General features: G+C 68.4%; 43 protein-coding genes (2 of these 43 cut by a window edge). 13 read left to right on the top strand and 30 right to left on the bottom strand.

The window, feature by feature from the left end; all coding sequences use genetic code 11:
• On the top strand, positions 1–128 hold the 3' portion of the coding sequence (locus tag ON41_RS02010; protein WP_040744418.1) for a molybdopterin-dependent oxidoreductase. It extends 2,089 nt beyond the left edge of the window; the window shows 128 of its 2,217 coding nt (coding positions 2,090–2,217); its start codon lies beyond the left edge, outside the window; it ends in the stop codon at positions 126–128.
• Between the two features lie 394 nt (positions 129–522).
• Entirely contained in the window at positions 523–1,143 is a 621-nt protein-coding gene (locus ON41_RS02005; RefSeq protein ID WP_040744417.1) for a pyridoxamine 5'-phosphate oxidase family protein, read from the top strand.
• A 52-nt stretch (positions 1,144–1,195) separates the two neighbouring features.
• On the opposite strand, the gene ON41_RS02000 is transcribed toward ON41_RS02005, so the two are convergent.
• On the bottom strand, positions 1,196–1,678 hold the full coding sequence (locus tag ON41_RS02000) for a GtrA family protein (RefSeq protein ID WP_083905060.1): 483 nt from the start codon (positions 1,676–1,678) through the stop codon (positions 1,196–1,198).
• A gap of 122 nt (positions 1,679–1,800) precedes the next feature.
• Here ON41_RS02000 and dprE1 point away from each other — a divergent pair, with 122 nt between their 5' ends.
• The 6 genes from dprE1 to ON41_RS01970 all read left to right on the top strand — a co-directional run bounded on the left by dprE1 (position 1,801) and on the right by ON41_RS01970 (position 15,389).
• Complete coding sequence (gene dprE1 / locus ON41_RS01995) at positions 1,801–3,291, top strand: decaprenylphosphoryl-beta-D-ribose oxidase (protein WP_246460939.1); 1,491 nt, start codon at positions 1,801–1,803, stop codon at positions 3,289–3,291.
• Positions 3,292–3,307: 16 nt separating this feature from the next.
• Positions 3,308–4,069, top strand: a complete 762-nt coding sequence (dprE2, locus tag ON41_RS01990) for a decaprenylphospho-beta-D-erythro-pentofuranosid-2-ulose 2-reductase (RefSeq protein WP_040744414.1) — start codon at positions 3,308–3,310, stop codon at positions 4,067–4,069.
• Between the two features lie 305 nt (positions 4,070–4,374).
• Complete coding sequence (locus ON41_RS01985) at positions 4,375–6,327, top strand: arabinofuranosyltransferase (protein ID WP_051160858.1); 1,953 nt, start codon at positions 4,375–4,377, stop codon at positions 6,325–6,327.
• Positions 6,328–6,483: 156 nt separating this feature from the next.
• Positions 6,484–8,403, top strand: a complete 1,920-nt coding sequence (locus tag ON41_RS01980; RefSeq protein WP_085995585.1) for a glycosyltransferase family protein — start codon at positions 6,484–6,486, stop codon at positions 8,401–8,403.
• 59 nt (positions 8,404–8,462) lie between these two features.
• Positions 8,463–11,807, top strand: a complete 3,345-nt coding sequence (locus ON41_RS01975; RefSeq protein ID WP_040744412.1) for an arabinosyltransferase domain-containing protein — start codon at positions 8,463–8,465, stop codon at positions 11,805–11,807.
• A gap of 201 nt (positions 11,808–12,008) precedes the next feature.
• A complete protein-coding gene (locus tag ON41_RS01970) occupies positions 12,009–15,389 on the top strand; it encodes an arabinosyltransferase domain-containing protein (RefSeq protein WP_040744410.1) in 3,381 nt (1,126 codons plus the stop codon).
• An 80-nt stretch (positions 15,390–15,469) separates the two neighbouring features.
• Here ON41_RS01970 and ON41_RS01965 read toward each other — a convergent pair whose 3' ends face one another.
• The 5 genes from ON41_RS01965 to ON41_RS01945 all read right to left on the bottom strand — a co-directional run bounded on the left by ON41_RS01965 (position 15,470) and on the right by ON41_RS01945 (position 19,454).
• Positions 15,470–15,676 (bottom strand): DUF397 domain-containing protein, encoded by a 207-nt coding sequence (locus tag ON41_RS01965; protein WP_040744407.1) that lies wholly within the window; start codon positions 15,674–15,676, stop codon positions 15,470–15,472.
• The gene (locus ON41_RS01960; RefSeq protein WP_051160857.1) at positions 15,673–16,167 is read right to left on the bottom strand and encodes a DUF5753 domain-containing protein; all 495 of its coding nucleotides are present in this window, start codon (positions 16,165–16,167) and stop codon (positions 15,673–15,675) included. The genes ON41_RS01965 and ON41_RS01960 overlap by 4 nt, the downstream gene beginning before the upstream one ends.
• Positions 16,168–17,050: 883 nt before the next feature.
• Entirely contained in the window at positions 17,051–18,535 is a 1,485-nt protein-coding gene (locus ON41_RS01955) for an HNH endonuclease signature motif containing protein (RefSeq protein WP_083905059.1), read from the bottom strand.
• 117 nt (positions 18,536–18,652) lie between these two features.
• Positions 18,653–19,078: a hypothetical protein gene (locus tag ON41_RS01950; RefSeq protein WP_040744405.1), complete on the bottom strand. Its 426-nt coding sequence runs from the start codon at positions 19,076–19,078 to the stop codon at positions 18,653–18,655.
• Between the two features lie 31 nt (positions 19,079–19,109).
• Entirely contained in the window at positions 19,110–19,454 is a 345-nt protein-coding gene (locus ON41_RS01945) for a hypothetical protein (protein WP_040744404.1), read from the bottom strand.
• Between the two features lie 168 nt (positions 19,455–19,622).
• On the opposite strand from ON41_RS01945, the gene ON41_RS01940 reads away from it, so the two are divergent.
• A complete protein-coding gene (locus ON41_RS01940) occupies positions 19,623–20,387 on the top strand; it encodes an alpha/beta fold hydrolase (RefSeq protein WP_085995592.1) in 765 nt (254 codons plus the stop codon).
• A 6-nt stretch (positions 20,388–20,393) separates the two neighbouring features.
• On the opposite strand, the gene ON41_RS01935 is transcribed toward ON41_RS01940, so the two are convergent.
• The 22 genes from ON41_RS01935 to ON41_RS01830 all read right to left on the bottom strand — a co-directional run bounded on the left by ON41_RS01935 (position 20,394) and on the right by ON41_RS01830 (position 50,470).
• Entirely contained in the window at positions 20,394–20,594 is a 201-nt protein-coding gene (locus ON41_RS01935) for a DUF5988 family protein (protein WP_040744400.1), read from the bottom strand.
• Positions 20,595–20,735: 141 nt separating this feature from the next.
• On the bottom strand, positions 20,736–22,280 hold the full coding sequence (locus ON41_RS01930) for an acyl-CoA carboxylase subunit beta (protein ID WP_040744398.1): 1,545 nt from the start codon (positions 22,278–22,280) through the stop codon (positions 20,736–20,738).
• A complete protein-coding gene (gene pks13 / locus ON41_RS01925) occupies positions 22,280–27,547 on the bottom strand; it encodes a polyketide synthase Pks13 (RefSeq protein ID WP_040744396.1) in 5,268 nt (1,755 codons plus the stop codon). The genes ON41_RS01930 and pks13 overlap by 1 nt, the downstream gene beginning before the upstream one ends.
• Positions 27,548–27,628: 81 nt before the next feature.
• On the bottom strand, positions 27,629–29,551 hold the full coding sequence (fadD32, locus tag ON41_RS01920; protein ID WP_040744394.1) for a long-chain-fatty-acid--AMP ligase FadD32: 1,923 nt from the start codon (positions 29,549–29,551) through the stop codon (positions 27,629–27,631).
• A gap of 221 nt (positions 29,552–29,772) precedes the next feature.
• Positions 29,773–30,789 carry an LLM class F420-dependent oxidoreductase gene (locus tag ON41_RS01915; RefSeq protein ID WP_051160856.1) on the bottom strand — a complete coding sequence of 339 codons (1,017 nt, stop codon included), beginning with the start codon at positions 30,787–30,789 and terminating at the stop codon, positions 29,773–29,775.
• A 141-nt stretch (positions 30,790–30,930) separates the two neighbouring features.
• Positions 30,931–31,923 (bottom strand): cutinase family protein, encoded by a 993-nt coding sequence (locus ON41_RS01910; RefSeq protein WP_040744393.1) that lies wholly within the window; start codon positions 31,921–31,923, stop codon positions 30,931–30,933.
• Positions 31,920–32,441, bottom strand: a complete 522-nt coding sequence (locus ON41_RS01905; protein WP_040744391.1) for a DUF732 domain-containing protein — start codon at positions 32,439–32,441, stop codon at positions 31,920–31,922. The genes ON41_RS01910 and ON41_RS01905 overlap by 4 nt, the downstream gene beginning before the upstream one ends.
• A 113-nt stretch (positions 32,442–32,554) precedes the next feature.
• Positions 32,555–34,357: an alpha/beta hydrolase-fold protein gene (locus ON41_RS01900; RefSeq protein WP_083905075.1), complete on the bottom strand. Its 1,803-nt coding sequence runs from the start codon at positions 34,355–34,357 to the stop codon at positions 32,555–32,557.
• Positions 34,358–34,655: 298 nt separating this feature from the next.
• On the bottom strand, positions 34,656–35,678 hold the full coding sequence (locus ON41_RS01895) for an alpha/beta hydrolase (protein ID WP_174411278.1): 1,023 nt from the start codon (positions 35,676–35,678) through the stop codon (positions 34,656–34,658).
• A gap of 317 nt (positions 35,679–35,995) precedes the next feature.
• Positions 35,996–36,994 carry an alpha/beta hydrolase gene (locus ON41_RS01890; RefSeq protein ID WP_174411277.1) on the bottom strand — a complete coding sequence of 333 codons (999 nt, stop codon included), beginning with the start codon at positions 36,992–36,994 and terminating at the stop codon, positions 35,996–35,998.
• Positions 36,995–37,182: 188 nt separating this feature from the next.
• The gene (locus tag ON41_RS01885) at positions 37,183–38,262 is read right to left on the bottom strand and encodes an alpha/beta hydrolase (RefSeq protein ID WP_083905057.1); all 1,080 of its coding nucleotides are present in this window, start codon (positions 38,260–38,262) and stop codon (positions 37,183–37,185) included.
• A gap of 346 nt (positions 38,263–38,608) precedes the next feature.
• Positions 38,609–39,625 carry an alpha/beta hydrolase gene (locus tag ON41_RS01880; protein WP_051160855.1) on the bottom strand — a complete coding sequence of 339 codons (1,017 nt, stop codon included), beginning with the start codon at positions 39,623–39,625 and terminating at the stop codon, positions 38,609–38,611.
• Between the two features lie 256 nt (positions 39,626–39,881).
• Positions 39,882–41,885, bottom strand: a complete 2,004-nt coding sequence (locus ON41_RS01875; protein WP_040744606.1) for an arabinofuranosyltransferase AftB family protein — start codon at positions 41,883–41,885, stop codon at positions 39,882–39,884.
• 52 nt (positions 41,886–41,937) lie between these two features.
• Entirely contained in the window at positions 41,938–42,870 is a 933-nt protein-coding gene (locus ON41_RS01870; protein ID WP_040744383.1) for a decaprenyl-phosphate phosphoribosyltransferase, read from the bottom strand.
• Between the two features lies 1 nt (position 42,871).
• Complete coding sequence (locus ON41_RS01865) at positions 42,872–43,471, bottom strand: phosphatase PAP2 family protein (RefSeq protein ID WP_083905055.1); 600 nt, start codon at positions 43,469–43,471, stop codon at positions 42,872–42,874.
• Positions 43,468–45,486, bottom strand: coding sequence for a glycosyltransferase (locus ON41_RS01860; RefSeq protein WP_040744602.1), 2,019 nt, complete (start codon positions 45,484–45,486; stop codon positions 43,468–43,470). The genes ON41_RS01865 and ON41_RS01860 overlap by 4 nt, the downstream gene beginning before the upstream one ends.
• 17 nt (positions 45,487–45,503) lie before the next feature.
• On the bottom strand, positions 45,504–46,706 hold the full coding sequence (glf, locus tag ON41_RS01855) for a UDP-galactopyranose mutase (protein WP_040744382.1): 1,203 nt from the start codon (positions 46,704–46,706) through the stop codon (positions 45,504–45,506).
• A gap of 125 nt (positions 46,707–46,831) precedes the next feature.
• Complete coding sequence (locus ON41_RS01850) at positions 46,832–47,344, bottom strand: hypothetical protein (protein ID WP_040744379.1); 513 nt, start codon at positions 47,342–47,344, stop codon at positions 46,832–46,834.
• A gap of 11 nt (positions 47,345–47,355) precedes the next feature.
• A complete protein-coding gene (locus ON41_RS42555) occupies positions 47,356–47,967 on the bottom strand; it encodes a hypothetical protein (RefSeq protein WP_085995584.1) in 612 nt (203 codons plus the stop codon).
• Positions 47,968–48,035: 68 nt separating this feature from the next.
• Entirely contained in the window at positions 48,036–48,794 is a 759-nt protein-coding gene (locus tag ON41_RS01840) for a MerR family transcriptional regulator (protein WP_040744377.1), read from the bottom strand.
• A 70-nt stretch (positions 48,795–48,864) separates the two neighbouring features.
• Complete coding sequence (locus tag ON41_RS01835; protein WP_040744375.1) at positions 48,865–49,506, bottom strand: NAD(P)-dependent oxidoreductase; 642 nt, start codon at positions 49,504–49,506, stop codon at positions 48,865–48,867.
• 34 nt (positions 49,507–49,540) lie between these two features.
• Positions 49,541–50,470 carry an EamA family transporter gene (locus tag ON41_RS01830; RefSeq protein ID WP_063709816.1) on the bottom strand — a complete coding sequence of 310 codons (930 nt, stop codon included), beginning with the start codon at positions 50,468–50,470 and terminating at the stop codon, positions 49,541–49,543.
• A 110-nt stretch (positions 50,471–50,580) separates the two neighbouring features.
• On the opposite strand from ON41_RS01830, the gene ON41_RS01825 reads away from it, so the two are divergent.
• A complete protein-coding gene (locus tag ON41_RS01825; protein ID WP_040744598.1) occupies positions 50,581–51,081 on the top strand; it encodes a MarR family winged helix-turn-helix transcriptional regulator in 501 nt (166 codons plus the stop codon).
• Positions 51,082–51,143: 62 nt separating this feature from the next.
• Here ON41_RS01825 and ON41_RS01820 read toward each other — a convergent pair whose 3' ends face one another.
• Positions 51,144–52,676 carry a SpoIID/LytB domain-containing protein gene (locus ON41_RS01820; protein ID WP_063709815.1) on the bottom strand — a complete coding sequence of 511 codons (1,533 nt, stop codon included), beginning with the start codon at positions 52,674–52,676 and terminating at the stop codon, positions 51,144–51,146.
• A 263-nt stretch (positions 52,677–52,939) separates the two neighbouring features.
• On the opposite strand from ON41_RS01820, the gene ON41_RS01815 reads away from it, so the two are divergent.
• The gene (locus ON41_RS01815) at positions 52,940–55,063 is read left to right on the top strand and encodes an N-acetylmuramoyl-L-alanine amidase (protein ID WP_373281304.1); all 2,124 of its coding nucleotides are present in this window, start codon (positions 52,940–52,942) and stop codon (positions 55,061–55,063) included.
• A 6-nt stretch (positions 55,064–55,069) separates the two neighbouring features.
• Here ON41_RS01815 and ON41_RS01810 read toward each other — a convergent pair whose 3' ends face one another.
• A complete protein-coding gene (locus ON41_RS01810; RefSeq protein ID WP_040744372.1) occupies positions 55,070–55,912 on the bottom strand; it encodes an HAD family hydrolase in 843 nt (280 codons plus the stop codon).
• A 230-nt stretch (positions 55,913–56,142) separates the two neighbouring features.
• Between ON41_RS01810 and ON41_RS01805 the strand changes: the two genes are divergently transcribed.
• Together ON41_RS01805 and ON41_RS01800 are read left to right on the top strand one after the other, a co-directional pair.
• The gene (locus tag ON41_RS01805; RefSeq protein ID WP_040744370.1) at positions 56,143–57,126 is read left to right on the top strand and encodes an ABC transporter permease; all 984 of its coding nucleotides are present in this window, start codon (positions 56,143–56,145) and stop codon (positions 57,124–57,126) included.
• Positions 57,123–57,671: the 5' portion of an ABC transporter permease gene (locus ON41_RS01800; RefSeq protein ID WP_040744368.1), read on the top strand. Its footprint extends 399 nt past the window's final position; the window shows 549 of its 948 coding nt (coding positions 1–549); its start codon is at positions 57,123–57,125; the stop codon falls past the right edge of the window. Before ON41_RS01805 ends, ON41_RS01800 begins: the two co-directional genes overlap by 4 nt.

The following is a 57,671-nucleotide window of genomic DNA, read 5'->3' as shown; positions in this document are numbered from 1 at the left end:
GCACCCAATCGGTCGCGCGGGAGCACGCGGGCGTGAACGCCAATACGCTGACCGACGATTCGATCATCGACACCCCCTCCGGAAACGCGGTGTTCAACGGGGTGCCGGTCACGCTGACACCAGCCTGAAGCCACTCGTTTCGGACATTGCGTACCGGTCGGGACCCGTAAGGGGTGTAACGGGCCGGTCGACTCGGCACGGCCGGGCACGCCGAGCAAAATGGACAACGCAATAGTGCGAATTGCGCTCGGCACCAACCGAATCCGCCCACTGTCGCGCACCGCCACGGCCAGCATCGGCACAGCTATCGGCGAATCGGGGCTTGCCCCCGCGGGTGCGCGGGCGCATCCTCATTCGAGGATGAGATGCCGGACACTGACCGAGTGGGACATATAACCCACTCACCAGCTAGTTTCATAATTTGCCCAGTCCAAAAACGTTCTTTCATATACGATTTCGACATCACCGAGGTTCAGTGCCGAGCCTGGTACATACGACTCCAGCAACCCGAGGGGGCGTGAGATGCCCGGTAGGCGAGGCGGCAGTGACGGTGAGCGGGAACTCCAGGACCGCTTCGGCACCCGCGACCGGGCCGAGCGCTTCGCCGACGATCAGGTGCTGGACAGACTCAACGCCACGATGCTCGACTTCGTGCGGCGGATCGATATGGCGTTCATCGCCACCGCCGACCGGCACGGCGAGTGCGACGCCAGCTTCCGGGCGGGCCGGCCGGGCTTTCTCCACATCGTCGACGACCGCACCCTCGCGTACCCCGAATATCGCGGCAACGGCGTCATGGCGAGTCTGGGCAACATCCTGGAGAACCCGCACGTCGGCATCCTCCTGATCGACTTCACGCACGACCGGATCGGCCTGCACATCAATGGGTCCGCGCGCATCGTCGGCGATGCGGCGCTGCGGCACCGGGTGCCCGATCTGCCGCAGGCCGAGCGCGGCAGGGTCGCCGAGCGCTGGGTCGTGGTCGACGTCGAGGAGGCGTACATCCACTGCCGCAAGCACATTCCGCACCTGGTACCCGGCACCCGCGAGGAGCGGCAGTGGGGTACCGACAATCCCGCCGCCAAGGGCGGCGACTACTTCGGCGCGAAGGCCGAGACCCGGGCACTGGTCGCCGAATACTGAATCCGCCGGTTCCGGCCTGCAACGGTGCTTCACCGGAACCGGCGGATTCGCCTCACTTGATCTTGAAGATCACCGCGCGCTGAACGACGAAGTTGATGACGGTGGCGGTGCCCTGCGCGACGACGAAGGCCAGCAGCACCGCGATGGTCACCGTGTGTCCGGCCAGTTCCCACCGCATGCGGGGCAGGTGATCGTTGAGCAGCGCGTTGATCCCGACCTGGACGACGAAGGTGACCAGATACAGCGCCCACACGGCGGCGAACCGGATGCGGCTCGGCGGCGCCTTGAAGGTCCAGCGGCGGTTGATCAGGTAGGCGGTCGTGGTGCCGACGACGAAGCTGATCGCCTTGGCGATATCGCGCGGGACCCCGAACAGATTCATCAGCACCAGATACAGCCCGAAGTCGACCACCGCCGACAGCACGCCGGTCGCGACGAACCGCACGATCTGCGTCTTGAGGTCGACATCGGTACCGCCCGGCTCGTCGACCAGGGGCAGCTCAGCCGGCAGGGGAAGGTGGGGTTCCGCGGTCACGGGGACGAGCGTAGCGCGCCGCCCACAGCTACATCGGGGCGATCGGCGTGGCGCGATTCACGCCGGTGTACGGCCCGTGACACCGGCACCGATGTCCGGTCATACCTGTAGCCTCTATGCCGATGTCCACGAAAGCTCAGACCTCCACCGCCGCGGGTCCTGCCGAAAAAGCGGGCGACGGCGCTGCGTCACAGAATGACAGCACAGGGTCGACCGAACGCTACGACCTGCCGACGAGTACTCGCAGGCTGACCGGGTGGGGCCGTACCGCGCCGACGTCCGCCGAGGTGCTCTCGACCAGCGATCCGGAGCTGATCGCGCAGGCCGTGGCCGCGGTCGCCGAGGACAACGAGGGGAAACCCGCGCATCTGCGGCGCGGGGTGATCGCCCGCGGGCTCGGACGCTCGTACGGCGACAACGCCCAGAACGCCGGCGGCTTGGTCGTCGACATGACGGCGATGAACAAGATCCACCGCATCGACCGCGACACCCATCTGGTGGACGTCGACGCCGGCGTGAACCTGGACCAGCTGATGAAGGCCGCGCTGCCGTTCGGCCTGTGGGTTCCGGTGCTGCCGGGCACCCGCCAGGTCACCGTGGGCGGTGCGATCGGCTCCGACATCCACGGCAAGAACCACCACAGCGCGGGCAGCTTCGGCAATCACGTGCGGTCGATGGAACTGCTCACCGCCGACGGCACCGTGCATCACATCACGCCGAAGCGGAACGCCAAGTTGTTCTGGGCGACCGTCGGTGGCTGCGGGCTCACGGGCATCATCCTGCGGGCCACCATCGAGATGACGCCGACCGAGACCGCGTACTTCATCGCCGACGGCGACGTCACGCCGACGCTCGAGGACACCATCGCCTACCACAGCGACGGCTCCGAGGACCGCTACGAGTACAGCTCGGCCTGGTTCGACGCGATCAGCCCGGAACCCAAGCTGGGCCGGGCGGCGATCTCGCGCGGCAATCTGGCGAAGCTGGACGAACTGCCCAAGAAGCTGCGGGAGGATCCGCTGAAGTTCAACGGCAAGACGTTCTTCACGCTGCCGGACGTCTTCCCGAACGGGCTGGCCAACAAGTACACCTTCACGCCCATCGGCGAGCTCTGGTACCGCAAGTCGGGTACCTACCGGGGCAAGGTGCAGAACCTGACGCAGTTCTATCACCCGCTGGACATGCTGGGTGAATGGAACCGCGGCTACGGTTCGAACGGCTTCCTCCAGTACCAGTTCGTGGTCCCGCCCGAGGCGGTCGAGGAGTTCAAGAACATCATCCGCGATATCCAGCGGTCCGGGTTCTATTCGTTCCTCAACGTTTTCAAACTGTTCGGGCCGGGTAACCAGGCGCCACTGAGCTTTCCGATGCCGGGCTGGAACATCTGCGTGGACTTCCCGATCAGTGCGGGGCTCAACGAGTTCGTCACCGAACTGGACCGGCGCGTGCTGGAATTCGGCGGACGGCTCTACACCGGCAAGGACTCCCGGACCACCGCGGAGACCTTCCACAGCATGTACCCCCGGATCGACGAGTGGATCAAGGTCCGCCGCAGTGTCGACCCCACAGGCGTTTTCATGTCCGATATGGCGAGAAGGCTGGAGCTGCAATGAGCGGTGAGTACGCGAAATGATCAATGCCGTAGGCAACCCCCAGAACATTCTGCTTCTGGGTGGAACCTCCGAAATCGGCCTGGCGATCTGCACCGAGTACCTGAAGAAGGGACCGGCCCGGGTCGTCCTGGCGGCCCTGCCGAACGATCCGCTGCGCGCGGATTCCGTGGCGCAGCTGGAAGCCGCCGGAGCGTCCAAGGTCGAGGTCGTGGACTTCGACGCGCTCGACACCGGTAGCCATCCGAAGGTCGTCGAGCAGGCGTGGGCCGACGGCGATATCGACGTGGCGATCGTCGCGTTCGCGCTGGACGGCGACGCCGAGGAGCTGTGGCAGAACCAGCAGAAGGCCGTGCGGGTGGCCGAGGTCAACTACACCGCGTCGGTGTCGGTGGGCGTGCTGGTCGGCGAGAAGATGAAGGGCCAGGGGTACGGGCGCATCGTCGTCATGTCCTCGGTGGCCGGCGAGCGGGTCAAGCGCGCCAACTTCGTCTACGGCTCGACCAAGGCCGGCCTGGACGGCTTCTATCTGGGACTCGGCGAGGCGCTGCGTCCCTTCGGCCCCCGCGTCACCGTCGTCCGCCCCGGCCAGGTCCGCACCCGGTTCTCGGCACACGTCGACGAGGCCCCGCTGACCGTCGACAAGGAGGACGTGGCGGCCCTGGCGGTCGCGGCCTCCCAGAAGGGCAAGGAGATCGTCTGGGCCCCCGGCGCCTTCCGCTGGGTCATGGTGATCCTCCGCCACGTCCCCCGCGCCCTGTTCCGCCGCCTGCCGATCTGATCGGCGGCACGCCCACGATCTTCGGAAGCCCTGCACACCTGACCTCGTAGGTGTGCAGGGCTTTCGTGGTACCGGCGCGCGCTCGGGCGTACCTCCCGCATTCCAGCGCGAGTTCAGGCGCACCCGCCCATAACCTGCGCGCTCAGGCGCACCGGCCGTATGTCGGCGGGCACGTAACTGGACCTCCCCCTATTCTGGCGGGCGCTTGGAGTGCCCTTCCTCTTTTCGGCGGGCGCTTTGGGGCACCTTTCCTTTTTCCGGCATGCTTTTGGCCGGAACCAGGCAACACAGAATCCGGAGGCAGCGTGCGAGTACTTGTCCGGCAGGTCGGCGGCAGTCTGGGTGAGGCGGTGCTCGCCGCGGTGGTCGCGGCGGTGGTCGCCGCCGTGGGGCTGGTCGCGTTCGGCACCGTGCAGTGGCCCGCGTTCAACTCCTCCAATGTGACTCGGGCGCTCACCACCGTCGGGCAGGTGGCGGCGGTGGTCGTGCTGCTGGCGGCCATCGTGCTGATCCGGCTGCGGCGCTGGCCGTGGCTCGCGAAAGTGCTGTCCTGGGCGGGTATTTCGGCCTTCGTGACGGTAACGCTGGGCATGCCGCTGGCGGCGACCAAGCTCTATCTGTTCGGCATCTCGGTCGACCAGGAGTTCCGGACGGAATACCTGACGCGGCTGACCGACAGTGCGGCGCTGCACGATATGACCTACATCGACCTGCCGCCGTACTACCCGGCCGGGTGGTTCTGGATCGGCGGGCGGGTGGCGAACCTGCTCGGCATGTCCGGGTGGGAGACGTTCAAGCCCTTCGCGATCGCCTTCCTCGCGGTGGCGGCGGTGGTGGCACTCGTGTTGTGGTCCAAACTGATTCGCGCCGACTGGGCCGTCGCGGTGGCGGCGGCGACCACGGCGGTGACGGTGGCCTTCGCCTCCCCCGAGGCCTACAGCGCGGTGCTGGTCGTCCTGTTCGCGCCCGCCATGCTGCTGGCCTGGGGTGCGCTGTACCGCCCGGCGGATCCGGCCGATACCGCGCCGACCGCTGCGGGCTGGGGCGCGGTGATCGGGGCCGGGCTGTTCCTCGGGCTGGCGATGATGTTCTATCAGCTGTTCGCGGGGCTCGCGGTCTTCACCGTGGTGCTGATGGCCGTGGTGGCCTGGATCGCCCAGCTGTGGCAGCGCAGCGCCGATGCGGTGCACCGGCCGCGGGACGTCGCGAACGGCCCGAGCGCGCTGGGCCTGCTGTGGCCGATCCTGGCGCGGCTGGCCGTCATGGGTGTGATCACCGCGGTACTGGCGCTGATCACCTGGGGGCCGTGGCTGGCGAAGGCGCTCACCGGGTCCATGCCGAAGTCCGGCACCGCGCTGCACTACCTGCCGGAGTCGGGGGCGCGGCTGTCGTTCCCCATGTTCGACTTCTCCGAGCCGATACTCGGGGCGCTGTGCCTGATCGGCACCGTCTGGCTGGTGCTGCGGGCGGCGAGTTCGCGCCGGGCGCAGGCGCTGGGGATCTCGGTGGCGGCCATCTACCTGTGGTCGCTGGCCTCGCTGGCGGCCACCGCGGCCGGGACCACCGGACTGTCCTTCCGGCTCGAGCCGATCCTGCAGACGCTGCTGGCCGCGGCGGGAACCTTCGGCTTCATCGAGGGTGCGCGGGCGCTCTACCAGGCGATCAACGAACCGCCGCGCTTCCGCCTGGTGGCCGCGGCGGTCGGGGTGATCGGCCTGCTGGCGTTCTCCCAATCCATCCCCAGCATCCTGAACACCGAGATCACGACCGCCTACACCGATACCGACGGCAACGGCGAGCGCGCCGATCAGCGCAGCCCGTCGGCCGTCTCGTACTACCGCGAGATCGATGCCGCGCTCACCGCGCAGACCGGGCGGCCGCGCGATCGATCCGTGGTGCTCACCTCCGACACCAGCTTCCTCGCGTACTACCCGTACTACGGCTTCCAGGGGCTCACCTCGCACTACGCGAATCCGCTCGCCGATTTCGCGGGCCGCGCCGCGGAGATCAAGCGCTGGAGCGGGCTGCAGACCCCGGCGGAACTGCGCGACGCGCTCGAGCACACCCCGTGGCGGGCGCCGGACGCCTTCCTCTTCCGCAGCAGCGGCGACAAGTACACCCTGCGGCTCGCCGAGGACGTTTACCCGAACGATCCCAATGTGCGCCGGTACACGGTCTCGTTCCCCAAGACGCTGTTCGAGGATCCGCATTTTCAGGTGACCGGCATCGGGCCGTTCACACTGGTCGTGCGGCGCTGAATCGGCGCGTCGGCGTGTGCACAAACCGCCCATCCTGTGGATAAGACTGTGGAATACCTCATTTTCTGTGGATAACTCCCTTGTCGCCCAGCGCGCTCTCAGGGTGCGGCGGTAGCGTGGTGTGCTAGTTTGTCCAGCACGTAGGGAGTTGTACCTGTGGTACCCGGCGGGGAATCGGATCGCATCGATACGAAGCGATCGGGAGGCACCGCGACAGTTGTCATCGACCCGCCGGCGCCCGCCGGTGGGGCGACCGTCGCGCCCGCCGGAGAGTCCCGCGGCGCCAGAGCCCGCGAGCGGCTGCGCTCGTCCCGCCCCGATCTGCTCATCGGCGCGATCTACTCGGCCTTCGCCGTCATCGTCCTGTCCGGGCAGTGGCGCGACACCGACCACGGCTACCTGCTCAAGAGCGGCCAGGACCAGTCCATGTGGGAGTGGTTCTTCTCGGTGACCGCGCATTCGGTCGCGCATCTGGAGAATCCGCTCGGCACCACGCTGCAGAACTATCCCGCCGGTGTGAACATGATGGCCAACACGGCCATGTTCGGCGTCGGCGTGCCGCTGACCCCGGTCACGCTGCTGTTCGGGCCGACCACCACCTACGTGCTGGTGCTGACCGCCGGCCTGGCCGGGACCGCCTTCGCCTGGTACTGGCTGTTCTCGCGGGAACTGGTCGACTCCCGGTTCGCGGCCTTCGTGGGCGGCGTGTTCTGCGGCTTCGCGCCGGCGATGATCTCGCACGGCAACGCCCACCCGAACTTCGTGCTGCTGGCCCTGCTGCCGGTGATCGCCGGGCTGCTCATCCGGATGGCCCGCCGCGCGGTGGAACAGCCCGAACTCGCGCGGGCCCGGCGGCGGCGCGACGCGGCCGTGCTGGGCGTGCTGGTGGCATTGCAGATCGCGCTCGGCGAGGAGCCGCTGCTGATCTTCGCGCTGGCCTTCGGGCTGTTCGCGGTCGTCTACTACCTGCACGAGCCCCGCCTGGGCCTGCGGGTGGTGCGCGGCGTGGCGCCGACCGTCGCGATCGCGGCCCTGATCACGCTGGTCCTCACCGCGCTTCCGCTGTGGTATCAGTTCTTCGGGCCGCAGAGCTACCGGTCCATCGATCACGGGCCCACCGGCAACGATCTCAAGGCGCTGGTGCAGTTCCCCGCCGAATCGCTCGGCGGCCTCTACGCGCCGGGCCAGAACGTGGGCATCAACCCCACCGAGGACAACTCCTACTTCGGCTGGCCCCTGCTGGCCCTGGTGGCGGTGACCGTCGTGCTGCTGTGGCGGTCGCGCGGCACGGCCGACGGCGAGCCTCGCCACCACCACCGCGTGGTGCGGGCCGCGGCGCTGGTGGTCGTCGTGTTCACGGTGCTGTCGCTGGGCGTGGAGGCGACCTTCGGCAAGCGGCCCACCGGCGTCACCCTGCCGTGGAAGTGGCTCGAGCAGGTGCCGCTGCTGAATACGGTGCTGGAGACCCGGTTCTCCATGGCCGCCGTTCCCGCGATCGCGCTGATCCTCGCCCTGGGCACCGAGCGGGCGATGGCCTACGCGCGGCAGTCGCTCGGCGATCCGCGCCCGCCGATCTGGTTCGGCGTGCTGGCGCTGGCCCTCGCGCCGCTGGTGCCGACGATCCTTCCGGTCACCGAGCGCGCCCCCACGCCGGAGTTCTTCACCGACGGGACCGTCCGGGACTACGTCGACACCGGCTCGGTCGTGATCGCGCCGCCGCCCACCACCGGCGATGCCAAGCCGCTGCGCTGGCAGGTCGACTCGAACTTCGACTTCTCGCTCGCCGGCGGCTATTTCGTCGGCCCCAACTCCGATAAGAAGGGGATCTACGGCGCCGTCGAGCGGCCCACCGCGACGCTGCTGATGCGGGCCCAGAAGACCGATCAGGTGCCCGCCGTCGACGACGCCGCCCGCGAGCGCGCCCTGGCGGACCTGAACTACTGGAAGGCCGATGTGGTCGTGCTGCCGCCCACCGAGCACGGCGGCGCCATCCACGCGACCCTCGACCAGTTGCTCGGGTTCCCGGGGCAGTACGTCCACGGCGTGTGGGTCTGGGACGTCCGTCACCTGGTGTGAGTCGCGGACACCCCCGTGCCGCATCGATTTCCCAGCGGGGGTGGCTAGCATCGTGCATCGTGCGCGCAGACTCCCCAGCGTTTTCCCCGGTTCGCCTGATCGCCCTCGTATCGGGTGTGCTCGCCGCCCTCTTCGCGGTGCTCGCCCCGTTGCTCCCGGTGCGGGAGGACCGCACGACGCTCGACTGGCCGCAGCCGCAGTCGGTGAACGTCGAGGCGCCGCTGGTGTCGTACGTGCCGCTGGACATGAATCTGTCGATTCCGTGCGCGGCGTTCCGCGATCTGCCGAGCGGGACCGTGGTGTCCACGGTGCCCGCCACCGCACCGGGCGCCAGCGCGAAGGGCTTGCTGGCCAAGGTGACCGACGATCCGGGTGGCCGGACGCTGTCGGTGATCCAGCGCGATATCCCGGTCCTGTCCGCGCCGCTGGCCGAGATCGGCGGCTGCACCGCCCTGACGCTCGAATCGACCGCCGGAGCGACCACCGCCGAATTCACCGGAGTCACGCGCGCGGACGGGACGGCGTTCAAGAATTCGGTGGGCGGGGATATCCGCCCGCAGATCGTCGGCGTCTTCAGTGATCTGGACCGCGCGCAGCTGGGTGACGCGCGGCTGCACGCGAATATCGACTCGCGCTTCTCCTCCAGCCCCAGCGCGCTGAAGCTGGCCGCGATCATCGCCGCGATCGTCCTCACCGTCATCGCGCTGATCTGCCTGCATCTGATCGACACCGCCGACGGCCGCCGCCCGCGCCGGTTCCTGCCCGCGCACTGGTGGCGGTTCGGCGTCGCCGATGTGGTGGTGCTGGGGACGCTGGTGCTGTGGCACGTCATCGGCGCGAATACCTCCGACGACGGCTACATCCTGAACATGGCCCGGGCGTCGCGGCATTCGGGCTATATGGCCAACTACTACCGCTGGTTCGGCGTCGCGGAGGCGCCCTTCGGTTGGCCGTACGAGGTGCTGGCGTGGATGACCCGGGTCAGCGACGCCAGCTGGTGGATGCGGCTGCCCTCGCTGCTGGCCGGAATCGTGTGCTGGCTGGTGATCAGCCGCGAGGTGCTGCCGCGGCTGGGCGCGCGGGTGCGGCGCAATGCGGTGGCGCGCTGGACGGCGGGGCTGGTGTTCCTCGTCGCGTGGCTGCCCTACGACAACGGCCTGCGGCCCGAGCCGCTGATCGCGCTGGGCGCGCTGCTCACCTGGTGCTCCATCGAGCGGGCCATCGCGACCGGGCGGTTGCTGCCGGCCGCGGTCGGCGTGCTCATCGCGGCGTTCTCGCTGGCGGCCGGGCCGACGGGGCTCATCTGTATCGCCGCGCTGATCGCCGGGTCGCGGCCGATATTGCAGCTCATCATCAAACGGGCTCGGGGCGAGATGGATTCCGGCCAAGAGCATGCCGGAAAAAGGGAGGGTGAACCCACCCAGGACCGGTCTTCCCGGCGTGCCCCCGCCCCAATTTCCCGGCGTGTTCTTGGCCGGGATCTCATCCTCCGCTACGGCGCGCTGCTCGCGCCCGGCATCGCCGCCGGAACCCTGGTGCTGGTGGTGGTTTTCGCCGATCAGTCGCTGGCGTCGGTTATGGAGGCCACGCGGGTTCGCAAGATCATCGGGCCCAATGTCGCGTGGTTCGACGAGCGCACCCGGTGGGATTCGCTGCTGATGCTGTCGCCGGACGGGTCGCTGTCGCGGCGCTTCGGCATTCTCGGCATGCTGGTGTGCCTGGGTGTGTGCGTGCTGGTGATGCTGCGCAAGAGCGGGCGGATTCCGGGCACCTCGCGCGGGCCGTCGGCGCGGATCCTCGGCATCGTGTTCATGTCGCTGCTGCTGATGATGTTCACGCCGACCAAATGGACCCACCACTTCGGCGTGTACGCCGGTCTGGCCGGGTCACTCGCCGCGCTGACCGCAGTCGCCGTGGGCAGCAACGGGATCAAGGCCTCCTACAACCGCTCGATATTCGCGGCGGCGATCTTCTTCCTGCTCGCCATCACCTTCACCGGATCCAACGGCTGGTGGTACGTGTCCAGCTACGGAATCCCGTGGTGGGACAAGGCGCCGCTGCTCGCCGGTAAGGGTTTCTCGACTGGATTCCTCGGCCTGGCGGTGCTGTGCCTGCTGCTGGCCGCCTACCAGTACTACCGCGAGCCGTATCGGAAGGCGGGCGCCCGCAAGCGGTTCGACCGGTTCGCGGTCCAGCCGCTGACCATCGCCGCCGCGGCCATGGTGCTGTTCGAGGTGGCTTCGCTGGGCAAGGCCGCCGTCACCCAGTACCCGGCGTATTCGATCACGAAGGCGAATCTGCGTGCCCTGAGCGGACATTCCTGCTCGCTGGCCGACGACGTGCTGGTGGAGACGAATACCGCGGATTCCCTGCTGCAACCTGTCACCGGCTCGCCCGCGGACGGATTGGCCGCCCAGAACGTCGGATTCACCCCCAACGGCGTCGCCAAGGACCTGACCGCCGACGCCGAGGAGACCGTCTCCGGCGGGGCCAACTCGGTGGACACCAAGTCGGAGAACAAGACCACCAACACCACCCAGTCCGGCACCGGCGGCGGCAGCACGGAACAGGTGGGCATCAACGGCAGCTCCGTGAAGCTGCCCTTCGGCCTGGACCCCGCCCGCACCCCGGTGCTGGGCAGCTACACCTCCGGGGACAAGCAGCAGGCCCACCTGACCTCCCAGTGGTACGGGCTGGATCTGGCCGCGGCCCGCAACGATCCGGCCTATCAGGTGCTGGTGGTGAGCGCGGCCGGGCGGATCAAGTCGGTCAACAAGGACGGCGTGGTCACCTACGGCCAGGATCTGAGCGTGGAATTCGCCCACCGCGCGGAGGACGGATCCGAGCAGGCGCTGGGTTCGTTCCAGCCGCAGGACGTCGGCGGCGCGCCGTCGTGGCGCAATATGCGCGTGCCGCTGGACCGGATTCCGGACGGCACCAATGCGGTTCGCATCAAGGCGGTCGCCAATGACCTCACGCCGCGGCAGTGGCTGGCGGTCACCCCGCCGCGGCTGCCGAAGCTGTCGACCCTGGATACCGTTGTCGGACGCCAGGATCCGGTGCTGGAGGACTGGCACGTCGGCCTCGCCTTCCCGTGCCAGCGGCCGTTCGACCACCGGGACGGGGTCGCCGAGGTGCCGCGGTGGCGCATCCTGCCCGACCGCGTGGGCTCCGACGCCTCCAACGCGTGGCAGGACGATATCGGCGGCGGCCCGCTCGGCTGGACCGGTCTGCTGACCGAGGCCGAGGCCGTCCCCGCCTATCTGAACCACGACTGGAGCCGCGACTGGGGTTCCCTGGAGCGGCTCACGCCCCTCGTGCCGTCCGCCACGCCCGCGAATCTCGGCGTCACCGTCGAGAACCGATCCGGGTGGGCGAAGGACGTCCCGATCCGGGCGCACTAGCGGTACAAGCACGGCTCGACCGAAACATCGCGGGCCGGGGCGCACGACTGAGGTGGGCCGGACGTGTGCGGTTCGGGCACCGCGTCTTGGCTGGTCCCGGCGTGCGTGCGCACAGCCGCGGAGCTGGGTGAACTGGACGCGTACCCCGAGGGCACCCGTGAACACGGTCACTCTCAGCGCGGGCAGATAACATCACCAACCGTGCCCGACGCCGCAACTGCTGTCTTGACGAAACCGTCGCCCGCTCCATCGACGGCGACACCACGCGATTTCCGGACCGCGCGCCTGGTCGCGCTGATAGCCGGGTTGCTGGGCGCGCTGTTCGCGCTCGCCACCCCGTTCCTGCCGGTCACGCAGACCACCGCGGCGGTGAACTGGCCGCAGGGCGGGACGCTCGGCAGCGTCCAGTCACCGCTGATGTCGCAGGTCCCGGTGGATCTGACCGCGAGCATTCCGTGCTCGCTGGTCGACCAGTTGCCGGCACAGGGCGGCATGCTGCTGGCGACCGCGCCGCCGCAGGGCGATCGGGCCTCGCTGGAGGCGATGTTCGTCCGGGTGTCGAGCACCTCGGTCGACGTGGTCGACCGCAACGCGGTCGTGGCGTCCGCGGAGCGGTCCGAGCTGGCCGGCTGCACCACGATCGATATCTCCTCCGACAACGGCCGCACCGTCGCGGAGTTCAAGGGGGCGACCAGGGAGGTCGAGCGACCGGTCGAGGGCGGTGCGCCGGGCGCCACCGAGAAGGCCGTCGTCCCGATCGACGGCACCCTCGGCGGTGATCTGCGGCCGCAGGTCGTCGGCGTGTTCACCGATCTGAAGGGCGCCGCGCCCGGGGGGCTGTCGTTCCACATGAACGTGGACTCGCGGTTCTCCACCGCGCCCACCGTCATCAAACTGGTGGCGATGATCGCGGCGGTGCTGTGCACGCTGATCGCGCTCGCCGCGCTGGGCCGCCTCGACACCGGCGACCGCCGCGGCCATCGGCGCATCTTCCCCGCGCACTGGCTGAAGCCGACCTGGGCCGACGGCGCGATCGTCGGCACGCTGCTGGTGTGGCATTTCGTCGGCGCCAACACCTCCGACGACGGCTACATCCTCAGCATGGTGCGCGTCGCACCGCACGCCGGTTATCTGGCCAACTACTTCCGCTGGTATGGCGTCCCCGAAGCGCCGTTCGGCTGGTACTACTACGTGATCCAGGCGTTCGCGGAGGTCTCCACGGCGAGCGCGTGGGTCCGCATCCCGGCGCTGCTCTGCGGAATCCTGTGCTGGATGGTGATCAGCCGCGAGGTGGTCCCGCGACTGGGCCGCGGCGTGCGCACCTCGAAGGTCGCGCTGTGGACCGGCGGCCTGGTCTTCCTCGCCTTCTGGATGCCCTACGACAACGGCCTGCGGTCCGAGCCGATCGTGGCCCTGGGCGCGCTGCTGACGTGGGTGTCGATCGAACGGGCCATCGCCACGTCTCGGCTGCTGCCGGCCGCGGTCGCGGTCCTGGTCGCCGCGTTCACACTCGCGGCCGCGCCTACGGGCCTGATGTGTGTGGCGGCTCTGCTCGCCGGGATCAGGCCGCTGGTGGCGGTCGTGGTGCGGCGACGACGCGAACTCGCCGCGGGAGCGGAATCCGGGTGGGCGTCGAAACGCTGGCTGTCGACGCTGATCCTGCTGTCACCGATCGCGGCCGCCGGATTCCTCGTGCTGACCGTCGTCTACAGCGACCAGACCTTCGCCGCGATCCAGGAGGCCAACCGGGTGCGGCAGCTCGCCGGGCCGAACCTGGCCTGGTACGAGGACTACCTGCGCTATTACTACCTGTTCGTCGAGACCGTGGACGGCTCGCTGGCGCGCCGGTTCGCCTTCCTGGTGATGCTGCTGTGCCTGTTCACCACGATGATGGTGCTGCTGCGCCGCCGGCGGGTGCCGGGCATCGCCAGCGGCCCGACGTGGCGGCTGATGGGCGTGGTCTTCGGAACCATCTTCTTCATGATGTTCAACCCGACGAAGTGGACCCACCACTTCGGCGCCTACGCGGGCATCGCCGGATCGCTGGCCGCGGTGACCGCCGTGGCGGTGTCGGCGACGGCACTGCGCTCCCGCAAGAACCGGTCGATCTTCCTGGCCGCCCTGCTGTTCGCGCTGGCGCTGTCGTTCTCGGGCATCAACGGCTACTGGTACGTGTCGAGCTTCGGCGTGCCGTGGTTCGACAAGACCGTGTCGCTGAAGGGCATTCAGTCCAACACGATCATGCTGGTGCTGTTCGGCTTGGCGCTGGCGCTGGTGGCCTGGCAGTCGCTGCGCGAGGGCTACGCCAAACCACCGGCGAGCCCGAGGACCGCGCGCGGCAGGCGAATTCGCAAGTTCGCGGCCATCCCGCTGACCGTGGTCGCGGCGCTGATGGTGATGTTCGAGGTGTTCTCGCTGGTGAAGGGCGCGGTGTGGCAGTACCCGGCGTACTCGCTGGCGCGCTCCAATTTCGGTGCGGTGGCGGGCGATACGTGTGGCCTCGCCAACGACATCCTCGTCGAGCAGAACGTCAACAGCGGCAATCTGGCGCCGATCACCGATCCGGCCCACCCGCCGAAGGACGGTGACCCGCTGGGCGGCGGCGACCCGGTCGGCTTCTCCGCCAACGGAGTTCCGACCGATCTGAAGGCCGACTCCGTCGAGGTGAAGCCGGGCACCGGCAACACCTCCACCCAGTCGGTCGGGGCGGCCTTCGCCGAGGGCCAGAACGCGGGCACCGGCGGCGGCACCACGCAGCAGGCCGGTGTCAACGGCAGTACCGTGGCGCTGCCGTTCGGCCTGGACCCGGCGACCACGCCGGTGATGGGCAGCTACCAGGACGGCGTGCAGCAGCCCGCGCACCTGACCTCGAGCTGGTACCAGCTGCCGCCGCGGTCGGATGAGACGCCGCTGGTGGTGATTTCGGCGGCCGGACGCATCCTCTCGGTCGACGACACCGGCGCCGTCAAGTACGGCCAGTCGCTGACCGTGGACTACGGCAAGAAGCAGCCCGACGGCTCGGTCACCAAGCTGGGCTCGTACCTGCCCCGCGATATCGGCCCGTTCCCGTCGTGGCGCAACCTGCGGGTGCCGCTGGATCAGATCTCGCCCGAGGCGGATACCGTCCGCATCGTCGCGAACGACCCGATCCTGATCGGCGACCAGTGGCTGGCGTTCACCGCACCGCGCGTCCCCAAGCTGCAGACGCTCAACGACGTCATCGGCACCGAACAGCCGGTGCTGCTCGACTGGGCCGTCGGCCTGCAGTTCCCGTGCCAGCGCCCGTTCGACCACCTCAACGGCGTGGCCGAGGTGCCGAACTACCGCATCCTGCCCGACCGCCCGCTCGCGGTCAGCTCCACCGACACCTGGCAGGCCGAGGAATTCGGTGGGCCCCTGGGCTTCTCGCAGATGCTCGCCAAATCGGTGACCATCCCGACCTATATGAAGAACAACTGGGCCCGGGACTGGGGTTCGCTGGAGCGCTACGACCAGTACTACAAGGCGGCCCCGGCGCAGGTGACCACGGGGACCACGACCCGCTCCGGGTTCTGGTCGCCGGGACAGCTGCGGGTGTTCTGAGCTGAAGAGCGACAAGGGCCCTGCCGGGAGTTATCCCGGCAGGGCCCTTGTCTTTGGATCGGGTGGTGGAGCGAGCCGACTCAGGCTCGGCCGAAGCTGTCGTCGATCACGGTGGCGGTGAAGGCATCCCACTCGGCGGGGGCGAAGATCAGGGCCGGGCCGGTGGGGTTCTTGGAGTCACGCACGCCGACCTTGCCGCCGGGGAGGTGAGCAATCTCGACACACGCTGAGGTGTCCCTGCTTCGGCTCGACTTGAACCATGCCGCCGCGGATAGGGCCACGCTCATCCTTCGTGCTCGCGTGCAACATCGGAGATCAGGCGCTTGGACTGCGCTGAATCCGACGCTACACGGCTGATCCGGTCAACCGCAGTGCGATATCGCCGGACGTCGGCCTCCTGTTCGAGGTATAGGGCACCCACGTGGCCTTCCACATAGACCACCGGAGGTTCCTGAAACTTGGTGGCCGGAAGAGCCGGAAATTCCAGCAATGTGAATGAACCGATCAGTGGCCCAACGGGATTGGCAGCTCGAAACGGGACCACATGCACGGTCACATTCGGAAGCGCGGAGATCTCGACGAACCTCGCGAGCTGGTCCCGCATAACGGCGGAGCTGCCGACATGGTTTCGCAGCACCGCCTCCGAGAGCATCATGATCACCTCGAAGTTCGGATCCTGTAGCCGCTGTTGACGGTTCGTCGCTATCTGCACACGGCGCTCCACCTCTTCCGGGGTCCAGGTCGGGTCCTCAGTCCAGGCGAGCGCCCATTGATCCACAAGTCCCGCGCCGCCGCGTATCTGGTCAGTCCAGCCCGCCGCCTGTGCTGAGTCACAACCGTCCGAGCGCCCTATCTGCCAGGGTTGATCCTGCCATCCGTTAGCCTCGCTATCGACGTGACCTGACTTTGGAAGTAACCGATTTGGAAATTCGGGAATGCAAGAGCCATAGAACCGGATTGGAACCGCCAGCCCGTATCGCAATGCCGTAGAACTTGAATCACCCCCGGCACCCGGAACGCACCGAATCGCTCGGACCCGAGCCGCGAAGCGATTTTCGCAATACTCCAGGATACCGGGAAACAACCGCCGCGCTTATCCAGGAGTGCCCCTGTTCGGCCTTCCTATCATCGACCACGCGAATTGCCTGTCATGACCATCGATTACGCACATCTCATCATGCAATCGCATATCGAATGCCCGATCTCGGCATGCCCGTCAAATCGCAAGCGCGAGATCGCCTCATCGAGGCGAAACGCCTAATCCCCGACTCGTACCGCAGCGAAGTAGACCCGCCAAGGCCGAGGGGATGCTGAGCCGATGCCACCTACTCTCCCCCGTACCAGCGAATATGCGGGCAAGAGCACCGCCGCCGACTGGACCGCATACTGGTACAAGATCGGCCGGACAGTCCACGTCCGCGGCGTAACCGCGGCTGACGGCACCGAAATCAGACGAGGTGCAACTCGACCGGGGGTGGTCACCCGCACCGCAGATGTCGCCGCCTTCGTGAAACGGCTCCGACAATCGTGGGCCGCAGGAATGCAGCACCCTCCGGAGGTACCGGAAACTGGTGCGAGGCACCAGCTACGGCTGGTACCGAGGACAGCGTCTTGAGCAGCTCGTGCGGATACCCCGGCGGACATTGGAGGCGTCCGCCGGGTTAGGCCGCTGTGGATTTTCGGTCCGGCCGCTTGCGTTGCCGCTGGCGGTTCTGTTGGCGGTCGCCGTCGTTGCGCACCTGGACTCGGGTGAGTGCTTCGACGAATAGTTCGCCGGCGTGGTGGCGGTGGTTGACCTGCGGCTTCTGGTCCGGGTCGATGTGGGGCGGGGCGATCCATGCTGTTCGGCCGGCATAGGGCGAGTCCTCTCCTACGACAACGGTCTTCCAGCCGCCGGGGCCGTCGTGGACCAAGGCATGACAGGCATCGCACGCCAGGGTGAGGTTGCCGATATCGGTTTGTCCGCCCTTGCCGTAGTCCTGTACATGATGCACGGCACACAGGCTCGCCGGGGCATCGCAGCCCGGACGAGAGCAGCCGCGCAGGGCTGCGATCAATGCCATGCGCTGGGCACGTGATGCGAGGCGCTTGGTTCTCCCCAGATGTAGCGGCAATCCGGCGTGGTCGAGTACGGCCAGGAACGGCAGCGATCGTTCGGCGAGCCGCAATGCGTCGCCAATAGGGACGGATCCACCGGTCGCGGTCGTCGCTACGCCGGAAAGATGCTCAACATCTTCGACACTCATCGTCAGGACCGTCGCCACCGGGACTCCGCGATGCGAACCCAGCTCGTCCGCGATCACCCCCGACCGCAGCAGCGATGTGAGCGCATCGTGATTGCGCTGGGCGGGTGAACGGCGGTCTCGCGCGGCGGCATCCGCCAAGGCTCGGGCATCCGTGTCCACGTCGACCGACGGACCATCGGGATCCTCCGGATTGCACATGCCGGGCCGCGCGTATTTGGCGAGCAGCGGATCCAGCAGGGCACGCAGCACCGGATCGATCTCGCCGCGAATCGGCGACATTCCGTCGGCCCGCTGGCGTCCCACCGTGACGCCCCGCATCCTCGCGCGATCGTGGTCGGTCGTCAGCCGTCCGTCCGGATCCAATTGAGCGAGAATGCGATCGCCGACCTTGCCGATATCGTCGGGACTGCCGGAGCGGGAGAGTTCGGCCAGAATCTGTTCCGCGGCTTGCCGGTCTTCATCGGTGACCCCGCGCGGGACTCGAACCATCACCGCCGCCACGCCTCGCGCGTGATCAGCCGAGATCTCCCCCGCGGCGAGCGCTTCGGCGGTGTGCGGCAACTGCGGCTCGGTCGGCTCGCCCGCCATATCGTGAAAGGTCCCCACCCACAACGCTTGGTGCACCCGCGCGCCGGCGTCCGCGCTCGCCAGCCGCAGCGTCTCCATCAGGAACTTCTTCAGTGACTTCGATCCGAACCGGGCAGGCAGGGAACGCTCACTGGCCTCGATCAGCAACCGATGCTGCACCGAAACGAGCATCCGCGCACAACGTTCCACATCCTGCATCGCAGCGATGACATCGTCGTCAGACAGCGGTGTCAGCGGCAGGTCGAGCAGATCGGCAACCGCCGAATGCAGCGAGCCTGCCGCCCGCCCTTCGATCCCCCCGCTCGAATGCATGTTCGAATTCTATCGCCATCCCACCCCGAGCAACAGACCCGAACCGATCCGATATCCACATCTTCACACTGGACAGCCGATTGAAAACCACTGCGGCACAGCCCTTTCAACCTGACTTCAGTAGCGGCAGAGCCATTCGGTGCCGTAGTGGGCGGCGTTGTCGCCTTCCAGGTGGACCCAGGTGCCGTGGCCGTCGTCGCCGCAGGCGGCGCCTTCGACCGGGGCGGCGGGGGCGGTGCCGTTTTCGTTGGGGTCGGTGCCTGCGCCGTGGTTGGGGTTGGTGCAGATGGTGCCCTCGCAGGGGACCATGGTGCCGTCACCGTTGGGGTTGGGCATCATTCGCTGGGTCGGCGAGGGAGCGGGTTGGGTGCTGGGGCCGGGCTGCGGGGCGGGAGAGGTCGAGGCCGCGGGAGCGGCGGTGGTCGACGATGCCGCGGGCGTGGTGACGGTGGTGGTCGTGGAGGTGGAGTCGCCGTTGCTGGAACAGGCGGCGCCGGTCAGGAGGACCGCGGCCAGGGCGGCGAGGAGGCCGAATTTCTTCACGAGATCTCCGTACGGTCGATGGCCGAGAGGGTCAGAGAGGGTTGGTGATCCACAGGGTCGTGTCGCCGCTCATCGGGACCTGGATCATCGCGTGCGGGCGGCCGGAGGGGTCGGCCTGGAACGCGTCGATCCAGCCGACGCGACCGACGCCGTCGATCCAGTCCCAGGCGCAGAAGACGCCGGTATTGCCCCAGGGGCTGACGATCGGCTGGTGCCGGCCGCCGTCCCAGGCCTGCGGGTCGGTGGCATCGCGGAAGTCGTCCGAGCACGGGTGCCAGTTCTTGGGCGGCACCGCGGACGCGGCGGGCGCCAGGGCGATACCCGCGCAGGCGGCGATGCTCGCCAGAGTCGCCGTCGTGGCCAGGAGTCGTTTCATCACAATCCCTTCCGCTCGTCAGCGACGCAGCAGGCGATCCAGCCACGTTAACTGATAAATTGCCGTCCAGCCCGGACCGTAGCACTGCCGCCGCGCGAAAGGGTTGCCCGCGCACAGTGTCGGCGACCACGACGCGAGCTGTCGGACCACTTCGGCAGTATGAATGTCATGGCGTATGTGCGGCTCGGTGCGGTCAGGACGTGGTTCGAGGAGCAGGGGGACGGGGAGCCGCTGGTGTTGCTGCACGGGGGGATGAGCGACTCGCGGACGTTCGGGGCGGGGGTTCCGTTGTTCGCCAAGCAGTTCCGGACGTTCACCGTCGATCGGCGCGGGCATGGTAGGACGCCGGATGTGCCGGGGCCGCTGTCGTACGACGTAATGGCGGCGGACACGATCGCGTTTCTGGAGCAGGTGGTCGGCGCGCCGGCGGATCTGGTGGGGTACAGCGATGGCGCGAATGTGGCCCTGCTGGTCGCGCTGCGGCGGCCCGAGCTGGTGCGGCGGGTGGTGTCGATCAGCGGCAACTACCACTACGACGGGTTGGTGCCGGGGATGATGGACGATTTCGGTGGTGATCCCGATTCCTGGATCGCCAAGTACCACGCCGAGGTGTCGCCGGATCCGGTCGAGAACTTCCCGGCCTTCGTGGAGAAGTACAACACCATGGTGCACACCCAGCCCACGCTCACGGAACAGGATCTGAGCGGCGTGCGGGCACGCACCCTGGTGCTGTCCGGCGACGACGATCTGATCACGCTGGAGCACACCGTATCCCTGTATCGCGGCATCCCCGACTCGGAGCTGTCGGTCGTTCCCGGCACCTCGCACCTGCTGGTTTTCGAGAAGCCGGAGCAGGTCTACGGCCAGATCATCGACTTCCTGACCACCGCGCCCGTGCGGACCCTGTTACCGGTGCGCCGGGCACCGCACTGATCGCCGTTACCTCTCGATGCGGTCGATCCACTCGTAGACCGGCAGGCTGCCCTCGGCGGTGTCCTGCCAGCGCGGGGTTACCTTGAAACGCTCGTAGCCGCCGTTGAACTGCACCCGGAGTTCGACCCCCGGTGGCGTGATCGGAATGATCCGCTGCGGCAGACCCGCCGGTCCGCCCTCGAGCACAGCTTTCGGTGAGGTACCCATAGCTGAAGGCTCTCACACCAGGGGGCATCGACCGGCCGAATCGGCGAAAGACACCCCGGCCACCCACGGTTCCATGCGGATTGGCTGAGATTTCTGCGCGCGTTTACCCGACGCCTTCGGCGCGGGTAGTGAAGGGCGCTGCTACAGGGGCAGCAGGTGGTGTTTGCGGGGGTTGCGTTGGAGTTTCTTGTCTCGGAGGAGGTGCAGGGCGCGGCGGACTTCGAGGCGGGTGGTGGCGGGTTCGATGACGGCGTCGATGAAGCCGCGTTCGGCGGCGACCCAGGGGTTGGCCATGGTGGCGTTGTAGAAGTCGATCATCTGCTGGCGGACCGCCTCGCGCTGGTCCTCGGGGGCGGCCTCGATCTGCTTGCGGCCGATGAGGCTGACCGCGCTCTCCGCGCCCATCACCGCGATGCGCGCGGTGGGCCAGGCCAGGTTCACGTCGGCGCCGAGCTGCTTGGAGCCCATCACCGCGTAGCCGCCGCCGTAGGCCTTGCGGATCACCACGGTCACCTTCGGCACCGACGCCTCGACGAAGGCGAACAGGAACCGCCCGCCGCGCTTGATGACGCCGATCTTCTCCTGCTCCACGCCGGGTAGGAAGCCGGGCGTATCCACGACCAGCACCAGCGGGATCTCGAACGCGTCGCACAACCGCACGAAGTGCGAGGCCTTGTCGGAGGCGCTCGCGTCGAGCGCGCCCGCGGAGACCATGGGCTGGTTGGCGACCACGCCGACCGTGCGCCCGTCCACCCGCGCGAAACCGGTGATCACATTGAGCGCCGCCTGCCCGCCGACCTCGTGGAACTCACCGTCGTCGAAGATGCGCAGCAGGATGTCGTGCATGTCGTAGCCGGCGTTGTCGGAGTCCGGTACGAGCGAGTTCAGTTCCAGGTCGCTGTCGGTGGTCTCCGGTTCCAGGCCCGGATTGACGACCGGCGGCTGCTCCTGGCAGCTGGTGGGCATGTAGCCGAGGTACTGACGCACCCAGTCGAACGCGGCCCGCTCGTCCTTGGCGACGTGGTGGATATTGCCGTATTCGGCCTGGCTGCGGGCGCCGCCGAGTTCCTCGAGGCTGACGTCCTCACCGGTGACCTCGCGGATCACCTTCGGCCCGGTGACGAACATGTACGCCTCTTCGGTGGCGACCACGACGTCGGTATTTATCGGCTGGTACACCGCGCCGCCGGCGCAGCTGCCGAGAATCATCGAGATCTGCGGCACCATGCCCGACAGCGGTTCGACGCGCAGCGCGATATTGGCGTACCAGGCCAGCGAGCTGACCGCCTCCTGCACGCGGGCGCCGCCGGAGTCCTGGATGCCGACCACCGGGCAGCCGACCTTGGACGCGAACTCCATGATCGTGCACACCTTGCGGCCGAACATCTCGCCGACCGAACCGCCGTACACGGTCTGATCGTGCGAGAACACCGCCACCGGCCGCCCCTCGACGAGGCCGTGCCCGATGACGACGCCGTCGCCGTAGAGGGCGTCCTTGACGCTCGGGTTGCGCACGAGCGCACCGATTTCGACGAACGTGCCGGGATCGAGGAGCATGTTGATCCGGTCACGAGCGCTCGGGATGCCTTTGCGTGCCCGCTTGGCCACCCCCGCCTCGCCCGCCGGCTCCTGCGCGAGTTCGAGCTTCTTCCGCAGGTCGGCGAGCTTCTCGGCGGTCGTACTCACTAGATTCCTTTCGCGATCGCAGCCAATTTCTGCGTCAGGTCGGCACCGATCGTGGCAATGCGCGGCTCGTCGATGATCTGGAGATGATCGCCCGGAATGTGAATGACCTCCAGGCGTGGGAGGAACCCGTCCCAGCCGCCGTTGGGCTGCCGGTCGGCGAAGCGCGGCTCCAGCTCGATCATGCCGTCGTGATAGCGATCGGCCAGGTAGAGCACCACATCGCCCTCGTAATGCGACGGCTCGGCCTTCTCGAGTTCCCGGCTGTCGATCCACGAGGTCCGCTGATGTTCGATCACGCCGCCGGGGATGTTCACGTCGGCGAATTTCAGCAGCTCCGTGATGATCTGGTACTGCTCGGCGTCGGACGCCTCCGCGAGTTCCTGGAGCATGTCGTCGTCCAGTTCGCCCTCGATGCCGTAGGTCTTCTTGGCGAAGGCCTGGAAGCGCTCGACGCGGGCGCGCCGCCCCTCGGGGCTGCCGTCCTCGGGTTCGGTGGGAATCGCGAGGTCGATGAGGCCGACCAGCTGGACGTCGTCACCCTCGGCGCGCATGATCTGCGCGACCTGGAGCGAGAACACCGCACCCAGCGACCAGCCGTAGAAGACGTACGGCCCGCCCGGATGCAGCTCGCGGATCTTCGAAATGTACTGCCGCGCACGCTCTTCCATGGAGCCCTCGACGCGCTCGAAGCCGTACATCGGGGTGTCGGCGGGCAGCCGCTTCAGCAGCGGCTCGTAGACCAGCGTGTTACCGCCCGACGGGTGGAAGACGAAGACCGGCACCGCATTCGCGCCCTCGGCGCGGGGGCGCAGGGTCCGCACGAAACCGTCGACATCGCCGGAGCTGTCCTGGTGCTCGCGGACGATATGCGACATCTGCTCGATGGTCTCGCAGTCGAGCAGATCGTCGACCTCGATCTCGGTGCCGACGCGCTCGGACAGGCGCTCGGCGAATTTCCGCGCGGTGTCCTGGTCGAGGATCGGCAAGGTGTTGAAGACGCCGCCCGCGGACTTGCCGGTGATGGTCGCCCAGGTGGCGTAGGTCAGGCGCTCGGCGGCGTCGCGCGGGGGAACGTTGTCCTCGCCCGCGGCCTTCTCGACCGTGGCAGCCGCCGGCTTCTCGGCCGCCAGCTTCTCCTTGACTAGGGCCGCGGGATCCTCGCCCGATTCCATGGCTGCCCGCGCGGCCTCGACGAAGTTGTCGTCCACGCTCAGCGAACCGCCCTCGGCGGCCTGCTTCTCGGCCAGCTCGCGGACCTCGTCGCGGTGTTCGATGGCGTAGCGCAGGACCTTCGACACCTCGTTGAGGCTGGCGTCGCGCACGGCCGAGACCTGCAGCTGCGGGATGTCGAACTCGTACTCGACGCGGTTCTTGATGCGCATGGCCATCAGCGAGTCCAGGCCGAGCTCCATCAGCGGGATCTCCATCGGCAGATCCTCGACGGCGTAGCCCATGGATTCGGCGACGATGATCGACAGGCGCTGTTCGACGGTCTGGGTGCTGTTGGGGTCCCAGCGGTCGCCGAAGGTCTCGGTGACGACCAGGTCGGCGGAGTCTTTTTCTCCGGCATGGTTTTGGCCGGAGTCACCGGGGTTCCCGGCCAAAAGCGCGCCGGGAACGTTGGAGTTGGCAGCGCCGGGAACGTTGGAGTTGGCAGCGCCGGACGTACGCGACGCACCCGTGACCACAGCCTCGAACAGCAGGCGGAAAGCGCCGTCCTGGGCCGCGTGCACCTGTACCGAACCGCCGCCGAGGTGCGGGGTGAGGGTGGTGGTCAGCGTTCCGGAGGCGGGCAGCGGGGAATGTGCGACGGTGGCGCCGACGGCGACGTCCGAAAGCACCTGTGCGGCAGCGGCGTTCACCAGCGCCGTCGGATCGGTCACCGCAGCCGCGTCGACCTCCCAGGCGTGCCGGCCGTCGGGCAGCGCGACGTGTGCGCCCGGCACCCGGCCGGTGCCCGCACCCGAGCCGCCGATGCTGACCTTGGGCCAGTATTCCTTGCGCAGGAAGGCCGTTCGCGGGATATCCGCGTAGTCGCCGGCGGTCAGCAGCGACGACAGGTCGACCTTGTGGCCCTGCACGTACAGCTGCGCCAGCGCCGAGATGATCCCCGCGCCTTCGTCTTCCTTGCGCTTCAGGGTGGGGATGAGCGCCGCGTTGTGCACCCCGGCGGCGAACGTCGTGCCCAGAACCTGCATCAGTGCAACGGAATTCGGCGCGAGTTCCAGGTACGTCGTGATCCCGCCGTCGACGGCCTGCCGCACCGCGTTGGTGAAGTACACCGGGTGCCGCATATTGGTGACCCAGTAGTCCACATCGTGCACCGGAGCGGAGCCGGCGCGGTAGACGGCGGACTTGTGCACGGTCGAGTACAGGTCGACGGTCAGCTTGGTCGGCTCGATACCGGCCAGCTCGGCCGCCAGCTCGCCCAGCAGCGGATCCATCTGCGAGGTGTGGCCCGCGCCGCGGGTCTGCAGCACGCGCGCGAACTTGCCCTCGGACTCGGCGCGCGCCACGACCGCGTGCACCTGATCCGGCGGGCCGCCGATCACGGTGTTGGTGGGCGCGGCGTAGACGGCGACCTCGAGGTCCGGGTAGTCGGCCAGCACCTTCTCGATGTCCTCGGCGCTGTACTCGACCAGCGCCATATTACGGACGTCGGCCTCGGTGAGCATCTGCTCGCCCTCGCCCATCAGCCGCGACCGCGCGCAGATCACGCGCACCGCGTCTTCGAGGTTCATGCCGCCCGAGATGTAGGATCCGGCGGCCTCGCCCTGGGAGTGGCCGACCACGCCCTCCGGCTCGGCGCCGTGCGCGCGCAGCAGCGCGGCCAGGGCCACCTGGATGGTGAAGACGCCGACCTGCGACGTGCCCACGTCCCAGTCCTGGGCGTCGTCGAGCATCATCTCCTTGACCGAGTAGCCGGCCTCGTCCTGCACCAGTTCGTCGACCTCGTCGACGGTGCGCGCGAAGATCGAATTCTCCAGGTAGAGCTGCTTACCCATCTTGCGGTGATGGGAGCCGAAGCCCGACAGCACCCACATCGCGCCCTTGGCGGAGGGCGCGTCGGCGGTGAAAACACCCGGGCCGGGCTTGTTCTCGGCGATGGCGCGCAGGCCGGCGACGGCCTCCTCGTGCGTCTTGGCCAGCACCACGCCGCGCGAGCGGTTGTGGGTGCGCTTGGCCAGCGCCCGCGCGACATCCTCGAGCGGGGTCGCCTGTCCCGCTTCGGATTCCAGCCAGTCGGCCAGGTCGGTGGCGGCGCGGCGGCGGCGCGAGGGAAGGTAGGCGGAGACGGGGAGGATCACCGGCAGGGGTTCGGTGCGCTCGGCGGTCCACTCGGGGACGGTGGTGGTCTTTGCGCCCGCCGTCTCCACGCCCTCGGCTTTTCCGGCACGCTCTTGGCCGGAATCCCCCTCAGCCTCATCCGCATTCGCGATGATGGCCTCGGCGTCGGAGAGAATGTCGGTGGTTTCGTGGTCGAGGCTCTCGGCGAGGTCGGCCCCGGCATTCGCCGGGGAAACAGGAGGAGAGGCCGGGGAAACCTCGGCAGCGCCCGCCGGGACGTATTCCTCGATGACCACGTGGGCGTTGGTGCCGCCGAAACCGAAGCCGGACACACCGATGACGGCCTTGCCGCTGTAGCGGGGGAATTCGGTCGGCTCGTCGACGACCTTCAGATGCGCCTGCTCGAACGGGATATACGGATTAGGCCCAGCGAATCCGATATTCGAGGGAATCACGTTGTGCTGCAATGACATCAGGACCTTGGCGAGGCTCGCCGCACCCGCGCCCGACTCCAGATGACCGAAGTTGGTCTTGGCCGAACCGAGCAACGCGGGCTTGTCGTCGGCCCGGCCACGGCCGATGACGCGGGCCAATGCGTCCGCCTCGATCGGATCGCCGAGCAGCGTGCCGGTTCCGTGCGCCTCGACGTAGTCGACCGAGGACGGGACGATTCCGGCGTCCCGATAGGCCCGCCGCAGCACCTCGGCTTGGGCATCCGGATTCGGCGCCAGCAGACCGTTGGAGCGACCGTCGTTGTTCACCGCGGAACCCTTGATCACGGCCAGGATTCGATCCCCGTCGCGCTCGGCGTCGGACAGGCGCTTGAGCACCACCATGCCGCCGCCCTCGGAGCGGACCATACCGTCGGCGTCGGCGGAGAATGCCTTGATGTGGCCGTCTTTCGCGACCGCGCCGCCACCGTCGAATCCGAGGGTCGCGAACGGAGCCAGGATCATGTTCACGCCACCGGCGAGCGCCACATCGGCGTCACCGCTGCGCAGCGCCTGCACCGCCTCGTGCACCGCGACCAACGTCGACGAGCACGCGGTATCGACGGAGACCGATGGCCCGCGGAAGTCGAAAAAGTAGGACACCCGGTTGGGGATGATCGAGGAGACGCTGCCCATGATTCCGTACGCCGCGGCCGTCGCCGGGGTGTTCGCGTCGACCGGTGCGCCGGCCGCCATCGCGGCGAGGAACATGAAGTCGTTGCCGGACGAACCGATGAACACGCCGACCGGCTCGCCCTTGAGGTCACTGGCGGGAATTCGGGCGTGCTCCAACGCTTCCCACGTCAGCTCCATCATCAGGCGCTGCTGCGGATCGACCCGCTCCACCTCGATCGGGGACATCGCGAAGAATTCGGCGTCGAAGCCCTTGACCACCTCTTGATCGAGATAGCCGCCCCGCGTGTTCGCCTCCGCGACAGCCTCGGCCATCTGCGGCTCGGCGGTGAACTCCGACCACCGGCCCTCCGGCAGATCCCGGATGCCGTCACCGCGGTTGATCAGGAAGTCCCACGTCGACTCGGGCGTATCGCCCGCGCCCGGCAACCGCGTCGACAGGCCCACGATCGCGATGTCGTGCGCCTCGCCGGGCTGAAAACCGGCTGTATAGAAAGCATCGTCGGCCGCGTCCTGCGGCTCCTCGGGCACCCCGCCCGCGGCGATGACCTCCGCCAGCGAGGCGATGGTCGGATGCTGGTAGACGACCGTGGCATTCAGCATGACCCCGGTGAGGTCCTCGATGTCGCCACCGAGAGCGAGGGCATCCCGCGAGGCCAGGCCGAATTCCTCCATCGGCCGGTCCGTGGTGATGTTCTCGACCGGCTGCCCGGTCGCCTCGGCGACCCAGCGCCGCAACCACTCTCGCAGCTCCGCCACCGACATCTCGGTGGCCGGCGCCTGCGTGTCGTCGGTGACCGCTTCGCTCGCGGGCGAAACGGCGTCGGTCGTCTGGGTGCCCTCGTTGTCAGCCATCAATTCCTCAAGCTACCTGGGTGGGTGTCTGGTCGGCAGAGATTGACAGCAGTATCGCAAGGCCTGCCGAGTGACTGCCGCTCACTCTTCCTCTGGTGCATCGGGGAAGGCCTGCTGCGTATAACCGCCCCGCAGCGTGCCCTCCAGGTAGGCGGCACGGCAGGCGCGGCGGGCGATCTTGCCGCTGGAGGTCCGCGGAATCGATCCGGCCGGGACCAGCAGCACGTCGCGCACGGTGACACCGTGCCGCTGCGAGATCGCCGCGCGCACCGCGTCGGCGATCGGCTGCGGATCGGCCTTGTGCGCGCCCGGGCCACGCTCGGCGACGACCACCAGTTGCTCGGAGGCATCGTCGGCGTCGTACTTCAGGCCCGAGTGGCTGTCGGACTCGAACACCTCGGGCGGCAGCTGGTTGGCCGGCACCGAGAACGCCGCGACGAAGCCCGCGCGCAGCAGCTTGCTGGCCTCCTGCGCCGAGTACTCCAGATCCTGCGGGTAGTGGTTCCGGCCGTCGACGATCACCAGATCCTTGACGCGCCCGGTGATGTACAGCTCGCCGTCGATGTAGACGCCGTAGTCGCCGGTGCGCATCCAGATCGCGTCCGCCGCGGTGCCCTCGGCCTTACTGCCCTCGGGCAGGCGGTTGGCCAGGATGTTCTTGAAGGTCTTGCGGGTCTCCTCGTCGCGAGCCCAGTAGCCGATGCCGATGTTCTCGCCGTGCAGCCAGATCTCGCCGACCTGGCCCTCGGGCTGCTCGCGGGCGCCCTCGGGATCGTCGACGGTCTCCGCGTCGACGATGGCCGCCCACTGCGACAGCGCGACGTACCCGCAGCTCACCTGGGCGATGGCGTTGGGCGCGCTCTGCTCGACCTTGACGATCCGGCCGGCGTTGAGCTCGTCGCGGTCGACGTAGATGACCTTGGCCTCGTCCTCGGCCCGGGTCGCCGAGACGAACAGCGTGGCCTCGGCCATGCCGTAGCACGGCTTGATGGCGGTCTTGGGCAGGCCGTAGGGGGCGAACGCCTCGTTGAACTTCTTCATCGAGGAGGTGGTCACCGGCTCGCTGCCGTTGATCAGACCGATCACGTTGGACAGGTCCAGCGCCTCGCCGTTCTTCGGCAGGCCGCGGGCGGCCGCGTGCTCGAACGCGAAGTTCGGTGCGGCGGCGAACGTTCCGGCGCCGTCGGAATGCGCCGCCAGTTCCTTGATCCAGCGGTAGGGGCGGCGCACGAACGCGCTGGGCGACATGATCGTGATGAACTTGCCGCCGATCGCGGGCAGGATCACGCACAGCAGGCCCATGTCGTGGAACAGCGGCAGCCAGGTGACGCCGCGCGAGTTCCAGTCCAGGTTGATCGCGTTGATCATCTGCAGCAGGTTGGTGCCGACGCCGCGGTGGGTGATCTCGACACCGGCGGGGGTGCGCGTCGATCCCGAGGTGTACTGCAGGTAGGCGATATTGTCGACGGTGATGTCGGGATACGTCCAGGACTCACCCAGCGAATCGGGCACCGCGTCGACGGCGATCACGCGCGGGCGCTGGGCGGCGGGCAGCGGCCGGAAGAACTGGCGGACACCCGAGGCGGAGGAGCTCGCCGTGAGGATGGCCGAGGGGGTGCAGTCGCCGAGCACCGCGTGCAGCCGGTCGGTGTGCCCCGGCTCGTCCGGATCGAACAGCGGCACCGCGATGGTGCCGGCGTAGATGGCGGCGAAGAAGGACACCACGTAGTCCAGGCCCTGCGGGGCCAGGATCGCGACCCGATCGCCGGGCTTGGTCACCTGCTGCAGGCGCGCGGCCACCGCGCGCAGCCGAATGCCGAATTCCTTCCAGGTCAGGTCCTGGTACTCACCGTCGCGCTCTCGGGAGTAGTCGATATAGCGGTAAGCAAGCGTGTTCGCATCGTTGCGGGTGTGCTTCTCGACGTAATCGACGAGGGTGCGGCCCTCGGGAATTCTGATGTTCCCGGATTCGTCCAGGTAATCGTCGAAAGTCTCGTCCGTCATTCCTTCTCCTCCGAGGCACACGCAGCACGGCGTCCATGGCCGCTGTTACCTGTGAGGCCCCGACTCTCTTACGCCCGCGGGCGCTCTGTGGTGCAAGAGCATGCCTGCAGCTTTTCCGGCGGTCTGCGCGGTGACCACCTATCGGCTAGATGTACTCAAACCAGGGACATGTTACAGAGCAGGCCCCGAAGCGGGCTTCGGAGCAGGCGAACATGACTCCCTTACGCCTCCCGCAGTAAGGGGATCACCGGCGCGAAGGCGTCCATCTGCGTCGGAAACACTCCGACATAGGACATCGAGGTGAGTTTGCGCACGTTACGGATCTGCTCGGCTATCTCCTCGAATGTGCCGATCGCCACATAGGGCGATGTGAGAATGTCGTCGACCGAAAGCTGTACATCTACCTCGAGATCGGGGTGCAGGCCCTTCTCGATCGCCGACAACGCCATCTCGGCCGTACGTTCCCGGTCGTCTGTGATCACCACCGCGGTGATGGTCCAGTTCAGTTCGATATCGGCGAACCGATCCCCGGCGGCCCGCTTGATCAGGTTCACCTTCTCGATGGTCTTGTCGAGGGTGATGCCCGACAGCAGGCCCTTGCCGTCCTTCGTGGTCCGCGGCACCACCGAGATGATGTCGGCGTGCTTGGCGGCCAGCCGCAGCATCTTCGGACCGCCGCCGCCGGTGACGAGTGGCGGGCGCGGACCCTGGCGGGGGCGAGGGGTTCCCTTGATGCCGCGCACCTGGTAGTGCTTGCCCTCGAAGTGACATTCCTGCCCGCGCAGCAGCACGTCCAGGATGGTCAGCGTCTCGTCCAGCTTCTCCAGCCGGACGCCGGGCGACTCGTAGGGGATACCCGCTGCCTCGTGTTCGCTCTTGATCCAGCCCGCGCCGACGCCCAGTTCCAGCCGGCCCTTGGACAGCACATCGATCGTGGCGGCGTCCTTGGCCAGCACCACCGGGTGCCGGAAGCCGTTGGCCAGCACCGATGTTCCGATGCGAATGCGTTCGGTGGCCACCGCCAGCGCGCCCAGGGCCGCGATCGGCCCGACCTGCGGGCCGAGATGATCGGGCACCGCGAAGGAGTCGTATCCGTATTCCTCGGCCTGCTGCGCCAGCTTGACGAACTTGCGCGCACCGCCTTCCTGCTGATTCCCCTCGCCCGCGGCCGCGAACCGGAACTCGCGCAGGGGCGTACCCAGCGCGGTCACCTCGGCGGTGGCGGCTTCAGTGGTCAACTTTCCTGCTCCTGAGCTGTCCGGAATGGCTGCGACGCCGGGCCGATCCGAGAGGGAGCGGCTCCGGCGTCGCGATCATCGCTGCACTTTACAGCCTGCCCCGGAAACCTTGGGGTCCTCGGGGGCGACCCCTGTTAACACTCACGAATGAGGCGGGTGCGGGGCGCCACTGATCAGGTCCGTCGCCCAATTCGCCGTCCACTGCGTGGAGGTCGTGCCGTTCTCGTCCACCTGATAGGTGTTGTAGAGGGCGTGCACGGGGTTCCCGACCGCCCTGACCAGCGAAGCCACGCTGGGGATAATGTTGAACGGGTTCAGCGCCTGCTTCGGGGCGTCGCAGATCAGATCGCCCGGCGCGCAGATGGTGAGCGTCCGATCGGTGAGATCGCCGAACCCCGACCGCGGTCCGGTCATCTTGATACCGGGCACCTCGAGTCCCTTGAGCGCGACCTCCGCGCCCACGCCCGGCGGGCTCTGCCCGATCTCGGTGGCCTGGCCCGGCCCGAAATCGCGGCGGCCGTCGGCGATCAGCATCACGCCGAGCACCTTGTCCGCGGGCACCGGGCCGTTCCCGGCGCCGATCTGGGCGGCGATATCGCCGCCGATGACCGCACCCTGGGAGAAACCGGCGATCACATAGGTGGTCAGCGGGCAGTTCTTCGACATCGTGGTCAGCTCGTCCATGGCGCGCTTGGTGCCCTCGGACCGGCTGTTGTTGTAGGACTGCTGGCCGTCCGGCGGGATCGCGATCGGATTGGAGAACTGTGCCACGTAGGGGACGGTGTAGACGTCGAGGCGATCCTCGGGGAACTGCGCGCGCACGGGGTTGCTGACGTTCAGCATGAGCGAGACCGGATTGGCCGTCGGGTTGTGCGGATCGTCGGTGCTGCTCGACTCCCAGGTTCCCGGAATCGACAACAACTGGACGTCCGGGCAGGAGGCCGGCTGGGTCGCGGGCGGTCGCGGCTTGGGCGGGGTGGGCTTGGGTACCCGCAGCACTCCGGCCAGCAGGTACCACAACAGCAGCACCACCACGATCAGCACGACGACGCCCGCGATCAGCAGCAGGCAGCCGGGCCGCCGGCCGCGCCTGCGGCCGGTGGATCCCGGAAAGCCCGGACGTCGCGCGCTCACTGGCCGCAGTAGCTCTTGGTCGCGACGTCGATGTAGATCTGGCCGGCCTGCTCGACGGGCATCTTCTGCGGGTCGAACTGCGGATCGGAGCCGGCCATCGCATTGACGTAGGTGGTGAGCTGGTCGGGGGGCATGTTGGCGGCCTTGCCCTGGCAGACGAAGCTGGCCGTGGTCACGGCGACATCGGAGGTCGGGTTGATGCCGCGCTTCTTCAGCTCGTCGATCAGCGCCTGATCCTTGGCCGACAGTTCGGCCGGATTGCTGGCGGCGGGCGAGGGCTGCACGGGCTCCGGGCGCTCCGCCGCGGAGGTCGTGGTGGGCGCCGGCTGCTGGCCGTTCTCCTCCGGGGGAACCTGCACGACCGACGGGATGGTGGGCGCCGGGCTCGCGGGCGCGGTCGAGGTCTTCAACGTGGGCGTGCTGGACGCCGTCGAATCGTTGTCGCCGCAGGCGGCGAGCAGCCCGACGGCGGCGAACGCCACCACCACGCCGGTCACCTTTTCACGGGTCCGAAGCATGAATTCGTTTCCTCGATCTGTTCAACAGGGCAACGGGTCGTCGTCCAAGATAACGGCAAGCCGGGCGCTCGGGGTGAGCGCGGGACGAACCTCAGCCAACTCTCATGGCGCTGCTAAAGACCGTGGATCTCGGGTTTACCGTCGCGGACCACGATGAACCCGGTCTGGAAGTTCTGCTGGACGCCTCCCGGCACCGGGAACTCGTCGCTGATCGGATAGCCGAGCCTGCCGTTCTCGAAACCCTGTCGCCCCCAGGCCTCCATGACGAGCCCGTTGCGCACGGCCCACGCGCCCGACAGCGGGCTCCAGTAGATATTGCCGCCCTCGAACCCGCTGTAGCGCCCGGCGTCCTTCAGCGGCTGCTCCTCGGCCGCCGGGAACCCCAGGGGGCTGTTCTCGAAGCCGAGCTGCGCGTACTTGCCGAGAATCAGGCCCTGCACGCGGTGGGCGCCGGTCCTGTCGCTGTAGTAGATCGGGCTGTTCTCGAAGCCCTGCACCACGCCGTCGCGGGCGGGCGTCTTCTGCTCGGGGCCGATCGGGTATCCGGCGGGACCGTGCTCGAAGCCCTGCGCGCCCCACTCCTGCAGGATCGCGCCGCGCACCAGCTGCGCGCCGGTCTGCGGGGTCCAGTACACCGAGCCGTTCTGGAATGCCTGGAACCGGCCGCGGCCGTCGGGTAGCGGCTGGTCGCCGTCGGTGGGCAGGCCGAGCGTGCCGCCGGTGGCCTGGTAGGCGCCGCCGATCATCCCGGCGACCGGGTGCGCGCCCGTCGACGCGGACCAGAACACCCGCCCGCCCTTGAAGTCCTGTGCTGTTCCGCCGTTCACCTGGTACTCGGGCGTGACGCAGGCGCCCAGCCACGCATTCGCCTGTGCCACACCGTCGATCGCGCCGCCCGCCTTGCAGTCGGTGGCGGCCGCCTCGACACCCAGCGCCGCTGCCGCCTGCGGCCAGGACTGCCGCATCTCGAAATCCCAGTACGGCCAGCTGTGCGTTCCGGAGGCCCGGTAGTTCACCTGGACCGGGACCGCCAGCTGATTCAGCTTGCCGACGAAGTTCTGGCTCGTCAGCCGGGACAGGACCTCGAGGCCCATCCCGGCGTAGTTGGTGCTGATCTCCGGGATGTCGGGGCTGGGCTTGTCGTAGGCGCCCGTGGTGCCGCTGCCCGCCGAGACGTAGAGGCTGACCCCCTTCAGCTTGTCCGCCAGCGCGTACGGGTCGTGTGCGGCCCATTCCGGGTCGCCCGGCGGTCCCCACATGGCGTTGGCGTCGAAGCCGCCGGCGTCGCGCATGGCGAACATGATGGCCTGCGGCATGCCGAGCGTGGTCGTGGTCAGGAAGCCCGAATACGAGGCCGCGTACTTCACCCAGCCCGGATTGCGGCCCGCCAGGAACATGGCGGCCGTCCCGCCCATAGAAAGGCCCTCCACGCCACGGGCGTTCGTGGCCCGCCACTGGCCCTCGAGCAGCGGCGGGAGCTCCTTGGTCAGGAACGTCTCCCACTGGTAGTTCTTGCCGTTGTTCGTCTGCGCCCAGTCGGAGTAGAAACTCGACTGGCCGCCGATCGGCAGCACCACCGTGACGTTCTTGTCGGCGAAGAAGTCGACCGCGCTCGCGTCCTTGGTCCAGCCGCTCTCGTCGTCGGTCGCGCGCAGGCCGTCGAGCATGTACAGCAGCGGGAATCGCGCGTCGGGGCGGATGTTCCAGTCCCGGGCCAGCAGTAGTTGCACCTGCACCGGGGAGCCCATGGACGGCGAATCGACCCACAGCGCGACGCGGCGGTCGGTCAGCCAGACAGCCTTCTGGACGTGGGGGCCGGCGGCCGCGGCGGGAGCCACCTCCGGCTGGGCCGTCGCGACGGCGGCGGTGAGGCCGGTCGCCAGCGGCAGCGCGAGGGCGGCTGCCAATACGGCCAGGGTGTGACCGGGCCGCGCGCGCTCCGGCCGAGCGCGCCGCGCGCCCCGACGCCTGATATTTGCCACACCTGCCACAAAAGTGTTGTACCTCTGCGCGGGCGGTTTGCTGTGTAAGGCGCGCGGGGAGCTAGGCGAGTTACCCGGCGGAGTAGGGGATCACCACGTGCGAATCCCGTCGAATCGTGCCTGCGCACTGCGGCGCTGACCAGCATCTCACTGAGAACACGACAAAGCCCCTGGGGAGCCGCGTAGTTCATCACGCGACGCCCCAGGGGCTTGTGCTTGTAGCGGCGGCTACTTATCCCGCATTCAACGCGGCCAGGATGCCCGGGCGGGCCTTCCACAGCTCGTCCTGCCAGTACTGCCACTTGTGGGTACCGGTCGACGGGAAGTCGTAGGTGGCGGGGATGCCCAGCGAGTTCAGGCGGGCCTGGAAGGAGCGGGTGCTCACCATCGAGATCGCCTCGAGGGCCATCGCGTTGCTGGTGTTGAACAGGCCGACCGCCGAGGTGTTGCCGTCCGCCGCGCCCGGCAGGCCGCTGCCGGAGGAGATGAACATCGGCAGGCCGCGCAGCTGGGGCGCGAACACCATCGGGTCCGACCGCAGCCACTGCGGGCTCCACGGCGCCGCCATCGAGTCGACGTTGAACTTGCCGGCGTCCAGCATCATGACGCGGATCGCCTCGCGCATGCCCGGCGCGTTCCAGTTCAGCGGGCCGGAGAACGAACCGGCGTACTTGAACTGGTCGCGGTGGAAGGCGGCCAGCCGCAGCGCGGCCGGGCCACTCATCGACAGACCGCTGACGGCCCAGTTGTTCCGCGAGACGCCGTAGTCGGCGAGGAAGGCCGGCAGCTCCTCGGTGAGGAAGGTCTCCCACTTGTAGGTGAACTTCTGGCCGTTGAGGTTGCTCGGCGAGGCCCAGTCCGCGTACCAGCTGGACTGGCCGCCGACCGGCATCACCAGGGTGACGTTGTCGTTGCCGAACTGCTCCTGCGCGTTGGTCTCGAACGACCAGGCGTTGCGGTCGTCACGGGCGCGGAGGCCGTCCAGCAGCAGCAGCGCGGCGTTACCGCCGCCCCGCGCCCACTGCACCTGCACCTTCACCGGGCCCATGCTCGACGGGACCATCAGCTCCTCGTAGCCACCCGCCGGGGTGCGGTGCACGGGGGCGACGACCGGATTCGCCAGTGCGATGGAGGGTGTCGCGACAGCCGCCGCGATCGGGAGAGCCAGGGCCGCTGCGCCGACGGCGAGCAACCGTGCGCGCCAGCCGAACTGAGCATTTCGCCGTCCTGGCTGCGCGGATCTGCCGAAACGCATGGATCTTGCTCTCTTTCTGCTGCTGTGGTCTGCTGTTGTAGCCGCGTGTTATAGCCGTGTGTCATTGCCGTACCGCGAGAGCGTGATGCTAGCGGCAGCACGATCCCCACTCACCTCGGAACCCGACCTTCCGCGTGAGCGACGGCACGTCTACGAACTGGTCACACTTGCGCTCGCTGGACGATATTCGACCGTTCAACCGTTAGCAAGATGGGACGAACCACGTGACCGAAATCCGCCCGTGCACCTTTCGTAATGGTGTGGAGACCCTATCGCGTCCGGGCGGTGATTGTCGCGCCAACCGAAATACCCGGCGCTCAACCGAGATTGGCGCTCAGGTCGGGCAGCATCTTGAAGACCTGATCGGTCCAGTAATGCCAGAAGTGCACCCCGACCGGTGTGTAGTCGAACACAGCGTTGGCCTGGCCCAGACTTTCCTGGAATGCGCGGGTGTTGGCCAGGGCGATCGACTCCAGTACCTCGGCATTCGTGAGGTGGTAGGCGTCGACCACGCTGCTCACCGCGTCCTGCGGGCCCGGCTGGCCATTACCCGAGGAGATCCAGAGCCGAGTCCCGTTCTGGCGCAACAGCGGCGCGAAGAACGTGGGATCGTTGCGCTGCCAGCGCGGATCCCACGGCGGCCCCCACATCGCGTCGATGTTGAATCCCCCGGCGTCCAGCATCGCCGCGCGCAGTGCCTCCCGCATCCCCGGGCCGGAAAGGTTCAGGTATCCCGAATAGGAAGCGGCGTAGCGGAATTGATCCGGGTGATAGGCGGCGAGGGTGAGCGCCGCGCTGCCGCCCATGGACAGGCCGAAGACGCCGTTGCCGACCGGATTGAAACCCAGCCGGTCGCGCAGCGCCGCGCGCAGGTCGCGGGTCAGGAAGGTTTCCCAGCCGTAGGCGACGGCCTGTCCGTTGGTGTTGCTCGGCGCGTCCCAGTCGCTGTAGAAACTCGACTGCCCGCCGATCGGCATCACCACATTGATGTTCCACAGCGGCAGCACCCGGGAGATGTCGGTATCGATTTCCCAGCCCGACAGGTCGTTGCGGGCCCGCAGCCCGTCCAGCGCGTACACCACCCGCTGCGTGTTTCCGTCGGCCGCGCGGAAGACGCGGTTCTTGATCGGTCCCATGCCGGAGTCGACCCAGAAGTCGAATCCGGCCGGGTTGTAGGCGGCAGCGGCCGGCCCGGCCGTTCCGCCGACGGTGACGGTCAGCGGAATCGCCACCGCCAGCGCCATTCCCGCCAGTGTGCGGCCGATCGCCCGCACTCGTTTTCCGGCAACCGCTCCGCGTACCCACGCAGACCGCATCGACCCGACCTTTCGCCCGTGCGGTCACCGGTTGACCGCGCTTCGAGATTTCCGACGATCGACACCGCACGCCGAAGCCCCCGTTCGTGAACGGGGGCTTCGGCGTTATTTCATCGAACCTTCATAGGCAGACATTCGAAGCCGACCCACTCGAAACGCGTGGCGAGACCGAATCGTGACGCAAACCGTCATCCGATATTCGCCGACAGATCCGGGATCATCCGGTACGCCTCGTCCTGCCAGTTGAACCAGTCGTGCACGCCGACGTCGGGGAACGAGTAGACCGCGTTCTGCGCGCCCAGCGACATCATCCGGACCTGGAAGGCGCGAGTGTTGGCCAGCGCCAGCGCCTCCAGCGGCGTGCCGCGGACGATGTGGTCGGCGGCGGCGCCCGGCGGCAGGGCGAGATCCTGCGGCGACGGCACGCCGCTGCCCGCGGCGATCCAGAGCCGGGTGTTGTTGGCGATCAGCCGCGGCGCGAAGACGAACGGATCCATCCGCAGCCACTGCGGACCCCACGGCGGGGCCATGGCGTCGACGTTGTAGCCGCCCGCGTCGATCATGGCCGTGCGGATCGCCTCCCGCATACCGGGCGCGGAGATGTTCAGGTAGCCGGAGAAGGATCCGGCGAAGCTGAACTGGTCCGGGTGGTAGGCCGCCAGCGTCAGCGCCGCGCTGCCGCCCATGGACAGGCCGAAGGCGCCGTTGCGGTCGGCCCGGAAGCCGAGGCGGTCGCTCAGCGCGCCGCGCAGCTGCGAGGTCAGGAAGGTCTCCCAGTCGTACCGGTAGCTCTTGCCCGGGCCGTCCAGGAAGGTCTCGGTCGCGCCCGACCCGCTGGAGGAGCCGAAGCCGGTCGGCCCGATGCCGAAGAACGAACTCGGGGCGTTCCAGTCGGCGTAGAAGCTGGACTGGCCGCCCACCGGCATCACGACGTTGATGTTCCAGTCGGTCAGGACCTGGGCGACGTTGGTCTCGATCTCCCAGCCGTTGAGCGTCTGCGGCGCGCGCATACCGTCGAGCGCGTAGACGACGCGGTCGGTGTTGCCGTCCTTGGCGCGGAAGATCCGGGACTTGATGGGGCCCATCGCCGGCGAGTCCACCCAGAAGTCGAATCCCGACGGATCGAAGGCCGCCGACGCGGTCGCGCCGCTGCCCGCCACCGACACTCCCAGGGGCAGCATCACTGCCACCGCCATGCCCACCACCGACCGCCTGAGCCACGAACGACCCGCATTACCGGCCTTCGGCTTCCTGCGCGCAAATCGCATCGAGTTCGACCTTTCACTCGAGAACCGAGCGTGTCCGTTCCCTCGTCACGCACCCGGCCCTCATCTTCGGACAACACAGACAAACCGTCGGCGCGGAAAGCACGCCGGTGTACTGCTGGTACTGCGATACGAATCGAGTATCGGCGATCCGGTGTTGCAACAAAGTGATTCAACTCGGAAATAAGCCGAACAGTGACCCGCGACACACAATAGGCCCGAAGACGAACTGGACGGCGGATTGGGTGGCAATTCAGCAAACTTCCGGCTTAGGGGGTGAACCGGGGAGCCGGATACGAAAAACCCCACGGGGCCGTGCCACCGTGGGGTTCGTCGGGAAGTGCCGGGGTCAGCCGATGTTGGCCGACAGGTCCGGCAGCATGCGATAGACCTCGCTCTCCCAGTAGCGCCAGTTGTGCACGCCGACATTGGGGAAGTCGTAGGTCACGTTGCCGGCGCCCAGGGTCGCCATGCGCACCTGGAACGCGCGGGTGTTGGCCAGCGCCAGGGCCTCCAGGCCCATCGCGTTGAGCGTGTTGAAGTTCGGGCCGTCGACCGGGCCGGGCAGGCCGCTGCCCGCGGAGACCCACAGCCGGGTGTTGTTGGCCTTCAACCGCGGCGCGAACACGAACGGATCCATGTAGAGCCACTTCGAGCCCCACGGCGGCGCCATCGAGTCGATGTTGTAACCGCCGGCGTCGATCATCGCCACGCGCAGCGCCTCCCGCATACCGGGCGCCGAGACGTTGAGGTAGCCGGAGTACGAACCGGCGTAGCTGAATTGGTCCGGGTGGTAGGCCGCCAGCATCAGGGCCGCACTGCCGCCCATGGACAGGCCGAACGCGCCGTTGCGGGTGGTGCTGAAGCCCAGCCGGTCGCGCAGCGCGTTGCGCAGGTCGCGGGTCAGGAACGATTCCCAGTCGTACTTGTAGCTCTTACCGGGACCGTCGGCCAGCACCTGGGTCGCGCCGGAGCCGGAGGCCGAACCGGACGACGAACCGGAGATCGGCGGCAGGCCCAGGAACGAGCTGGGCGCGTTCCAGTCGGCGTAGAAGCTGGACTGACCGCCCACCGGCATGACCACGTTGATATTGGCCTTGGTCAGCTCGGCCGCGATGTTGGTCTCGGCCTCCCAGCCGCTGATGTCCTGCCGGGCGCGCATGCCGTCGAGGGCGTAGACGACCCGGCTGGTGTTGCCGTCGGCAGCGCGGAAGATGCGGCTCTTGATGGGGCCCATGACGGGGGAATCGACCCAGAAGTCGATAGCGGAGGGATCGAATGCGGCCGATGCCGTACCGGCGCCTGCCACCGAGACCCCGAACGGTAGCAACGTCGCCAAGGCGACGCCCAGCACCGAGCGCTTCATCCAGCCGGAACGTCGCGCGCCGACCTGCGGCGACCGTCTCCGACGTCTTTCCTGCGCCCAACGCACAGTCACGCCTCGCATATTCTGTTCGGCCTTTCCCTTGTGCGGCCGGGCCCGGCCGCTTCTTGCGGATCACCGTCGCGAGCCGTGCCTGCACGCGCTCCCGACGGACGTACTCATGGGAGCCTATCGCTTCGACGCCACCCCGGCGTTACCAAAATGAGACAAAGTGTCGAAGGCGATATCTCGTTCATCTCTAATTCGGGACCGGCGACGGGATCGGATCCACCAGATGGCACCGCTGAATCTCGTATTTCGGGACGCGATCGATGCGGTACTTGGCGAAGTGCAGCGACTGGATGATGTTGTGCTTGAACCGGTCGCGGGTGAGCGGGGCACGATAGGACGCCAGCAGGTCCTGGGTCGCCGGGCAGCTCAGCGCGGTGCGAGCCTGGATCACCCACTTCTCGTCCATGAACCACGGCATCCACGGATGCCGGTCGACCATGCCGAGATCGACGAGCACCCAGTCCGCGAAGAGGTTCTTGTCGTGCCCGATGCGGCCGTCGACGAGCCGGTCGGTGTGCGCGGCCAGCGGGTAGGCCAAGCCCTCTTGATCGATCACGCGCACGTCGAGGGGAACGTTCATACTCGTCATTCCCAGATTCAGGAAGTACACGGTGTGCCCGGCCCCGCCGTCGGGGATCGGCAGCGGCGGCGGCGCGACGTACCACATCATGAACGACGGCGAGTTGATCAGCAGCCCGCCGTCCGGGGTGTTCTCGATGGCCTCCAGCATCGCGCGCATGCGCGGGTAGTCGAGGTAGTCCTCGGCCAGGATCGGGTGGTCGTGACCGCTGTTGAGGACGTAGTAGATCCGCTCGTCCACGATCCCGGTGGCACTGAGCTGGCTGCCGGAGGTGTTGGCGACCGTACCGGACACGTACATCGCCCAGCCGACCGCGATCACCCATCCGGCCAGCGGCACCAGCACCGGCCCGCGCACCCACTGCGACACCGGCGCCCGCCCGCCCTCGGGCAGCCGCACCGGCACCACCGACACGGGCAGCAGCAGAATGAACAGCTGCGGCAGCAACATCCGGCCGTGCATGAAGTCGCCGCCGACGCGCAGGTTGAACGCGATCAGCAGGAGTCCGGCGAAAAGCATGAGCGCGACCACGGCACGCGGGCTGCGCAGGCGGCGCTGCCAGGCACGCAGCCGAGACACGCTCTCGGCCTGGCCTTGCGCAGCCTTTCCGGCGCGCTCGCCCTCCCCCGTTTTTCCGGCGCGCTTTTGGCCGGAATCCTCGGCGAGATCCCGGCCGAAAGCACGCCGGGAAAGCGACGATGGACGGCGCATGAGATAAAACACCGCCACCGCCGCCAGCACGCCTACCGGCAGCCACAGGAAGTACGGCCCGACCAGGTCCCAGAGGTACGTGAAGCCCTGGCCCCACTTGGCGCCGCTCGCCTCCTTGGCCACCGCCGTGTTGGGATAGGGCAGCCCGTAGTAGCCCATGCGCCAGATCTGGTAACCCACCGGAATCGCGCCGCCGACAGCGACCAGCAGCGCGCGGATCACGATCGGCCGCAGCAACGTCAGCCGCGACTGCGGCATCGGCGCGCAGAAGACCATCAGCAGGACCAGCCCGCCGAGGACCGTCATCTCCGGGCGGACCAGCCACGACAGCCCGGCCCAGAACGCCACGCCGAGATAGCTCCCGAGCCCCGGCTTCGCGGCCTGGCTCCAGCGCATCATCAGGTACCACAGCACGCCGAGCCAGAAGATGACCAGGCAGTTCTCCAGGCCCGAGGTCGCGTAGTCGCGCGCGGGTGGCACCGCGATGTAGACGATCGCGCCCGCCGGCAGCAGCAGCTGCCCCGCGGTGCCGCCCCACAGCCGGGCCGCGCCCAGCATCGCGAACACCACGGCCAGCACCGACATCGCCAGCGCGACCGCGAGCACGACGTACTCCAGCCGGGCGTGGGTGAGCCAGCTGAAGAACCAGACGACGTAGGTCCAGGCGGCGCTGGTGTTGGTCTCCACCCGCTCGCCCGCGTTGAAGACCGGTCCGTTCCCCGCGAGCAGATTGCGCACGGTACGCAGCACGATGAGCCCGTCGTCGGCGATCCAGCGCCGCTGCCAGGCCCCCGCCGCGAACAGGACCACGGTGAGGGCTACCCCACCGACGAAGGTGGCTCGGGACAATCGCGCGAAGCGGGAGGCGCTCGCCTCCCGCTCTCCGTCGCCGACAGCCAGCGTGCTGGTCGGCGGACCGTCTTCGCGCCCTTCTCCCTCTACCAACCTCTCGTCAGGCGAGATAGACAGCGACACCTACCGCTCCGATCCAGGCGATGGCCAGGAACTGCAATATGCGGTCCCCCAGCGCGATCTCTTCGGGTTCACCGGCCTCGCCGCCATCGACGTCGACCGCGTAACGCAGGACTGCGATGGTAAACGGAATCATCGAGATCGCATACCACTGCGTGTCCTTGTGTTGCTGCTGCTGGAATGCCCACAGCCCGTAGAAGATGACGACCGCGGTCGCCGACAGGGTCCAGATGAAGCGCAGGTAGGTCGGCGTGTAGTACTGCAGCGACTTGCGGATCTTCGCACCGGTGTCCAGCGCGATCTTCAACTCCGCGTACCGCTTTCCGGCCGCCATGAACAGCGAGCCGAACGCCATGATCAGCAGGAACCACTGCGAGAGAGTGATATCCGCCGCCGCGCCACCGGCGACCGCGCGCAGCAGGAAGCCCGACGACACGATGCTGATGTCGAGCACCGCCTGATGCTTCAGACCGAAGCAGTAGGCGATCTGGATGCCGATGTAGACCGCCATGACCACGGCCAGATGCCACGACGCCGTGAACGACACCGCGATCGAGGCGATCAGCAGCACCAGCGACAGCGCGTACGCCAGGTTGATCGGGACGACGCCCGCCGCGATCGGGCGGTACCGCTTGGTCGGGTGGGCCCGGTCGGCCTCCACGTCCAGCGCGTCGTTGATCAGGTAGATCCCCGAGGCCGCCAGGCAGAACACGACGAAGGCGATGCCGACGTGCCCGAGGACGGACACGCTCGACACCGCGTCCTTGCCGGCCGCCAGCGGAGCCGCCAGCACCAGGACGTTCTTCACCCATTGACGCGGCCGCACCGCCTTGACGATGCCGCCGACCAGGGTCTTCGGCGGCCCTTTGATGACGGCCTCGTCCAGGTCGACGCTGGTCGGCTCTTCACTCATATCAACGAGGGTTCTTTCCTGTGCGGTCACGTGCGGTTCTCTTTTCGGCGGCGAGCACGGCGGCTGCGGACGCGGCACCCAGCGCGGACCCGGCGAGCACATCCGAGGGGTAATGCACCCCGAGCACGAGCCGGGACAGCAGCATCGGCGGTACGAGTACCGCAGGCAAGGGTAGCCCGGTCAGTCGTCCGAGCAATACCGCCGCCGCCGTCGTGGATGTCGCGTGCGACGACGGGAAGCTCAACTTACTCGGCGTCGACACGTTGACCTGCACCGACGGGTCGTGCGGGCGGGGGCGGCGGACGATTCGCTTGATGATCACGGAGGCGGCGTGCGCCCCGAAGGCGCCCACCGCGACCCCGGCCCACTGCCGCCGGCGCGGCTTGTCCAGCAGCGCGCCGGCCGCGCCGATGCCCACCCAGCCCAGCGAGTGCTCGCCGAAATGGGACATGCCGCGGGCCGCCTTGACGACCGCGGGATTGCGGCCGATGGTGCCCTGGACCAGGTTGAGGATCTTCACCTCGGCGGGCGAGGCGGCGGCGGGCTCGGGCACGACCTGGAGGTGCGGTGCCTCGGCCGGCTCGGGTGCGGTCGCTGTCATTGCTCGTTCCTGTTCGTGTCGGTGCGGCCGATGCCGAATGCCGTCTCCCACGCCGCCGTGCTGGTGAGGCGCGGGTGCGCAGCACGATACTGCTCGCGGACGGAGGGGAATTCGGTGGCCAGCTCCCGGCGCAGCCGCATCGCCTCCTTGAACAGTCCCCATGCCTGGCGCGGGTCGCGCTTGCGGTAGACCACGCCGCGGCCGTCCGCGGTGGTGACCGTGACGCCGTCGACCTGCGAGAGCAGGAACCAGCGGGCGTCCAGCGTCGGCACGTTGAGCTGCGGGCGGTCGTGGTGCTCGGTCTTGGCCGGGCGCAGATTGTGCAGGACGCCCTTGCCGAGCCGCACGATCTTGGCGATCGGGTTGCCCGGCTCGGCGACCGCGCCCACATCGGAGCCGCTGGGCAGCGGCAGATCGGTGGACGAGGGGAGGGTGACCGCGTCCGGGAACTCCTTGCGCATCTGCGCCACGCTGCCCAGTGCGGTCGGCAGCAGCTCGAACAGCCGATCCGGCCCGGCCAGGAAGTCGCGGATCGCCTGGTTCTGGATGGCGACCGTCGAATACTCCAGGCACAGCAGGTGTTTCAGCGTCGCCTTGATCGTGTTGAGGACCATCGGGCGGCCGTCGTTGGGCAGGTGCAGCGACGCGACCACCAGGCGGTTGCGCAGGTGGAAGTACGCCTGCCAGTCGATGGCGTCGTCCTTGTCGCTCCACGCCATATGCCACACCGCGGCGCCCGGCAGGGTGACCGTCGGGTAGCCGGCCGCGCGGGCGCGCAGGCCGTATTCGACGTCGTCCCACTTCAGGAACAGCGGCAGCGGCTGGCCGATCTCCTCCGCGACCTGGCGCGGGATCACGCAGGTCCACCAGCCGTTGAAGTCGACGTCGATGCGGCGGTGCAGCAGCTTGGAGTTGTCGCGGTCGCGCAGCGGGTATTTGGAGAAGTCGTGGTCGTATTCGACGTTGGGCGCCGCGGTCCACATCCAGATGCCGCGGTCGACGACCTCGCCCATCGTGTGCAGGTGCGAGCGCTCCTGCAGGTTGAGCATCTGGCCGCCGACGAGCGTGGGCGTGCGGGCGAACCGGGCGAACGCCAGCGCGCGCAGGATGCAGTCCGGCTCGATCTCGATGTCGTCGTCCATGTAGACGATGTACTGGGCGTCGGTGGTCTTCAGCGCCTCGTACATCACGCGGCTGTAGCCGCCGGATCCGCCGAGGTTGGGCTGGTTGTGGATCGCGAGGCGGTCGCCCAGGGTCGCGGCGGCCTCCGTGAAGCCGGGCTCGTCGACGACCTTGCGGGTGCCCTGGTCAGGGATGATGACGGCCTTGACCTTCTCCAGCACCAGCGGGTCCGAGCCCAGCGCCGCAAGGGTTTTCACGCAGTCCGTGGGCCGGTTGAAGGTCGGCATGCCGACGGCGATGCTGCCCTCCCCCGGCGCCTCCACCGGCGCGTACCAGCCGCCGCTGTGCAGTTCGACCTGCGAGTCGGAGGTGATGTCGAACCAGATCCAGCCGCCGTCCTCGAAGGGGGCGAGGTCTATCTCGAATTCGACCGAGGTTCCGGCCAAAAGCGCGCCGGAACCAGGAGCAAGAGGCGAGTCCGCTTCCCTCATCCCGGCAAGAGGCGAGTCTTCTTCTGTTTTCCCGGCATGCTTTCGGCCGGGATCCCCACCGATACCGAACTCGTTGCCCTGCACATGGATCCGCGATCCATCAGCCTTCGAGCGGTACACGTCCACGCGGCCGTGGCCGGACAGCTCCAAGCGCAGCACCACGGACTTCAGCACCGACCAGCGCCGCCAGTAGCTGGCCGGGACGGCGTTGAAGTAGGTGCAGAACGACACCTCGGATTCGGCGCCGATGGACAGCGAGGTGCGCGACGTCGCGTGGGCGCGACGGGCATTGGTCTCCGACTCCTCCAGGTAGAGGGTGCGGACGTCCAGCGGTTCGCCCGGCCGCGGCAGGATGATGCGCTGCAGCAGGGATTTCGCGCGGGTGTCGGTGGTGGTCGTCATCTCTTCCAGGGTGGTCGTCACTCGGCGGCCTCGTCCACGAGCGGCGCGCCGTTCTCGAGGTGCGGGCGCAGCACGTTGTCGAACGCGCTCAGCGCGGCGCCGATGGCCATGTGCATGTCCAGGTACTGGTAGGTGCCCAGGCGGCCGCCGAAAAGCACCTTCGCCGAGGCGGTTTCGGCCTTGGCGCGGTCCCGGTAGGCGAGCACCTTCTGCCGGTCCTCCGGGGTGTTGATCGGGTAGTACGGCTCGTCGCCGGTCTGCGCGAAGCGGGAGAACTCGCGCTGGATCACCGTCTTGTCGCCGGGATACCAGTCGCGCTCCGGGTGGAAGTGCCGCGGCTCGATGATGCGGGTGTAGGGCGCGTCCTCGTCGTTGTAGTTCATGACCGAGGTGCCCTGGTAGTCACCGGTTTCCAGCACTTCGGTCTCGAAATCGATGGTGCGCCAGCCCAGTTCGCCCTCGGCGTAGTCGAAGTAGCGGTCCAGCGGGCCGGTGTAGACGACCGGCGCGTCCGGGCTCTGCGCGCGCAGCTCCTCGCGCACCTCGAACCAGTCGGTGTTCAGCCGCACCTCGATGAGGTCGGACTCCGCCATCCGCGACAGCCACGCGGTGTAGCCGTCCTTCGGCAGGCCCTCGTAGGTGTCGTTGAAGTAGCGGTTGTCGAAGGTGTAGCGCACGGGTAGCCGGGTGATGGTGCTGGCGGGCAGATTCTTCGGATCGGTCTGCCACTGCTTGGCGTTGTAGCCGCGGATGAAGGCCTCGTAGAGGGGACGGCCGATCAGGGAGATCGCCTTCTCCTCGAGGTTGCTCGCATCCTTGGTGTCGATCTCCGCGGATTCCTTCGCGATCAGCGCGCGGGCCTCGTCGGGAGTGAAGTAGCGGCCGTAGAACTGCGAGATCAGGCCCAGGCCCATGGGGAACTGGTAGGCCTGCCCCTTGTGCATGGCGAAGACGCGGTGCTGGTACCCGGTGAATTCGGTGAATTGGTTGACGTAGTCCCACACTCGCTTGTTGGAGGTGTGGAACAGGTGAGCTCCGTATTTGTGCACCTCGATGCCGGTTTCGGGATCGGCTTCGGAGTATGCGTTGCCGCCGAGATGGTGACGGCGCTCGACCACCAGCACCCGCTTGCCGAGCAGGTTGGCGGCACGTTCGGCAATAGTCAGTCCGTAGAAGCCGGAGCCGACGACAATGAGATCGAAGGGGGATGCGACGGTCACGGGAGCCCAGCGTAGCTGCCCCGCCCTCCTCCAGCCCGCCTCCCCATGGTTCCGGCCGGGGGCACGCTGCCGAACCCCCCTCACGCCAGGCGTGCCGCGGTCGATGTGTGCGGTGTAGGCGGCGCTCAGTGGTGCGGGTAGTAGGGCGGCGGATACGCGGTCGCGCCCCGGGCGGCGATCCAGCGGGCGGTGGGTCCGGCGGCGGCGAGGCCGAGGGTGAGTAGTTCGATGACGAACACCACGATCACGAAGATGCTGACCGGTTGGACGTCGGGCTCGTCCACGCCGTCGCGGATCATGGCCACGGCCCCGGCGATGCTGCCCACCACCAGGATCGTTCCCGCGGCGGTGATCACCAGGAAACGGCCCGCGGCGCGGCGGCAGAACAGGAGGATCGCCCCGGTCAGGAAGAATCCGGCGACACATCCGATCATTACCAATGCGAGGATCTGCAACGGCAGCGCGTCGGAGTACCCCTCGTTCCGGGCATGGCGCGTGGAGGTGATCGCACCGGTCTCCGCGAGGGCGAACACCAGGCCCTGCAGCAGCGCCAGAATGCCGGCCGTGATCGCCGTTCCCGCACCGGGTTTCCGTACCGGGGCATAGCCGTAGGCGGGCTGGCCGTAGGGATAAGCCATGACGATCCTCGTCAGTAATACGGGTAGGGCGGCTGGCCGTACATCGGGCGCGGCGGGTACGCGGGCCGTTTCGCGGCGATCCACTGGCTGGTCGACTTCGCGCCGGCGAGCACCAGAACGACCGCGGCGATACCGATTCCGATCAGTCCCGGCAACAGCATCGTGACGCCGGTCGCGAGCGCCGCGATGGCATTGCCGATGATCCCGAGGACGGACAGCAGCACGAGAATGACCTGCCCCGCCGTCTTCCGCGCGAACAGCAGGATGGCCCCGAGCAGCCACAGCAGCGCCACCACGCCGGTGATCGCCGCGGCCGCCTGGAGTCCGCCGCGCGCCGAAGACGGTGCGTCCGCCGCGAATACGAGCGAGACGACCGAGCCGATCGCCGCGAGGATCCCCAGAATCGTTCCCAGGACCCCGGCGGTGATGGCGGAACCACCGCCGACCTTCGGGGGCGGGTAACCCGGTTGCGGATAACCGGGTTGTGGATAGCCCGGCTGTGGATAACCCTGCTGCACATAGCCAGGTTGTGGATAACCGGCCTGTGGATAACCAGCCTGTGGGTACGCCGGTGGTGGATAGCCCTGGCCCGGATCGCCCGGCTGACCGTACGGATAACTCACGGGTGTTCCCCCCTTTTCACTCCGGCGCGAACTCTACCGTGCGAGGGTCGGGGGGCGGACTCCGTTGTCTACAGCTGTGCTTCGGCGTAGGCGGTCATCGCGTCGCGGACGAATTCGGCTGTGCCGGGGCCGTGCTTGTCGTAGTTCTGGCCGAAGCGGGGGTCCGCGACGTACATGTCGCCGAGGCCGATGAAGTAGTCCCTGGTCGGGCAGCGGCCCTGCCAGCCGCTCGTCACCCAGTCGTAGTGGCGGTGGACGATGGCCTGGACCTCCTCGCTGCTCGGGTCGAGGCCCGCCCGGTGGGCTCGGCCGTAGTCGGCGGCGATATCGACGTGGGTCTGGAAGTGCTGCTTCTTCTCCGCCTCCGACAGCGAGCGCCACCAGCGGTCGCCCTGTTCGTAGGCGTCCTTGCCCCAGCGGTCGATCACCTCGTCCTTGTACTGGGTGTGGTCGAATCCGTCGAATACCTCGTCCGCCATGAGCGGCTCACCTGCTTCCGTCTTGTGCAATGTGGTCTGCACCGACGCGATCCGGCGGGCGATCCGGTCCTGCTCCTGGCGCAGCAGATCCAGGTGCGTCCGCAGCGCGGCCGTCGTATCCTGTTCTCCGGCAAGCACTTCGGCGATGACCGGCAGCCCGAGGCCGAGGCCCCGCAGCAGCAGGATGCGCTGTAACCGCACGAGGGAGTCCTGGTCGTAGTACCGGTATCCGTTGGTCCCGATCCGGCTGGGCGGCAGCAGCCCGAGCTGGCCGTAGTGGCGCAGCGTCCGGCTCGTGGTGCCCGCCGCCTTGGCCAGCTCCTGGATGGACCATTCGGTCCCCGCCACCGCTTCTCCCCTCGTCCGCGTCGATACATCCAGCGTGCAAGTTGACGCTACGTCAAGGTCAAGTCCGATCTCAGTATCCGACTGTGAACCGCGTCCGATGGTGTTTCGGCCGCTCGGCTTCGTCCAGAAGGGCGACGGCGAGATCCTCCGTCGAGATCAGCGAGTTACCGTCGGCGTCGACGACGAGTTCGTCGGCGCCGAGCCGGTACTCGCCCGTCCGGTCGCCGGGCGCCAGATTCGACGGCGGGCTCAGGTACGCCCAATCGACATCCCGCCGCGACGCGCGAAAGATCTCCAGCTGCGCGTGGCAGGCCAGGGCGATGGGCCGCCAGCCGTCCGGGAAGTCCGGCATCTCGACCACGGTTTTCCCGTGCGCCCCCGGCACCGTCAGATTCCCGGCGCCGCCGACGACCAGCAGCCGGACGCCGGTACCGGTGAGGCCCGACAGCAGCCCGTCGGCGGCGGCCGCGAGTTCGTACTCCCGTCCGGGACCGGGGCGGGTGGCGCTGACGACCACGTCGCTGCCGGCGCCCAGGTCGGCGACGTCCTCCGGATCGGCGGCGTCACCGGCGCGCACCTCGACCTCCACCGGCAGCGAGCGCAGCCGGGAGGTGTCGCGGGAGACCGCCGTGACCTGGTGCCCGCGGGCCAGCGCCTCTCGCACGACCCGGCTGCCGACCTCGCCCGAGGCTCCGAAAACGGTGATACGCATGGTCTTTCGCTCCTTGGATGTGGTTCGAATCGGATCAGGCGGCCCGGAGCGCGCTCACCGCGGCCGGAGCCGGCGCGGCGGTCGGCGCCCGGCGGCCACCGGTCTGCCCGAGGAGGGTGCCGCCCAGCGCGATCGCCATACCCAGCAGTTGCAGCGGCGTCAGCGCCTGGCCGAGCCACGCCCAGCCGATGACCGCGGCCGACAGCGGGCTGAGCAGGCCGAGGAAGGCGACCGAGGTGGCGGCCACCCGCGCGAGGCCGCGGAACCAGACCGCGTAGGCCGCGGCCGTGCCGATCGCCCCGAGGTACAGGTAGCCGCCGACGGCCGCGCCGTCGAGCGCGGGCGGTGCGCCCTCGGTCACCAGGGCCAGCGGCAGCAGCACCAGCCCGCCGACGGTGAGCTGCCAGCCGGTGACGGTCAGCGGCCCGACCCCCTCGGGCCGTCCCCAGCGCCCGGCCAGCACGGTGGCCGCGGCCATCGAGGCGGCTCCGGCGAGCCCCGCGAGCACGCCGATCAGGTCGAGCGCGGCGGTGGCCCGCAGCACCACCAAGCTCACGCCGACGATGCCGATCACGCCCGCCAGCAGCTTCCGGCCGCTCGGACGCTCACGCAGCAGCAGGCCGGTGAGCACGACCGCGAACATCGGCGCCGCCGCGCCGAGTACGGCCGCCACGCCACCGGGAAGCCGATAGGCGGCGAGGAACAGCAGCGGGAAGAAGGCCCCGAAATTCAGCACCCCGAGGACGACCGTGCGCCAGATCCACCGGCCGTGCGGCAGTGCCCGGGTGAGGGCGAGCAGAACCAGACCCGCCGGGAGGGCCCGCATCATCGCGGTGAACATCGGCCGATCGGCCGGGAGGAATTCCGAGGTCACGGCATAGGTGCTGCCCCAGACGAGCGGCGCGAGGCCGGTCAGGGCGAGCGTGCCGACACGCGAGGCGGCGGCGGGCGAGGTGGTTGTCATACCGGTCTCTCCTCATCAATAATCTCAACGTTGAGATAACACACCACCTACAGTCTTAGTGTCAAGTATCTGAATGTTGAGATTTATCCGAGCGAAGGGAGGTGCGGCCGGTGAGTGACGCGGTGGACGAGGTCGTGGCGGCGTGGGGCCGGGTGCGACCCGAATTGGACGTGTGGCCGACGCACGTCGTCGGGCGGCTGAAGCGGCTGGGTCACCTGTTCGAACGCGAGATGAAGGACTTCTTCGCGAACTACGGGCTGGAGTACTGGGAGTTCGACGTGCTCAGCACGCTGCGGCGGTCCGGCGGCCCGGACGGGCTGACCGCGGGCGGACTGATCAAGACCACCATGGTCACCTCGGGCGCCATCACCAACCGCATCGATCGGATGGAGGCCAAGGGCCTGGTGCGGCGCACGCCGGATCCCAAGGATCGCCGCACGGTCCGCATCCAGCTGACCGACGAGGGCCTCGACACGATCGACAGGCTCATGCCCCTGCACGTCGACAACGAGATCCGGCTGCTGGGCGGCGTGGACCGCGCGGAGCTGGACCAGCTCGCGGGGCTGCTGCGGGTGCTGTCGGAATCACTCGGGGACACCACGCTGAGCTGAGCAGGTAGCGGCATCGAACCCGTTCGGCGACAGGCGCTTTCGAGGGTGCGGCGAGTCTCGACTCAGCCGACCGGAGTCTCGGAACCCTCCGGCATCGTCGCGTCGGTCACCGGTTCGGTGCCGGGATCGGGCGCGATACCCGTCTCAGGATCGGGTTCGGCGGTCCACGGTTCGGCAGGTCCGTCCGGAGCGGTCGCCTGCGTCTGACCGCCGGTCGCCGACGGGTGTGGGGTTGGTGCGGCCGGGGCCTCCGGCGGCGTCGTGGCCCGGGGCGTGGGCACGGCGGCGGTGTTCGGCGCGACCGTGCCGCCGCCCGGAATCGCCTGGCCGTTGGGCATCGCCCCGGTTCGCGTGCCGGGCGCGGCCTCCGGGACCTCTTGCAGCAGGGTGGCGAAGTCCACGACGCGGGCGCCGAGCGCCGGGGTCGCGATGATGACGCCGTTGTCGAAGGTGCGGTAGGTCCCGATGCGGCCGGGGAGCCACGCCTCGGGGCCGAGCGCCTCACCCAGCGGGCCGGTGGGACCGCCTGTTTCGAGGTACTTCGCATCGATGATGCTGCTGCCGCGCACCCGCTGCTGACCGGCGTCGACGGGCGGCGGGGCGACGGGGGCCTCGGGGGCGGGGGCTAGTTCGTCCGGGCTCGGGCCCACCTCGAGGGTGGAGATATCGATCGGCTGGCCGCCGCCCGGCGCCGCCGAATACTCGGTGCGCAGAATCCTGCCCTCCCGCAACAGCACCCGGCCCGAGGTGGCCAGGACCGCCTCCGTGGCGCGCGGATCCTCCCGCTCGGTGCCGGGATAGGCCTGGCAGTCGGTGATATCGCAGGTCTGCGCGTAGGGGTAGCGATGTTCGGCCAGCGCGTAGGAGCGGGCCGCGACGGCCTGCGCGCGCAACGCCTCGGCGGCGCCCTGATCGGCCCAGTTGGCCTGCATCTCGGCGGGAACCACGCCCATCAGGTAGTCATCGACGTCGACCTGGTTGACGGTGCGGGGCTCGCCGTTCTCCAGCGCCACGCCGACCGCGCCGCGGTACGTGCCGCCGCCGCACACCTTCAGATGTTCGGCCGGCGGCCGGTTGGTCCCGGCGTCGACCGGATACGCGAAGGGATCCTCGGCCGCGCCCTGCCAGATCACGTCGCCGGTGCACCCGGCCGTGATCACGACATTGGCGCCGCCGTCCGGCATGGGCGTGAGGTGGGCGGCCTGACCGGGCACGACCCGCCTGTCGGCGACGGTCAGCCCGGCGTCGGAGAAGACGTCGAGGGTCTCGTTGTCGTCGGCCGTCAGCCGCACCCGCACGGCCGTGGGCCCGACCGTGCCCAGGTCGGCGCCCGGATAGTAATGCGCGAGGATGCCGTCGGCGGTGGCGCCGGCGATCGCCTGGTCGAAGGCGCCGACCTGACTCATCCCGCGGCCGTGCCCGACACCGGCGAGCGGCCGGACCGCCGTCTCGGGCCAGGCCGAGTACACCACGGCCGCGCCGCCGGCGACCGTCACCACGACCAGGCCCGCCACCGCGAACTGCCGCCGTCGGCGGCGGCGCACGAGGTCACCCTGTCGCAGCACCGCGATCCACCGTCGTCCCGCGCTTGCCATGTGCACTCCCACCGGGTTTCGCGGGTAGGTCACCGGTTGTTTCCGTTCGGCATGTCCTGCCCGCTGTGCGACTACTTGGAAGTTACATTCGAGCTATCTAGCCCTAATCCTCAACCGAAGGTTTAGATTTGTGACGATTGTGACTAGTGTGACCATTGTTCCGTCAGGAATCAACCCTTATGCGCTACTGACGGCCAACGGTTCTACCTGAAGGGGAGACGCTCGTGCCGTATCGCAGACCGAATCGCCCGTACATTCTCCCGGTGGTGGCCACGCTCGCGGTCACCGCGCCGCTCGCCGGTCTCGTCCTGCGCGACACACCCGACTATCACTCCGCGAACGAAAGCAATCTCGCAGCGATCCCCGCGCAACTCGCCGAGGTGGCGCTCGCCTCCGCACCCGACGTCGTCCTGCCGCTGCGCGAGTTCACCGGGCTCGACCTGCCGGATCTGCGCCTGTCCGATCTGCGCAAAATCCCGCTGCCCCGGGCGATTCCGGTCCCGCCGGGCCTCCCCACGCCGCCGGGCGTGCAGCTACCCGGCGAGATTCCGCTCCCCCAGTTCGGGCCGTCCGAGCCCACCGCGGTGCAGCCCGCGCCGCCCCGCCGGCCGAGCGGCGGTCCGAGCCGTATCGCCGCGCCGCTCGACGACGCCGAGCCCGCCGATCCGATTCCCGGCGCCGATCCCGGAACACCCGCCCTCGCGCCCGGGGCCGTCGGGCCCGAACTCGCCGACCAGGTGGGCGCGGAGGTCAAGGAACTCACCCGCGAAACCCCGTTCAGCATGGTCGGACTCACCGCGCAGGACCTCGGCGGCACCAAGGCCATGGTCCGGGCGCGCACACCCGACGGCAGCTGGGGACCGTGGTTCGCCACCGAGCGGGTCGACACCCGCGCGAACGATCACGCCCCCGCCGGAAAGACCGGCACCGAGCCGATCTACGTGGGCAAGACCACTGCCGTCCAGGTGCTCACCACGCGCAAGGCGGCCGCGCCGGCGCCCGGCCGCTCCGACGATCCGGCCCATCTGAACGCCGCGCTGTCGGCGGTGCTGATCGATCCCGGCCGCGGCGCGGTCGACGAGAACCTCTCCACCGTGGCCGCGCCGCTGTCGGGCGGCGGACCCAAGGTGATCAGCCGCGCGCAGTGGGGCGCCGACGAATCCATCCGCTGCGAGGACCCCACCTACGACGACGGCCTCGGCGGAATCACGGTGCACCACACCGCGGGTCGCAACGACTACTCCCCGGCCGAATCGGCCGGCATCGTCCGGTCCATCTACGCCTATCACGCGAAGACGCTGGGCTGGTGCGATATCGGCTACCACGCCCTGGTCGACAAGTACGGGCAGATCTTCGAGGGCCACGCCGGCGGGCTCGACCGGCCGGTGCAGGGCGCGCACGCGGGCGGGTTCAACGAGAACACCTCCGGCGTCGCGCTGATGGGCGATTTCGAGACCGAGCCGCCGACCGACGCCGCGCTCCAGGCGGCCGGGCAGTTCATCGGCTGGCGCGCCAAGGTCGCCGGGCTGAACCCGACCGGCCGCACCACGATGTACTCGGAGGGCACCGAATTCACGCCGTACGCGCAGGGCGAGGCCGTGCAACTGCCGACCGTCTTCGCCCATCGCGACGTCGGCAACACCACCTGCCCCGGCGACGCGGCATACGCGCTGATGGACCGGATCCGCGAGATCGCCGCGAACAGCGGCGGCGGCGTGGGCACCCAGGCGAGCAACAACACCGGGCCGCGCACCCAGCGCACCCAGTCCGATCTGGCGGCCCTCGCGGATCTGACCGGCAAGGTGCTGGGGATGGTCAGCGACAACGTGGTGGCGCGGTACTGGGCCGACCACGGCGGGCCGGACGGCCCCCTCGGCGCCGCCGCATCCGAGCCGCAGCCGACCGGCGACGGCGGGCAGTACGCGAAGTTCGTCAACGGCTACGTCTACGCGGGCCCGGACGGCTCGGTGGTCGAAGTGGTCGGCCGCATCCTGGACCGCTTCGTCCAGCTCGGCGCCGAGACCGGCCTGCTCGGCCTGCCGCAGCGCAGCGCCTATCCGGTGCCGGACGGCCTGCGCACCGACTTCCAGTACGGCTCACTGATTCTCAACCAGGTGACGGGCGTCGTCACGACGCTGCTGAACAACTACGACGCTCCCCGCCAACAGCCGCCCCGGAACCCGGCGCCACCGGTCGCACCCGCTCCAGAACAAGTGTCCGCACCGGACCCCGTCCCGCAACCGGCGCCGGTCCCGGCGGCCGGCCAGGACATCCCGCCGGTCCCCGAAGCGGATCCCGCCCCGGCGGTCGGCGACATCCCCGACCCGGCCGCACCCGCCGAACCTCCGCTGCCGGAGCAGCCCGCCGACGACGCGGCTACCGAGTAGTCGCGCTCAGCTCGCCCACCAGCGTTCCAGCACCTGGGCGACGCCGTCGGCGGAGTTGGTCGCGGTGACCTCGTCGGCGGCGGCGCGGGCCTCGGGATGCGCGTTGGCCATGGCCACCCCGTGACCGGCCATCCGGAGCATCGGCACGTCGTTGGGCATATCGCCGAAGGCGACCAGGGTGGCGTGCTGGACGCCCAGCCGCTGGGCGACGATGGCCAGGCCGGACGCCTTGGTGATGCCGGGCGCCGACAGCTCGATCAGGCCGTTGTCGGTCGAGTAGGTGACATCCGCGCGCCCGGCCAGATCGGGTTCCAGGGCCGCGCGCATATCGGCGCTGGCGGCACCGCGCAGCCGGATCAGCATCTTCACCGCCGGGGCCGCGATCACCTCGCGCCGGGCGACCTGGGTGTCGTCGGGATTCAGCCAGGCGTGTTCGTACTCCGGCGAACTCACGAACTGGGGCGTGGCCGCGTCGTGCGCGCTGGCCCCGACCCGCTCGGCGGCCAGGCCGCAGCCGGGCAGTACCCGCTCGGCCAGATCCGCGATCCAGGCCAGGCTCTCGACGTCCAGGGTGGTGGTGTGCAGGATCCGGTCGGCGGCGCTGTCGTAGATCACCGCGCCGTTGCCGCACACGCACAGCGGCGCGTACCCCAGCCCGTCGACCACCGGATCGATCCAGCGCGGGGGGCGGCCGGTGGCGAGGACGAAGGGCACCCCGTCGGCGACGAGCGCGGCCACCGCCGCCCGGGTGCGCGGAGTGACATGCTCGCGCTCATCGATGAGAGTGCCATCGACATCGGTGGCCACCATCTTCGGTTTGGGCAGGTGCTGACGGGTCACCTCTTCCATCCTGCCCGAAATCGGACGCCGGACGCACCTCGGTTACGGCGCGCCCGACCCGGGCCGATGGCCGCGATCCGATGATCAGCCCCCTTACCACCGCTGCCGAACAGTCGGCACGACGCGCGAGACTGGTGCACGATGTGCTGGCGATCCCCGCATGTCACGCCCCTCCTTGACACGCCTCGATCGCCACCTGTCCTTATGATCAGGGGCTAGTAACCGACCCGAGGGGACCGATGACCGGCTTTCTGCTACGACGCGCGCTCAACTATGTCGTGCTGCTGGTGCTGGCGTCGTTTTTGACATTCAGTCTGGCGTCGCTGACCTTCCGCCCGCTCGACAGCCTGGAGCAGCGCAATCCCAGACCACCGCAGTCGGTGATCGACGCCAAGGCCGCCGAACTGCACCTCGACGAGCCGATTCTGCCGCGCTACGCCACCTGGGTGTCGGGCGTGGTGCTGCACGGCGATTTCGGGAAGACCCTGTCCGGTCAGCCGGTCAGCGAGGAACTCGGGCGGCGGATAGGGGTGAGCCTGCGGTTGCTGGTGGTCGGCTCGATACTCGGCACCGTCCTGGGCGTGCTGATCGGCGCGGCCGGGGCGATCCGGCAGTACCGGTTCAGCGACTACTTCACCACGATCGTGTCCCTGCTGATCCTCAGCACACCCGTATTCCTCCTCGCCACACTGCTGAAATACGGTGCGCTGGAGATCAATACGGCGACCGGGCAGCAGATATTCCTCTATACCGGTGAGACCTCGGCGAATGCCGTGCACGGGCTGTGGAACCAATTCGTCGATCGCGTCCAGCACATGATCGTCCCGACCCTGGGCTTGGCGCTCGGCGCGATGGCCGGCTACAGCCGCTATCAGCGCAACGCGATGCTCGACGTGCTGCAGAGCGATTTCATCCGGACGGCCCGCGCGAAGGGCCTGACCCGCAACCGCGCGCTGTACAAACACGGGTTGCGAACCGCGCTGATACCGATGGCGACACTGTTCGCCTACAGTTTCGGCGCCCTGATCACCGGCGCCACCTTCACCGAGAAGATCTTCGGCTGGCACGGCGTCGGCGAATGGCTGGTGGACGGCATCAACGCCCAGGACCTCTACATCGTCGTCACCGTCACGGCCTTCGCGGGCCTGGTGATCCTGGTGTCGGGCCTGCTGTCCGACATCGTGTACGCGATTCTCGACCCACGAGTGCGGGTGGGAGCATGACCGAAGCCGAAATCATCGTCCAGGGCGCGCCGGAGCCGCAATCGGCCGGCCGGCGACAACTGGTGTGGCGCAGGTTCCGCCGGAACAAACCGGCGATCGCGGGCGCGACCGTCCTGCTGCTCATGCTGATCATGGCCTTCGCCCTGCCGCCGTTCCTGGCCTACGACTATCAGCAGCGCGACACCTCCGCGCTGCTGAAGCCGCCGAGCCCGAAACATCCGTTCGGAACGAACGAGATCGGCCAGGACATGCTGGCCCAGACGATGCACGGATTGCAGAAGTCGCTGCTGATCGGCATCTGCGTGGCGATTCTGACGTCCCTGATCGCGGTCACCGCGGGGGCGGTGGCCGGACTGATCGGCGGCTGGGCCGACCGCGCCCTCATGTGGCTGGTGGATCTGCTGCTGGTGGTGCCCAGTTTCATCGTGATCGCGATCTTCGCGCCCCGCACCAAGGGCAGCGGGTCGATCCTGCTGCTGATCCTGCTGCTGGCCGCGTTCAGCTGGATGATCAGCGCGCGCCTCGTCCGCGGCCTGACCCTCAGC

Source organism: Nocardia transvalensis NBRC 15921 (genome assembly GCF_000308875.1).
GTDB classification, from domain to species: Bacteria; Actinomycetota; Actinomycetes; order Mycobacteriales; family Mycobacteriaceae; genus Nocardia; species Nocardia transvalensis.
The sequence above is the reverse complement of the archived record's forward strand: the minus strand, read 5'-3'. Positions and strand labels throughout refer to the sequence as shown.

What these genes read in the sequence shown, in the direction of transcription:
- ON41_RS02005 (WP_040744417.1), top strand. Translation starts at nt 523, where the DNA reads ATGCCCGGTAGGCGAGGCGGCAGTGACGGTGAGCGGGAACTCCAGGAC.
- dprE1 (WP_246460939.1), top strand. Translation starts at nt 1,801, where the DNA reads ATGTCCACGAAAGCTCAGACCTCCACCGCCGCGGGTCCTGCCGAAAAA.
- dprE2 (WP_040744414.1), top strand. Translation starts at nt 3,308, where the DNA reads ATGATCAATGCCGTAGGCAACCCCCAGAACATTCTGCTTCTGGGTGGA.
- ON41_RS01965 (WP_040744407.1), bottom strand. Translation starts at nt 15,676, where the DNA reads ATGAGCGTGGCCCTATCCGCGGCGGCATGGTTCAAGTCGAGCCGAAGC.
- ON41_RS01955 (WP_083905059.1), bottom strand. Translation starts at nt 18,535, where the DNA reads ATGCATTCGAGCGGGGGGATCGAAGGGCGGGCGGCAGGCTCGCTGCAT.
- ON41_RS01945 (WP_040744404.1), bottom strand. Translation starts at nt 19,454, where the DNA reads ATGAAACGACTCCTGGCCACGACGGCGACTCTGGCGAGCATCGCCGCC.
- ON41_RS01940 (WP_085995592.1), top strand. Translation starts at nt 19,623, where the DNA reads ATGGCGTATGTGCGGCTCGGTGCGGTCAGGACGTGGTTCGAGGAGCAG.
- ON41_RS01935 (WP_040744400.1), bottom strand. Translation starts at nt 20,594, where the DNA reads ATGGGTACCTCACCGAAAGCTGTGCTCGAGGGCGGACCGGCGGGTCTG.
- pks13 (WP_040744396.1), bottom strand. Translation starts at nt 27,547, where the DNA reads ATGGCTGACAACGAGGGCACCCAGACGACCGACGCCGTTTCGCCCGCG.
- fadD32 (WP_040744394.1), bottom strand. Translation starts at nt 29,551, where the DNA reads ATGACGGACGAGACTTTCGACGATTACCTGGACGAATCCGGGAACATC.
- ON41_RS01905 (WP_040744391.1), bottom strand. Translation starts at nt 32,441, where the DNA reads ATGCTTCGGACCCGTGAAAAGGTGACCGGCGTGGTGGTGGCGTTCGCC.
- ON41_RS01895 (WP_174411278.1), bottom strand. Translation starts at nt 35,678, where the DNA reads ATGCGTTTCGGCAGATCCGCGCAGCCAGGACGGCGAAATGCTCAGTTC.
- ON41_RS01890 (WP_174411277.1), bottom strand. Translation starts at nt 36,994, where the DNA reads ATGCGGTCTGCGTGGGTACGCGGAGCGGTTGCCGGAAAACGAGTGCGG.
- ON41_RS01885 (WP_083905057.1), bottom strand. Translation starts at nt 38,262, where the DNA reads ATGCGATTTGCGCGCAGGAAGCCGAAGGCCGGTAATGCGGGTCGTTCG.
- ON41_RS01880 (WP_051160855.1), bottom strand. Translation starts at nt 39,625, where the DNA reads ATGAAGCGCTCGGTGCTGGGCGTCGCCTTGGCGACGTTGCTACCGTTC.
- ON41_RS01870 (WP_040744383.1), bottom strand. Translation starts at nt 42,870, where the DNA reads ATGAGTGAAGAGCCGACCAGCGTCGACCTGGACGAGGCCGTCATCAAA.
- ON41_RS01865 (WP_083905055.1), bottom strand. Translation starts at nt 43,471, where the DNA reads ATGACAGCGACCGCACCCGAGCCGGCCGAGGCACCGCACCTCCAGGTC.
- ON41_RS01860 (WP_040744602.1), bottom strand. Translation starts at nt 45,486, where the DNA reads ATGACGACCACCACCGACACCCGCGCGAAATCCCTGCTGCAGCGCATC.
- ON41_RS01850 (WP_040744379.1), bottom strand. Translation starts at nt 47,344, where the DNA reads ATGGCTTATCCCTACGGCCAGCCCGCCTACGGCTATGCCCCGGTACGG.
- ON41_RS01835 (WP_040744375.1), bottom strand. Translation starts at nt 49,506, where the DNA reads ATGCGTATCACCGTTTTCGGAGCCTCGGGCGAGGTCGGCAGCCGGGTC.
- ON41_RS01830 (WP_063709816.1), bottom strand. Translation starts at nt 50,470, where the DNA reads ATGACAACCACCTCGCCCGCCGCCGCCTCGCGTGTCGGCACGCTCGCC.
- ON41_RS01820 (WP_063709815.1), bottom strand. Translation starts at nt 52,676, where the DNA reads ATGGCAAGCGCGGGACGACGGTGGATCGCGGTGCTGCGACAGGGTGAC.
- ON41_RS01810 (WP_040744372.1), bottom strand. Translation starts at nt 55,912, where the DNA reads ATGGAAGAGGTGACCCGTCAGCACCTGCCCAAACCGAAGATGGTGGCC.
- ON41_RS01805 (WP_040744370.1), top strand. Translation starts at nt 56,143, where the DNA reads ATGACCGGCTTTCTGCTACGACGCGCGCTCAACTATGTCGTGCTGCTG.